This window comes from Microvirga sp. ACRRW (assembly GCF_022346925.1).
Taxonomy (GTDB): Bacteria; Pseudomonadota; Alphaproteobacteria; order Rhizobiales; family Beijerinckiaceae; genus Microvirga.
In genome coordinates this window covers 511,366-568,178 of sequence record NZ_JAKRNJ010000004.1, presented here as the reverse complement: position 1 = coordinate 568,178, position 56,813 = coordinate 511,366, and the positions used below count along the sequence as shown (strand labels likewise).

Genomic DNA, 56,813 nt, shown 5'->3' with positions numbered 1-56,813 from the left:
CACATCGGGATGACGGCGGATCGTGCCGGTGGCGGAGCAGGGCGCATCGAGCAGGATGGCATCGAAGGGCGCTTCATCGAGCTTCTCCGCATCGATGGCGCGGGTTGCGGCTTTGAGATTAAGACGCGCGAGATTCTCTTCCAGGCGCTTTAGGCGTTTCGCTGAGCGGTCGACCGCCAGAACATCAGCGCCCGCTGCCGCGAGCTGCGCCGTCTTGCCGCCGGGTGCGGCGCAGAGATCCGCGATGCGTTCACCGGGCTTGGCCTGCAACAGGCGGGCGGGAAGGGCGGCGGCGGCGTCCTGCACCCACCATGCGCCCTCGTCGAAACCGGGTAGGTCGCGGATCGGGGTACGCTCCACAAGGCGGATGCTGCCCGTCGGCAGCAGAACGCCGCCGAGGCGCTCGGCCCAGGCTTCCGCATTCTCCTTCACGGAAATATCCACGGAGGCCATGGAGCGATGCGCTTCCGCGATCTTCGCCGCCAGCTCCTCGCCGTATTGCTCCACCCAGCGCTCCTCGAGCCAGGTGGGTGTGTCGAGCCAAGGCCCTTGCGTGTTTTCTTGAGCGCCGAGGATCATGTCGCGCTCGCGCGCTACGCGCCGCAGCACCGCGTTGATGAATCCGCCCGCGTGATGGAGCTTCGCATCCTCCTGCGCCAGCCGCACGGCGCTGTCGACGGCGGCATGGTCGGGGATGTCGAGAAACAGGATCTGCGCCGCACCGGTGGCGAGGAGATGCAGCAGGCGCTCGTCCTTCGGGTCCTTGTTGAGGCGCTCGTTGAGCGCGCGGCCCAGGGTGCCGAGGCGGCGGAAGGTGACGATGGCGATGGCCCGCGCTAAGGCCTCATCACGCGCCGAGAGGTTTTCCTTAGGCGAGAGTTCGTCCAGCACGTCGTCGAGCGGCACGCGCCGCTTCACGGTTTCCGTCACCGCCATCCAGGCGAGGCGGCGGGGGCCGAGGCCTGCCTGTTCGTCCGATTGATTCAAGATACTTAACCCCAAGGTCCGCGCCGGGGCGGCTGGCCCCAAGGACTGTTTGAACTCTGCGAGAAGAAGCCGGGTTGCGGCGTCGTTCCCATCGTCGTGCCCATCTCCTGCGCCAAAGCGTGCAGCGCCGCAATCCTGTTTTCCGTCGCCGGGTGGGTGGAAAACAGGTTGTCCATGCCCTGGCCGGACAGCGGGTTGATGATGAAGAGCGGCGCGGTGGCGGGGTGACGCTCCGCATCCATGTTGGGCACATGGGCCACGCCGCCCGCGATCTTGGCGAGGGCCGAGGCAAGCGACAGGGGCTGGCCGCAGATCTCGGCGCCCATCTTGTCGGCGTCGTATTCCCGCGAGCGGCTGATCGCCATCTGGATGACCATGGCCGCCATGGGGGCGATGAGCGCGGTGGCGATCATCACGATGGGATTGGGACGGTCATTACCGCGTCCGCCGAAGAGGAAGCCGAACTGGGCCAGCGTGGCGATGGCGCCCGCGATGGTGGCGCTCACCGTCATGATCAGCGTGTCGCGGTTCTTGATATGGGCCAGCTCGTGCGCCATCACGCCCGCGACCTCGTCATGGCTCAGCATGTTGAGAAGGCCGGTGGTGGCGGCGACCGCTGAATTCTCCGGGTTGCGCCCGGTGGCGAAGGCGTTGGGCTGCGGATTCTCGATGAGATAGACCCGCGGCATGGGAAGGCCTGCGTTGCGGGCGAGATCCCGCACCATATGGACGAGATCCGGCGCGGTCCGTTCATCCACCTCGACGGCGTGATGGGCGGCCAGCGCCAGCCGGTCGGAATTCCAATAGGCGAAGAGGTTGGTGGCCAAGCCAATCCCTAACGCGATCATCATGCCAGTCGCGCCGCCCAGCATGTAGCCGACAACGCCGAACAGGGCCATGAGGGCCGCCAGCAGCATTCCGGTCTTGACGGTGTTCATCGGGGTCTCCACCTCGAACAGAGCTATATTCGTTGACACTTCATGTGGGAATGGTCCAGCTCCCGACCAAGGGCATCCGCGCCCACTTGCCTCTCCCACGGGGTTCAAGGACCTGATAGAACCCTCTCATGAGCACCGACGAGACTCCTCAAATGCTTTCAGCGCCTGCCCTCGAAGGGGCAGCGCCCGGAAAACCCCTGTCCCCAGCGGCTCTGCGGGCCCTGGAGGAAGCCGCCGAGCGGCGCCGGGAGATCGATGCCAAGGCGGCGGAGATCGCTAGGCAAAAAGAACATCAGGGCCGTGGCGGCCTGGAGCCGGTGCGCTATGACGACTGGGAGGTAAAAGGCCTCGCCAGCGACTTTTAAACGGCTCTCTTTCGGGAAGAGATTGTTTCCGAGAACCCCTCCGCTTAGTGTCCTTCGCAATTCGAAGCACCAAAGGCAGTGGGGTGATGAACGAGGCGGAGCGGCTCAAGCTTTTCCGGGATCTTCTGGAGGAGGCGCATAAGGCGCTCGATCTGCAGTTCGGCTTCGAGCTGTGGGATGGCTCCACTGTTCCCGCAGAGCTACCGTCCTACGCCATGCGTCTCACTATTCGGCACGAGAACGTCATCGCGAGTCTCATCCGCCGCCCGAACCTCGATACCGTGCTCAACGCCTATGTGTCGGGCCTGCTGGATCTCAAGAACGGCACCATCTTCGATCTTGCCGCCCAGCGGCCGCAGAAGGTGAGCCGTCGCCTCAGGCAGGTGAACAAACTCAAAGCGCTGAAGACCGCCTATTATTTCTGGCGCGCGGACGCCGACATGCCGCGCCCTCTCGCCCGGGTCGAGGAAAACCCGAAGGCACGCGAGGGAAAGCCGCAGACCAACAAGAAGAACGTCGCTTATCACTACGACGTGTCGAACGAGTTCTACGGTCTCTTCCTCGATCCGGAGATGGTCTACACCTGCGCCTATTTCCAACCCGATTGGCATGATGATCTGGCGCGCGCGCAATTCGACAAGCTCGACATGATCTGCCGCAAGCTGCGGCTCAAACCCAATGATCGCTTCCTCGACATCGGCTGCGGCTGGGGGGCGCTGGTCTGCCATGCGGCGCAGCATTACGGCGTGAAGGCCACCGGTGTGACGCTTGCCGAGGAACAGGCAAAGCTCGCCCGCGAGAAGGTGGCGCGTCTAGGATTGCAGGACCGCGTCGAAATTATCGTGAAGGATTTCACGAAAGTTGACGGCGAGTTCGACAAGATCTCTTCCATCGGCATGTTCGAGCATGTGGGCATCAGGAACCATCCCACCTACTTCCGCTCGGTGCATCGCCTGCTCAGGCCGCGCGGTCTCTATCTCCACCATACCATCGCGCGGCGCGCCAAGAAGAGCGAGCGGGCGTTCCGCAAGCTCAAGCCCGAATACAAGGCGCTCACCCGCTACATCTTCCCCGGCGGCGAGCTCGATCACCTCGGCATGTCGATCGCCAATCTCGAGCGCTTCGGCTTCGAGGTGCATGACGTGGAGGGCTGGCGCGAGCATTACCAGCGCACCACGCGCCTGTGGTGGGAGAATTTGAGCGCCAAGCGTAAAGAAGCCGAGGCCATGGTGGGCAAGGAGAAGACCCGCATGTGGCTTCTCTACCTCGCCGGCTGCTCGCTTGCCTTCGAGCGCGCGGCGGTGGGCGTGAACCAGACGCTCGTCTCCAAGCGCACGCGCGGGCCCTCGGGCCTATCGTCGACCCGCGCGGATATTTATCGTTAGAACAATCAGACGAAAGCCAAAACGGCCGTCAGCAGGATCGTCGCGCCCATGACGATGTTGAGCATGCGCTCGGCCTCAGGCCTCAGATTTGCCTTCTGGATTATGACGCCGAGCCACAGCCAGACGATGTCGACCACGATCATCACGATGACGCACAACAGCCATTTCGCTGCTGAATCGGCGAACGTGTTCGAGCGGACGACGGAATAGGATGCCATCAGCGAGACGAACGCTACATAGGCCTTCGGGTTGGTGATGCCGAGCACGAAGCCGCCGAGAGGCGTCGAGGCGAAGTCGGACGTGCTCTTCGTCTCCTGCGGGCCTACGGGCGCGGTGGCGATCTTGTAGGAGAGGTATGCCAGGTAAAGAGCCGCGACCACGGTCATCGTGAACGTGATAATCGGGAAAGCCTGGATGAGTGAGAACAGTCCCGCCGCACTGACGCCGGCGGCCAGGGCAAGGCCTACCTGGAGGCCGCCGTAGAAACCCAAGCCCTTCGTGAAACCGTGGCTCCGCCCCACCGCGACCAGGGCGGCAATGGCAGGACCTGGAGAGCCCAGAAGGACCAAGGCAGCCAAAGTGAAAAGGCTCAGTCCGAGAAGATCGATGTCCATGGCAGCCACATAAAGATATAAAGATTTCTTTATGTGTTACGGAATTGCTCTGTCTGTCAAGCCATTCCTAGGCTCTCATTGAGCGTTTTGTCTTTGTCGGAACAGCCGGATGTAAGGCAGCCTAGCGCTCCACCACTACCCGCGTTCCCACGCTCACCTGATCGTAGAGATCGATAATGTCCGCGTTCAGCATGCGGATGCAGCCATAGGAGGCGTAAGTGCCGATGGAGCCGGGGCGGTTGGTGCCGTGAATGGCGTATTCGTCGAGATCGAGGGTGAGCGCCCGCGCGCCCATGGGGTTGTTAGGCGCGCCGCCGGGGATCACGTCAGGCAGGCGGGGGTTGTCGCGCTTGACCTCCACCGGAGGCGACCAGGCGGGCTTCACATATTTGCCGTCGATCCGCGCTTCTCCGAACCATTGCTTGCCGGGTTTCCCGACGGCCACGCGATAGCGCAGGGCCGTCCCGTCGCCGCGCACGTAATAGAGCTGCCGCTCGCCTGTCCTGATCACGATCGTGCCCGGCGAGACGCGGGCTTCGAAGGGCACAACCTCGCGGGCGGATGCGCCTGAGACTGTGAGAGTCAAGGCCGTCAATGCGATGGCGATCCGCGCGCTCATGAAAAAACCCTCCTGCTGAACAGCGTGAGGGTGAGACGCGAAGGGAACGGCTGCGGTTCCGAGGCCCCCAAAAAGCGTCATCCCGGACGGCCTGGGCCGATCCGGGATCGCTGTCAGGATAAGGCACCATGCCTGTTGGGCGATCCCGGGTTCCACTTTGTGGTCCCGAGATGACGTGTGGTGTGACTTACGCCGCCTGCGTGCGCTTGTTCTGACGGTTGGTGATCAGGTCGTCGACCACGGTGGGGTCGGCCAGCGTCGAGGTGTCGCCCAGCGAACCGAACTCGTCCTCAGCGATCTTGCGTAAGATTCGGCGCATGATCTTGCCCGAACGGGTCTTCGGCAGGCCGGGCGCGAACTGGATCAGGTCCGGCGAGGCGATGGGGCCAATTTCCTTGCGCACCCAGCCCACCAATTCCTTGCGCAATTCCTCTGAGGGCTGCTCGCCCGCCATCAGGGTCACGTAGGCATAGATGCCCTGGCCCTTGATGTCGTGCGGATAGCCGACCACGGCTGCTTCCGACACCTTCGGGTGGGCAACGAGCGCGGATTCGACCTCCGCCGTGCCCATGCGGTGGCCAGAGACGTTGATCACGTCGTCCACGCGGCCGGTGATCCAGTAATAGCCGTCCGCATCGCGGCGGCAGCCGTCACCGGTGAAATACTTGCCGGGATAGGTGGAGAAGTATGTCTGCACGAAGCGCTCATGGTCGCCGTAGACCGTGCGCATCTGGCCCGGCCAGGAATCGGCGATCACGAGATTGCCCTCCGTCGCGCCCGCCTGCACGTTGCCTTCAGCATCCACGATCTCGGGCTTCACGCCGAAGAACGGGCGCGTGGCGGAACCCGGCTTGAGCTTCGTGGCGCCGGGAAGCGGCGTGATGAGAATGCCGCCGGTCTCCGTCTGCCACCAGGTATCCACGATGGGGCAGCGGCTGTCGCCGACGACGCGATGGTACCATTCCCAGGCTTCCGGATTGATCGGCTCGCCCACGGAGCCGAGCAGACGCAGCGACTTGCGCGAGGTCTTCTTCACCGGCTCCTCGCCTGCCTGCATGAGCGAGCGGATCGCGGTCGGCGCGGTGTAGAAGATGTTCACGCTGTGCTTGTCGATCACGTCCCAGAAGCGGGAGATCGACGGATAGGTGGGCACGCCCTCGAACATCAGCGTCGTCGCGCCATTGCTGAGCGGTCCGTAGAGAATGTAGGAATGGCCCGTCACCCAGCCCACGTCGGCGGTGCACCAGTAGATGTCGCCGTCGTGATAATCGAAGACGTATTGATGCGTCATCGCCGCATAGACGAGATAGCCGCCGGTGGTGTGCAGCACTCCTTTCGGCGTTCCCGTCGAGCCGGAGGTGTAGAGGATGAACAACGGATCCTCAGCGTTCATCTCCTCATAGGGGCACTCGTCGGAAACGAGCTCGGCGGCCTCGTCGTAATAAACGTCGCGGCCCGGTACCATGTTCACCGCGCCGCCGGTGCGGCGCACGACGAGCACGTGATCGACAACGCCCGCGCCCACGCGCTCGATGGCGGCGTCGACATTGACCTTCAGCGGGACTTTACGTCCGCCGCGCAGGCCTTCGTCGGCGGTGATGATGAAGGCTGATTTCGCATCCTGAATGCGGCTTGCGAGCGAATCCGGCGAAAAGCCGCCGAACACCACGGAATGGATCGCGCCGAGCCGCGCGCAGGCCAGCATCGCATAGGCCGCTTCCGGAATCATAGGCATGTAGATTGTGACGCGGTCGCCCTTCTCGACGCCGCGATTGCGCATGATGTTGGCCATGCGGTTCACCTGCGCGTAAAGCTCGCGATAGGTGATCTTCTTGGATTCGGAAGGATCGTCGCCTTCCCAGATGATGGCGACCTGATCGCCGCGCGTATGGAGATGCCGGTCGACGCAATTATAGGCGACGTTGGTGACGCCATCCTCGAACCAGCGGATCGAGACATCGCCGGGTCCGAAATTGGTGTTCTTGATCCGGGTCGGCGCCTTGAACCAGTGAATGCGCTTGGCTTCCTCGGCCCAGAACCTCTCTGGGTCCTTTACCGACGCCTCATATTTCGCGCGGTAGCCCGCGTCATCCAGATAGGCACGATGGGTCCATTCCGACGGCACGCCGTAGATCTTCTCTTCCATGGCCGCTTCTCCCAGACAGGTCGTTATGAGGTAATTAGGTCTAGGTTTAAGGAAAGAGAGAGGGGTCCGGCAAGCCGGAAGGGATCGGACTTTGGTCGCTGCTACTTTCGGGTGCATGACCTCCATTCAAAATGGCCAATGACACACTCTCGAGGTGGCTAGACCCGAGCAGACGCAACCTGCAGACCTGATTTCCCACAGGATCATGTGAAAATTTTCAGGATCCTGGCTTGCTAACAAAGTTTATGAAACAGATAAGGTAACTTTATTTCGTTGCCAATCGACAGGCTCCAGCCTCGCGGATCAGCGACCATGATGGAGATTCCCATGCCCTATTTCGTCCACCGTGGCGGCCCCGAAATTCGTGTGACCCAGCCCGAAGACAGAAATGTTTATGAGCTCGAGGTGGAGGGCCTCAGCGATGGTGGTTGGATCTGCTCCTGGATCGAAGGCTCGGCTACCGTTTCCGGACAAGATCTGTTCTTCCAGCGCTACAATGCGAACGGCCAGCCCGTCGGCGCAATCGTGCGGGTTAGCAATCCCTCCGGCGATCCTGCCAACAAGGGCATGGTTAATGGGACGAACGTTACATTGATGGCGGATGGAGGCTGGCTCTTTACGTATGCTGCCTCGAAGCCTCTTGTGGCTGGCGCGACCGATAAGTCTTTCGTGTATCAGCGCCGCTATGACAAGGATGGCAATGCGCTCAATGATGGACAGCTCGTCGGAACCTCGGTTAACGGATTCAACGAATTTACCTATGCTGCTGCTTTGAGCGATGGCAGCTATGTCGTGACATGGGCGAAATCGGCAACGACGAGCTCGGACAAGGACATCTATCAAAGGCGCTTCGATGCCTACGGCAATGCGCTCGGCGAAGAAAGCCTCATCAGCACGACGACCGCGAACGATCAAGTCCGCTCGCAAATATCGGCGCTGAAAGACGGCGGCTGGGTTGTCACATGGTACTCGGCTGGGGCTACCGGTGGTGAGATTTATCATCAGCGTTTCAACAGCGCCGGCGCAAAGGTCGGCACCGAAACCATGGTGAACACGACGACAGCGGATACCCAGAGCATTCCGGACGTCGCGGTTCTAGCGGATGGCAGCTATGTGATTACTTGGCAGTCCAAACTGCAGGATGGCAGCGATTTTGGCGTTTATCAGCGCCATTATGACAAGGACGGCAATGCCATCACAGGCGAGGTCAGGGTGAACACCACCGTTCAGGGCTATCAGGGCGATGCCAATATCGTCGCACTGGCCGATGGCGGCTGGACGGTGACCTGGCAGGGCGCGGACCAGAACCAAGCGGGCATCCGACGCATCTACCAGCAGACTTATAACAGTGACGGCACCCAGCGCGGTGATGAAACGATCGTCGATTTCGCGGGTACTGGAACCGAGAATTCTGCCTCCCGTGCCAGCCTTGCGGCTTTGAAGGACGGTGGCTGGGCCGTCGTCTATGCCATTGGCACCCCAGGCCCCACAGCTGCCTATGTGCAGCGCTTCAATATCGAGCATGTGCCCGATCCCGTCGTGCCCGATCCCGTCGTGCCCGATCCTGTCGTCGCCCTGAACTGGAAGGGTACGGCCCGTGCTGACATGAAGGTGGGCACGATCCTCGCCGACGTTATGCGGGGTCTGGCTGGAAATGATACCCTTTCAGGCGGCGACGGCAACGACACGATTTATGGCGGCGCCGGCAATGATCGCCTCACTGGCAACATGGGCCGGGACGTTTTCGTGTTCGACGCGAAGCTCGGGACGTCGAAGACGGACCGCAAGGTGAATTTCGACACGATCGTGGACTTCAAGGTCGGACAGGACAAGGTCTGGCTCGAGAACAAGATCTTCACCAAGCTAGGGAAAAAGGGAAGCGAGGCCAAACCTTTCGCGCTCAGCAAGAAGTTCTTTGTCATTGGCGACAAGGCTAAGGATAAGGATGACTACATCATCTTCAACAAGAAGACTGGCATCTTGTCTTACGATTCGGATGGAAATGGTTCCAAGTCCGCAGTGGAATTTGCGAAACTCTCCAAGAATTTGAAGTTATCCTACAAGGATTTATTCATAGTCTGATGCAATTCACGAGGGGCGGTTTCGGACAGACCGCCTCTCAGTCTTTGGGGTGACGCTTAAAACCTATTCATTCAGCCCGCACCTTTTCTATGCAGGCTTAATGAATCCTGAGACAGAATATGAAACCCACATTCTGCCTCAGAGCAGCGTCCCAAGAAGACTTCGATCGCCTCTTTCACCTGCGGATCGCCGCGATGCGCGAGAGCTTGGAGCGGATCGGACGCTTCGATGAACGCCGGGCCTTGGAGCGGTTCAAATCGTCCTTTCAGCCGGAGCATACGCGGCTCATCCTGATAGACGACACCCTTGCAGGCTGTGTCGCCATGAAGCCCGCCGAGAACGGGCTCCTGCTCGAGCATTTCTATCTCTATCCGGCGTTCCAGGGCCGTGGATTAGGAGCCGCCATTCTCGCGCAGTTGCTGGATGAAGCGGATGTCGCTCGTCAGACAGTGCGGCTCAGCGTTCTGCAGAAGAGCGATGCCGGGCGCTTTTACAAGCGCTTTGGCTTCATCGAGACGGGACAGGACGAGTGGGACGTTTATCTGGAACGCCCATCGCACGCTCCTGCTGCCCCATCGGGTCAAAAGCATTCCGCATCATAAAGGAGCTTGTTGGGAATTACGCCGGCTCTTTTGTCCCCTTGTTTGATGAGGTCGCTGAAATCCTCCAAGGCGGGTTGAGGCGATTTTTGCCTGCCTTGTACAGGACGATCCGATTGCCCGACGGATCGAACAACTCCGCCTCGCGCCAGAGCCAGCTTTTATCCTCCGGGTCAGACGCAAATTGCAGCCCCGCCGCCTTCAATCGGCGCATGGTTTCATCCAGGTCGTCACATTCGAAATAGACGGTCGTTCCCCGCCCTACCTGATCGCCGTGATCCAAGGAAAAGGTGCTCTCTCCGTCGGGGCAATAAAAGCGAGCATAATGGGGGCGCGCATCGACGATCGGGACGAGACCGAGCGTGCAGTAAAAATCCCACGCCGTATCCAGATCGATAGCCGTAACGGTGACTTGATTCAGCCTCACGGTCTCACCTTGTTCTGTGCCTCGTCTGTTGCCAGTCTCACTTCGGCATGAGATTGCGCGCAAGCATTTTTGCGGCGGCATCGACGGAATCGCCTCGGGCCGTTGGCATGAGATTTCCGGCTTTGAGGGTCAATTCGGTGATGACATGCAGGATGCGCGCGTCCGATTCAGTCACGCCCGCGGCGTCGAAATCCTTGCGAATCCTGCTGAACACGTCGCTGTGCCGAGGGTCGGTCGAGTCCCTGGCCAGAGCGTCCGAATAGGCCTCGACGTCCGGGCCTTTCATTCCCAATTTTTCAGCAGCCCATCTGCCGAGGAGCTTGTTGCGGAGGATCAACTTTCCCAGATCGTCGGCGCTGGTCATCTGAAATGCTCCGATTGCCTGCCGTGGAAAGCCCCTACTGGAGACTAGGATCGTGTCCCGAATGGACTGCGTCCCTGACATGAATTTAGAGCATTTGCCGGCGAAATGGACCATGCCATTTACGGACGCGCTTCAAAAATGACTGTCAGCCGAACGGGTTTCGATCTCAAACCCCGCCCAGCTTGCAGATGATCGCCCATTCCTCGTCCGTCACAGGCTGCACCGAGAGGCGGGAATTGTTGACGAGAATCATTTTTTCGAGACCGGGATGCTTCTTGATCTCGTCGAGGGTCACCGGAAGCTTGAAGGGCTTGACGGCTTTTACGTCCACCATGCCGAACTTGCCGCTCTCGTCCGTGTGGTCGGGGTAGTATTCCTTGATCACTTCCACGATGCCGACGACGGCCTTGCCTTCGTTGGAATGATAGAAGAAGCCCTGCTCGCCCTTCTTCATTGCCATCAGGTTCTGCTTGGCGACATGGTTGCGCACGCCGTTCCAATGGGTGCCCTTCGCGCCTTGCGCGACTTGTTGATCCCAGGACCAGACGGAGGGTTCTGATTTATAAAGCCACTTGGCCATCGTTAACTTACTCAATGCTCGGATTTGATGGGGCGGTTCATGAGCGCATCGACCGCCTGATCGACACTCCACGCGCCGGAAAGGATCTGCTCGACAGCTTCCGCTATCGGCATGTCGATGTTCTTCGCTTTCGCCAGGGCGACGAGGGCGCTCGCAGTGGTCGCGCCCTCCACCAGCTTGCCGCCGGAGGCCGCTTCGACGCTCATGCCCAGTCCGAGGCGCTGGCCGAAGGAGAAGTTGCGCGATTGGGCGGAGGAGCAGGTGAGCACCAGATCGCCGAGACCGGAGAGGCCCATCAACGTTTCCGCCTCACCGCCATAGGCGCGTGCGAAACGCAGGAGTTCCGCGAAACCGCGCGCGATGAGGGCTGCCTTCGCGCTCTCGCCGAGGCCACGCCCGACGACCGCGCCGCAGGCGATGGCCAGTACGTTCTTCGCCGCGCCGCCAATCTCGACGCCGCGCATATCGGTGCGGTGATAGACGCGAAGCGTGGGGCCCGAGAGCGCCGTCGCGAGATCTTCGGCGAGCGCGGAATCGCGGCAGGCCAGCGTCACGGCGGTGGGAAGGCCGCGCACCACATCGTGAGCGAAGCTCGGACCCGACAGGACCGCAACCGGAGAGCCTGGGCGAACCTCCTCCACGACATCGCAGAGAAATGCACCGCTGCCGCGCTCGATGCCTTTCGCGCACAGCACGAGCGGCGTTTCCTGGGGGAGAACGGCGGACAAAGCCGCCGTCATCTCGCGCGTCGTCTGCGCGGGTGTGACGAGAAGAACTGCGCTGCACGCAGCAAGCTGGGTCAGATCGGCGGTCGGCACGATGCGGTCGAGAAGGCGCGCGCCGGGCAGGAAACGCTCGTTTGTGCGCGTGTCTGCAAGTTCTTTCGCCTGCTCGGCTGAGCGCATCCAGAGGATCACGTCGTTGCCGGCAATGGCGGCGGCATTGGCGAGCGCCGTTCCCCAGGCTCCGGCGCCCGCGATGCCGATGGGTTCAACTGCGATTGTCATGCTCAGGGGGATTGCTTTGGCTTTTAGTGGGATTGGCAGAATTTCGCATCAGCAACAATCCTCCCAAACCACCTAGAAACAGGCCGAATAAAGCACCATTGAAGGTGAAGACGATGGCATAGATCTCGTACATTGTGCCTTCGGCTGAGTAGAGGCTCATTCCGAAGAAAAGGAAGAATATTGCCTCTCCGATAAAAAGGCCCAGCCATACGCCAAGAATCGCGCCGAGGCAGATACCGATTCCTCGTAGAAGCATCCTGCCCATCATCATGTCAGGCCTTCACTCCCACCGCCTGACCGCTGGTGTCGAGGGGCCAGCGGGCGCGGGCAGGGGCGTTGATGTCGTCGATGAGCCCAAGCCGCATCCGCTCCAGGCCTGCCCAGGCGATCATGGCCGCGTTGTCGCCGCACAAGTCGAGGGGCGGAGCGACGAGCTTGAGGCCGGTTTCGACGGCGAGCCTCTGAAGCGCCTGGCGCATGGTCTGGTTCGCGGCCACGCCTCCCGCCACCACGAGGGCTTTCGGCGCGTCCGCGATCTCGCGGAATTTTCGCAGGCCCACGCGGGTGCGGTCCACCACCACGTCCACGATGGCGGCCTGGAAGCTGGCGCAGAGATCGGCAATGTCGGTCTGCGTGAGAGGCGCGATTTTCTCCGCTTCGATCCGCACGGCGGTCTTGAGGCCGGAGAGCGAGAAATTCGGCTCAGCCCGTCCTTGCATGGGTCGGGGCAGGGCGAAGCGCTCCGGATTGCCCTTGGCCGCCTCGCGTTCCACATGCGGCCCGCCGGGATAAGCTAAGCCCAGCATCTTCGCCACCTTGTCGAAGGCCTCGCCGATGGCGTCGTCGATGGTCGTGCCGATGCGCACGTAATCGCCTACGCCTTTCACCGCCACGAGCTGCGTGTGGCCACCGGAGGCGAGAAGCAGAAGATAGGGAAAGCCGATGCCGTCGGTGAGCCGCGCGGTGAGCGCGTGGGCTTCGAGATGGTTCACCGCCATCAAGGGCTTCTTGGTCACGAGCGCCATGGCCTTGGCCGTGGTGAGGCCCACCAGCACGCCGCCGATGAGGCCGGGGCCTGCGGCGACCGCAATCCCGTCGATGTCCTTCACCGCGCAGTTGGCGTTCTTCAGCGCGCGGGCGATCAGGCGGTCGAGGACCTCCACATGGGCGCGGGCCGCGATCTCGGGCACCACGCCGCCGTAGCGGGCGTGCTCGGCGATCTGGCTCAACACCTCGCTGGAGAGGATCTCGCCTTTGCCGTCGAATCCGACGCCGACCACGGCGGCCGCGGTTTCGTCGCAGGTGGTTTCGATGCCGAGAATGCGCATGGTCTGGGGCTACCGTCGCTACGTGTTCTTTCGGGCTTTCGGCCCGGCTGTCCTCCCCCTATAGTCCGCCCCGCCGCTCAAGATCAAACGCGGATGTTATTTATCAGGAGTATGCAGCGGGAATGGCTTCTTCACCGACCCTGGTCATCGGCACGCGTGGCAGCCCTCTGGCGCTGGCGCAGGCCCACGAGACGCAAGACAGGCTGGTCGCCGCCCATGGCTGGACCGTGGAGCATCTGCCCCTGTCGATCATCAAGACCACGGGCGACGCCATTCAGGACCGGCCTCTCTCGGAAGCGGGCGGCAAGGGGCTCTTCACCAAGGAGCTCGACATCGCGCTGCTGGAAGGCTCCATCGATCTCGCCGTGCATTCTGCCAAGGACCTGCCGACCACCCTGCCGGAAGGAATCGTGATCGCGGGCTTCCTGCCGCGCGAGGATGTGCGCGACGCCTTCATCAGCCATCGCTACAAGAGCCTTGCCGACCTGCCGCAAGGCGCGGTGGTAGGCTCCGCTTCCTTGCGCCGTCAGGCTCAAATTCGCCGCTTGCGTCCCGATCTGAAGGTCACCCTGTTGCGCGGCAACGTGCAGACGCGTCTCGCCAAGCTGGAGCGCGGCGAGGTGGATGCGACGCTGCTCGCCATGGCGGGCCTGCGCCGTCTCGGGCTCACCGATCATGTGACCACGACGCTCGACACGAACGATTTTCTCCCCGCCGTGGGGCAGGGGGCTATCGCCATCGCCATCCGCGCCGAGGATGAGCGCGTGCGTGAAGCCCTGCAGCCGATTCTCGATGCCGCAACCGGCCACGCGCTCGCTGCCGAGCGTGCGTTTCTCACCATCCTCGACGGCTCCTGCCGCACGCCGATCGCGGGCCATGCGCGCATGGTGGGCGATGAGCTTGAAATCCGTGGCCTCGTGCTGCGCCCCGACGGCTCGGAATGTTTGGAGGCCGTGCGGCGCGGTTCGCCGGAGGATGCGGTCACCCTGGGACGCGAGGCCGGAACCGAACTGCGCACGCGCATGCCGGCCGGGTTCCTGACAGCCTGATGCGGATTCTCGTTACACGGGCACAAGAGGATGCTGAACGCACGGCCGAGAGGCTCGAGGGCCTCGGGCACGAGACGATCATCGCGCCGGTACTCCAAATCGTGCCGACGGGCGATCCTGCGCCTGATGTTGCCTGTGACGCGCTCATCGTCACCAGCGCTCATGCGATGGAGGCGCTGTCCGCTTTCGCGAACAAGGGCATGCGCGTGTTTTCCGTGGGTGAGCGGACGAGCGATGTGCTGCGGGCAGGCGGGTTCACCTCCATCGAGACGGCTGAGGGCGATGCGGTGTCCCTGTCGGCGCTGATCCGAAACACTCTCCCGCCGACGAGCACGCTTCTTCACGTCACCGCGCGCCATCACAAGGAGGAGCCTGCCGCCTCTCTTCGCGCGCTGGGTTTCACGGTGCACACCTGGGAGGGATATGAGGCAAGAGCGCTTGAGACCCTGCCCGAGGCCGCAATGGAGGCTCTGCGCACTGGCAAAATTGGGGCCGTGCTCCATTATTCCCGTCGGAGCGCGGAGCTTTTCATTCAGCTGGCGGACAAGGCGGAGCTTCGTTCCGCCATCCTCGGCTGTCCCCATCTCTGCCTGTCCGCGGATGTGGCCGCACCTCTGGACGCCATAGGGGCTGCCACGCGGATTGCCGGCGCACCCCATGAGGATGCGCTTCTCGAATTGGCGCGGGGCCATTCGTGACCTTAAGCGCCGCTTCGGTTACGATAGTGGTTTAGGGATCTTTGCCGAAGGAAAGGATCGTGGTCCGATGCAGCCATTCCCTCCTCCCAAATCCCATTCGGGAACTGAAGCGTGCGCCCAAGCTTGCCTTAATTGCATCCCAGTCTGATTCATCCCGTATTGCCCAGCAAGAGCGACCTGTGACCGATTCATCCCATCCCAAAGCGCCCAAGAATTCCAACAAGAATTCCAAGAAGCCCGCCCGTGAGCCGGCCACCATCGATCTGAAGGCCACCGTGGTCGATGAAGGCGCACCGCAGGAAAAGGTCTGGGATGCCGTGAAGCCTGAGGAAACCATCGTGCCGGAGCCCGAGATGAAGGCAGAGGACACGATTGGAGCTCCCGAAGCGACGCTCGATTCCGGCACGAAGACCGATTCCATCGAATCGGCCACGGCCAGCGATGAGCTGCCGCCGCAGCCTGATGAGCCGCGCTACGCGCCTCCGCCGGCTCCCGAACGCCGTTCGTCGTCCGGTGCTCTCATCGGTGCAGGTGTTCTCGGCGGATTGGTCGGTGCGGGTCTCGTTTATGGGCTTCAGGTCTGGCAGCGGCCCACATCGACTCAAGGCGATCAGCGCCTGGCGCAGCTCGAGCAGCGGGTGAACGCGCTCGGCCAGCCGGGCTCACGGAATGCTCCGAGCGTGGACCTGTCCTCCATCGAAGGACGGCTTCACGCGCTCGAAGCGGCACGCGGTCCCTTGGATCAGCGACTTCAGGAAATTCAGAACGCGGCGAACGGTGCGGCATCGCGCGCCGAGGAAGCGCTCAACAGGCCTCAGCCCGAACAGCAGGCTCCGCAGAACGAGGCGGCGCTGAGCGATCTCTCGCAGCGCCTCTCCGCTCTTGAAAACGATGTGCGGACGAATGTGCAGAACGCCGCCAATGCCTCGAATGCCGTTCAAGGCGTGGATCGCCGGATCAGCGAGCAGGAACAACGTCTCGCCGCTCTCTCCCAGCAGGTCACGCAAAACACGAAGAGCGCGGAAGAAGCGGGCCAGACTGGCACCCGCGTCGTGCTCACCGAACGCTTAGACGATGCCTTGCGCAGCGGCGCTCCTTTCGCGGATGTGCTGGAAGCCTTGAGAAAGAATGGCGCCGAGGCTGAGCGGCTCAAAGCCCTTGAGCCTTTCGCCGAGAAGGGCGCGCCGACCGCTTCCGCCCTGCTGGCGGCTTTTGAGCCGCTCGAGGCGCAGATCCTGCGCGATCAGCGCGCGGCTTCGGGCGAATGGTCTGATAGAGTGTTGCGGATGTTCGACAAGGTTGTGACCGTGCGGCCCGTGAACGAACCCAATGATACGGGCGTTCCCGCAACGCTGGCGCGGATCAGGCAGGCGCTGGGCTGGGGCGATATGGGCGGTACCGCCGCCGCCTGGGCCTCGCTGCCCGAGCCGTCGCGGCGTATCTCGGAAGGTTGGGGGCAGCAGGTCACGGCGCTGGCGGGGGCTCAACAGGCCTCCCGCGCGCTCTCCGCGGATGCCCTCGCCACCCTCAACCGTTCGACGCAATAAAGAAAAGGAACAGCCCAGAATGTGGCGCGCTCTCGTTTTCATCGGTCTTCTCTGCGTCGCGGCCTTCGGGGCGGTATGGCTGGCCGACCGGCCGGGCACGGTTCTGGTCACCTTCGGCGGCTATGAGGTGCAGACCTCTGTCGCCGTGGCCTCCGTTGCCCTCGTGGGCATCGCCCTGGCGCTCGCCCTGCTCTGGTCCTTGGTGAGCGGAATCCTCCGCCTGCCCTCGCGCCTGACCTTCGCCTCGCGGGCGCGCCGCCGCTCAAGGGGCTATCAGGCCGTGTCGCGGGGCATGATCGCCGTGGGCGCGGGCGATACCATCGCCGCCCGCCGCTATGCCAACGAAGCCGAGCGCCTTCTCGGCCGGGAACCCCTGACGCTTCTCCTGAAGGCCCAGGCCGCTCAGGTCTCCGGCAACCGGGAGGCGGCGGAGGCCGCCTTCAAGCAGATGATGGACGAGGACGAGACGCGGGTGCTCGGCCTGCGCGGCCTCTTCGTGGAAGCCCGCCGCCGGGGCGATGGATCAGCTGCGCATGAATACGCGTCCGAGGCCGTGCGCCTGGCTCCCGCCGCCGCCTGGGCGAGCGATGCGGTGCTGGAGGCGCGCTGCGCCGAGCGTGACTGGCGCGGGGCGCTGGAGGCCATCGAGCGCCGCACGTCCCTGGGTCTTCTCGACAAGGCCACCGCCAAGCGCCACCGAGCGGTGCTGCTGACAGCCGATGCTCTCGACCGGGCCGATCCCGATCCCGATGGCGCTCTGCGCAGCGCCCAGGATGCGGTGAAGCTCGCTCCCGATCTTGTTCCCGCAGCCGCTCTTGCCGGAAAGCTCCTGGCGCGCCGGGGCGATCTGCGCCGGGCCGCCAAGGTGGTGGAAACCGCCTGGCGCAGCCAGCCGCATCCGGATCTCGCTGAAGTCTATCTCAACCTCCGTCCCGGCGATTCGGGCCTCGACCGGCTGAAGCGCGCCGAGACCCTGTTCAAGCTGTCGAATGGTGCGCCGGAAGGCCGCCTCGCGGTCGCCCGTTCCGCTCTCGAGGCGCGCGAGTTCGACCGCGTCCGCGATGCGCTGGAGCCGCTGCTCTTGGACCGGCCCTCCATGCGCGTGTGCCTGCTCATGTCCGATCTCGAGCAGGCGGAGCACGGTTCGACCGGCAAGGGCCGCGAATGGCTTGCCCGCGCCACCCGCGCGCCGCGCGATCCGGCCTGGATCGCGGATGGCGTCGTGTCGGATCAATGGGCGCCGATCTCTCCCGTCACCGGTCGCCTCGACGCCTTCGTGTGGCAGGCCCCGCCCGATGTGCTGATCGCGCCCGAAGTCGCGATGCACGACGATGTGATAGCGGATCTCGACGACGAGCCGAGGGCGCTGCCCGTGATTGCAGAGGAGCCGGAGCCTGCGCCGGTCGTTGCGCCTGCGCCGGACCCCGAGCCTGCTCCCGCTGAACCTGCCGGTACCGTCGAAGCGGCTTGGCCCGAGCCTCCGAAGGAGCGGGAGGAGACAGCGCCTCCCAAACCGGAACCCGTGGTGTTCCCGGTGACGCCGCCGGATGTGCCGAAGCCCAAGGAGCCAGCGTCCGCGCGCCGCAGCGCTTTTTCTATCTGGTAGGCGAAAATCAAGCTGTTCCTGCCCTTGCCAAGCAGTAGGCGAGAGGGTATGAGGACGCCCTCTTCGATCGCATGATCGGAACGCCGCAATAGCTCAGCTGGTAGAGCACCTCATTCGTAATGAGGGGGTCGGGGGTTCGAATCCCTCTTGCGGCACCATTCCCAAGCGATGGTGCAAAGACTACCTTCGGGCAGCTCTTGAGCGCGTCGATTGGGAGGCATGGAAGGGGGCCATAGCTCAGCTGGGAGAGCGCTTGCATGGCATGCAAGAGGTCGGCGGTTCGATCCCGCCTGGCTCCACCATCCATCATGCTGGAGAGAAGACGGAGCGTGCGGGTGTAGCTCAGGGGTAGAGCACAACCTTGCCAAGGTTGGGGTCGAGGGTTCGAATCCCTTCGCCCGCTCCAATTTCCAAAAAAGGCCGCCTTCGGGCGGCTTTTTTGTTTCTCGGCATCCTCACCCAAAACAGACGGGCCCTTGCCAGGAGTGGAAGGGCCCGTTGCGACCTCAAGGGTCATGCATCGTTGATGCGGTCCGGCCAAGCCGGTTCATAAGATCTTCAAATTGTGGAGCTGGGAGCCTCTCCCCAATGCTCAATCCTGCAAAGTGGAGGGCGGCTTCAGCCCTGGGGATATTTCTATCTCAACCTCCATCTACAAAAGGCCGGGGCGGGTGCTCGGCCAGCGATCTGCACAGTCGGCGGCAGTTTTCAGGAACCCGCTATGAGGCGATGCCGATCCGTTGTTCGCGACAGGTACGCTCAACATGGGGAGATTGACCTGTCTTATGGAAAAAGCCTGTGACAGGAACTTGTTTCAGCGTGGCGGAAAAGAAAAAAGCCCGGCAGAGCCGGGCTTTAAGCAATGGATCTTTTACGCCGCCTTGACGCCGGAGAGGAAGTTCGAGACCTCCAGCCCGAGATCGCTGGAATGTCGGGCCAGTTCCTGAGCCGCGCCGAGCACTTGGGTGGCGGCGGCACCCGTCTCGCCTGCACCCTGCTGCACATCGTTGATGCTGCCCGTGACCTGTTCGGTGCCCCGCGCCGCTTCCTGCACGTTGCGGGCGATCTCGACGGTTGCCGCTCCCTGCTCCTCCATCGCTGCCGCGATCATCGTCGCGATGTTCGACATCTCGGCAATCGTCTTGCCGATGTTCTGGATCGCGCCGACGGATTCCTGCGTCGATTGCTGGATCGCGGCAATCTGGGCCGAGATTTCCTCGGTGGCCTTGGATGTCTGGTTCGCGAGCTCCTTCACCTCTGTCGCCACCACCGCAAAGCCCTTGCCTGCCTCGCCCGCGCGCGCCGCCTCGATGGTGGCGTTGAGCGCGAGCAGGTTGGTCTGCGAAGCGATATTGTTGATGAGCTGGATCACGGTGCCGATCTTCTCGGCCATGGCGGCGAGCGTTTGCACGGTGACGTCGGTGCGGCGTGCCTCCTCGACGGCTTGGCCGGCGATGCGGGAAGATTCCGCAACCTGGGACGCGATCTCGCGGATGGAGATCGACAGCTCCTCCGTGGCAGCTGCCACCGTCTGCACATTGGCCGAGGTCTGCTCCGCGGCGGATGCGACATTGCTCGTCTGGCCATTGGTCCGGTCTGCGACCTGAGTCATGGATTGCGCGGTCGCTTCCATCTGCGTGGCCGCCGAGGAGAGGCCATGAGTGAGAGAGGATACCTTCGTCTCGAAACTGCGGGTCAGATCATCGAGCACCTGCGCACGGCGCATCTTGGCCTCAGACTCGGCTTCCTGCTCGGCTGCCATCCGGCGCGCCTCGATGGCATTGTCCTTGAACACCTGAACGGCATTCGCCATCACGCCGATTTCATCGCGACGCTTTGTGCCTTCGATTGCCACGCTCAGGTCGCCATTCGCGAGGCCGCGCATATTTGCCACGAGCTTCTGGATCGGCTGGGCGATACTGCGGCCGAGGCCGAATGCGATGGCGATCAGAACAATTGTAGAGATGCCGACGAAGGCGAGAAACATGTTGCGGTAGCCGGCATTGATGACGGCAAGATCATCGATGTACATGCCTGCCGCCACGACCCATTCCCATTGGGGGATGGCGACGGCATACACCGTCTTCGGAGACGGAACGGTTTCGCCCAGCTTCGGCCAGAGGAAGTTGACGAAGCCGCCGCCTCGCCGGCCGGCCGCGACCTGCTCGCGGGTGACGTAAGTGCCGTTGCCGTCCTTCATGTCGGACAGATTCTTGCCTTCCGTCTCCTTGTTGGGATGCACGACGACGAAATTGGTGTAGTCGAGCACCACGAAATAGTCGTTTCCGTTATAGCGCATCGTGCGTAAGGAATCGGCCGCACGCTTCTTGGCTTCCTCGAGGGAGAACTCGCCATTCTTGGCGCGCTCCTGGAAGCCGGCGATGAGCGTGGTGGCAGTCTGAGCGAGGCTCTTCAGCTCCGCCTGCTTCCGCTCGAGCAGAATGCTGGAGATGGTCAGCGATCCATAGATCGTGAGCGCAATCAGCGCGAGGATGCCGAAGGCCATTCCGGCATAGAACCGGCCCGCAACGCCGGTGAATGCGCTCGTCCAATTCGAGCGCTTGGTAACATTGTCTTGTCGGGACATCTCGATCCTCATCTTCTCGCAGGGCGCCATCGCGTTGCGGATTCACAGATGGGCGGGACGATAAGCCGTGAGGCTTGCCCGGAGATGTTGCGTTACAAAACCACGATTCCCGCGTGCTTCGCCTTGTTGTCGGGCTCCACATGGATCGTGATGAGCGCGTCCTCGATCTCGTCCTTGAGCGCCCGCTCCAGGCGGTCGCAGATATCGTGCGCATCCGTCACGCTCATGGTGCCGGGCACGACGAGATGGAAGTCGATGAAGGTCATCTTGCCCGCATGCCGCGTGCGAAGGTCGTGCGCCTCGATGGCGCCTTCCGCATTGCAGGAGATCAGCTCGCGCACCCGCGAGAGTGTCGCTTCGGGCAGGGCCTCGTCCATGAGGCCGCCGATGCTTTCCTTGATCAGCCCCCAGCCGGACCAGAGAATGTTGAGCGCGACGAAGGCGGCGAGCACGGGATCGAGCCAGGTCCAGCCGGTGATGGGGACGAGCACGAGGCCGAGGAGGACGCCCACCGAGGTGAACACGTCCGTCAGAAGATGCCGCCCGTCGGCGACGATGGCGGGCGAGCGCAGGCGACGGCCCCGATGGATCAGGATCCACGACCAGATGCCGTTGATGATTGTCGCCAATGCGTTGACGGCAAGGCCCTGAGCGGGAGCATCGATCATCTTCGGCGAGAAGAAACCGAAATAGGCCTCGCGCAGGATCATCAGAGCGGCGACGATGATCAGCACGCCTTCGAGCACGGCGGAGAAATACTCCACCTTGTGGTGGCCGTAAGGATGGTTTGCATCAGCGGGCGCGGCGCTCAGCCGAACGGCCATGAAGGCCGCAATCGCCGTCACCACGTTGATGATGCTCTCGAGCGCGTCCGAATAGAGCGCAATGCTCCCCGTCAGGTAATAGGCGGCATATTTGAGCGCAAAGACGAGCGCTCCGATGAATATGCTGCCGATGGCAAGCTTTTGAAGGCGGCTCATGGCTTACATCGACGAGAACAGGGAAAGCGGAGCCGCCCTTATAGAGATTGGGTGTCTGGACGCAAGTCTTTCGTTTTACTTGCAATTCGCTCGCAAATGCGGCGAGCTCAACCCTGCATCGGGCCGATCTTGTACGTGAGCGCCCGGTAATACCCAGCAAGTGCAGGATGAAGCGTCTCACAGCGCGCGACGAGGCCGAGCGCTTCCTCCCGCCGTCCCACGCGCATGCTCGTCAGAGCCTGGGAATGGAGCCGAACGAGATCCGCAATCGCCGGATCGTGCTGTTGCGATGCGGGCGCCACCACCGTGTAGATGGCCGATTCCGTCGCGCGTCCGCGAACGGCGATGCGGTCGAGTTCAATCAGCACGTAATCCTCACGCACCGCATCGGCTGTTGCCGGGCCTAAGATCAGCGAAACTTTGTATTCCTTCGACAGGCTCTCGAGCCGCGAGGCGAGGTTCACCGTGTCGCCGAGCACCGAATAATCGTAGCGCCAGCGCGAGCCCACATTGCCGACCACGCAATCGCCCGTGTTGATGCCGACACCCACCGCGAAGACCGGCGCGTTCTCGCCTTCCTCACGCCGAAGGGAGGCATTGAGCACCTCGACGGCTTCCATCATGCGCATGGCCGCCTGCACTGCGCGCCTTGGATGATCCTCGCTCGGCAGCGGCGCGTTCCAGAATGCCATCACGCAATCGCCCATGTACTTGTCGATGGTGCCTCCCTCCGCGAGCACAGCTCCGGAGAGGGGATCGAGCAGGCGGTTGATGAGCGAGGTCAGGCGTTCCGGTTCGTCCTTCAGCTTTTCCGACAGGGTAGTGAAGCCGCGCACGTCGCAGAAAAGGATCGAGAGATTGCGCCGCTCGCCGCCGAGCTTCAGCGCGCTCGGATCGCGCGCGAGCTGCGCCACGAGATCGGGCGAGAGATAGCGCGAGAACGCCTCGGACACCGCATGGCGCAGCTGCCGCTCGCGGGCATAATCGAGACCGAAGCGAGTGCCGAAAACAGCGAGCGCCGCAGTAATCGGCAGTACGGGCGGCAGCCATATGCGCTCGACGCGCAGCACGAGCCATGAGCCCACGGTGAAGAAGATCACCACGAACAGGACCGCGAATCCAGTTCTCCATGTCACGCCGCCAATGGACATGGTTGCGGCAAGGCAGGCGGCCCCTACGAGCATGAGCAGCACCGCGAGGCGGGAAACGGGAATAACGAAGAGTTTGTGCAGCAGGTTGTCGATGATGGTCGCCTGCACCTCCACGCCCGCCGTGAGGCCGCCCGTCGTCAGGGTGTAGGCGGTGGGAAAGGTATCGGGTGCACCTGCATCGGCGGAGGTCGCCGCTTTCAAGCTCAGCCCCACCAGAACGATCTTGTCCTTAAAGCGTCCTGGCTGAAGGAATTCTTCAGGATCGAGAGCCTGATAATAAGACACGGTGGGATAGGTGCGGGCGGGACCGAAATGCTGGATGAGCGCGCCTTCGGGCACGGGCTGAACTGGCTTGCCCGCAAGTCTCAGAACTTCGGCTGCGAAACTGTCCGGTTGTGACGGCATGCGGCGCAGATAGACATCGCCGTCCGGATCGACGGAGGCGACGCCAGGAACCGCGCCTGCATCGAGAAAAGGATCGATGGGGTTGACGCGCGTGGTCTGTATGCCGTGATCTAGCTTCGTCGTCACATCGTCGGCGGCCAGCACCACATCCGGCCCGAGTGCTGCGGCGAGGCGCTTGTCTGCTTCCGCCGTCGAGGGTTCGGAAAAGATGATGTCGAAACCGATGGCTTTCGCGCCCGCCGCGCGCAGCCGCTCGATGAGCTGCGCATGAAGATCGCGCGGCCAGGGCCAGCGTTGCCCGATCTCGGAGAAGGACGGCTCGTCGATGGCGACGACCTCCACGCCGTAAGTCTGCGGGCGCGGCGGCGCGATGGTCGAGAGCACGTCGAAGAGCTTCGACTCGATCAGCGTGAAAGGCTGAAAGAAAACGAGTGGGCTCAAAAGAGCGGCGATGAGTCCCGCCATGACGAAGTGCCGCCAGAGCGGCTCTCCGGTCTGCGCGGGTCTGGCGGATGAGCCCTCGTTCACTCTCAGAACCGTGCCTTCACGCTAGCCGCGAAGGTGCGTCCTGGCCCTGGAATATTCGGCGCGACCTCATAGGCCTCGTCGAGCATGTTGAGAACGCTCAGGCCGAAGAGCAGCCGGCGATCCGGTGTTTCCCAGGTCAGCGACGCATCCGTCGTCCAGTAATCGTCGAGTTCGGCGCCCTGCAAATTGCCCTGCACATCGCCCACGAAGGTGGCGGCGACAGTCAGCTTGAGGCGGCTTGGATGAACGAAGGTGACGCCAGCGCGCGCGAAATCGCCAGCGATCAGCGGAACGTCTCTGTTGAGCGCATCGCCAGCGCGCACTTCAGCCGATTGAGTGCCGATGGTGCCGAAGACGCCGAAGCCATGAGTGAGCCACAGATTGGCCGTTGCTGCCAACCGTTCGATGCGCGCCTTTTCGACGACGATGCTGTCGAACGTGCTCGGCACGCCGATATCGAGATTCTCGGCATCCTGGCGCTGATACTCGACGGCGGTGAAGAGATAGGGCGACCATTCCGCATCCCAGCGCAAGGCGAGCGTGTCGGTCTCGCCTCCGAGGGCGACCGGCAGGGTGTTGGGCACGAGGCCTACGGTGGTAACGGGCGAGAGCGTATAGGCCAGCGGCATCAGCCCCTCGCGGCGGTAGGCAGCCCGCAGCCAATGGCCTTCTACAGGAGCGATGCCGATGCCGACGCGCGGTGAAATCAGGGTGTCGTCACCGAAATCCGTATCCAGCGTTGTGCGCTGAATGCCGGCCTGAGCCTCGAACCAATCCGACGGACGCCAGAAGAGATCGGCATAAAGCCGCGTCGCCTTGAACGTGGTGTCGCTTTCCTCATTGACAGGCGTGACCACGGACTCGCCGGTTTGCGCATTGAGGATATAGCTCGTGCCCGTGGTACTGCTGTATGTACGCCCGCGCTGACCCTCGAAACCGTAGCGCAGCGTGAAATCGTCAATGCCGATGCTGTGGGAGATCGCGGCCATCACACCCTCAGTGCGGCTGCGCTCCCGCTGCGCGCCTCCGAGGATGATCGGAGGAATCAGGTAGGCCGCCGCATTCGAGAACTGCGTGTCGAAACTCCGCTGGCCGAAAACGGCGGCGGTGACCACGTTTCGGTCGCTGAAGCTGTGGCTCCAGCCAGCGCCGCCGAGTACGGTGGTGGTGTCCCGTGTGCCCGTGAAGACGCTCGTGGGCGTGCTGACTGTGGCAATGCCGGGCTTGCCTTCCGCCCCTGCGCCGAACAGCACGAAGCGATCCGACGCTGAAGGCGCGGAGCCGATGAAGAAGGCGCCCTTGGTTTCGTCCTCGCGGTCGATGGTCGCGCCTTCGCGCGTCTGCGCGCGGCCGACATTGAGCGAGAAGGATGTGGGCAGCGGCTCGTTCGTGTAGCCCTGCACATTCGCCTCGGTTTCCCAGCCGATATTGCCATTGCGTGACAGCAGGCCGCCGCCGATCTCGATGTCGAGGAAGGGGCGGCGGATCAGGTCGATGCGTCCGATGCGGCCTGAAACCGCGAGGGGATCGAAGAACAGGCCCTGAAGCGTCAGGTTGAGTGCCGTCATGTCCACATCGACGCCGGTCTCGATGGTGGAGACATCAGGTCGCGCCGTGAACAGCCGTGGCCGGTCGACGGCGGCCTGATCGAAATAGCTCGAAGCGCTGAACGGATCGAACACGCGGTCGCCGTAGAAACGCGACCACTCGTTGAGGTTCAGGAAGCGGTAGGCCTGCGCGGGATAGGAGCCGCCATCCTTGTTCACCGCAAGCCCTGCAAAATCGCCGCCGCGCTGGCGATACCGGCGCAGGGTCTCGCGGGCGGCGAGAATGGCCTGATCCGCCTGATACTGATCGATTGCGATGGCCGTGCGCGCGCTCGACACCACGGGGTCGTTGGGGTCGAGACGATCCGCGTTGTCGAGCGCCTGATCGGCCAACTCTTCCTCGCCGTTCTGGTAATAGGCGATGGCCGCCAGCAGCAGGCCTTGAGATAGTCCCGGATTAGCGGCGGAGCCGGCGAGAATGGCCTCGATGGCTTTTGCCATTTCGCCCTTCTGCAGCAGGTATCGTCCCCGCGCGATATAGGCGTAGTGAAAATCCGGATCGAGCGCGAGCGCCTTGTCGATCAGCACGCCCGCTTCATCAACCTGGTTCTGGTCGAGCAGGAGGATCGCAAGATTGGCGTAAGACACGGGGCTGCCCGGATCTTCCTCGATTGCCCGGCGCATTGCCGCTTCAGCCGCCAGAGGCCGGTCGCGGTCTGATTCGAAAAGGCCGATGCTGTTCCAGATGTTGGAATCGCCCGGCGCAACGGCTGCGGCCTTATGCAAGGCCTCGATGGCGGCATTCACCTCGCCGTCGATATCGCCGCGAATGTTGCTGTCGGCGGCGATCACGTCCGGATCGTTCGGGTCGATAGCCTTGGCCCGGGCGATGGAATCGCGCATCTCCTCGCGCCGGTTGAGCGTATAGGAAATCTGCGCCGACATGACCGCGATGCGCGCATCGTTCGGGAAGCGCTTTTCCGCAGCCTTCAATATTTCGGCTGCCGCTTTCAGGTCCTGGCGGAAAGCCGTCACATAGGCATGGGCCAGCACGGCCAGCGGATCGTTGAGGGTGCTCTTCGGTTCCGGATAGACGCGGTTTGGATTGGCGAGCGATTGGGCGATGTAGCGGCCATAGGATGCGATCACGCGGCGTTTCGCATCGACCCCGCGCTCGGCTTTCGCGAAGAGGGAGGCCGCGTCCGACCAGCGGTGCTGCATGCCGAGAAGAGTGGCCTCCACGAGATCGGCGCGGGCACGCTGCGAGGCGTTCAAGCCTTTGGCGCGGGCTTGCGTCAGAGCATGCTCCGCACCAGCGCGGCCATCGAGAGAAAGCGCCGCTTCGGCAAGGCTCAGCCAATCCTCGGCGTTGCGCTGCTCCGGCGGTACGGCTGTGATCCGCGCGCGCTCGGCCCTGAGAGCCGAACCCGTGAGCGGTGAGGCCGGCAAGGAGGAAAACGTATCGCGCAGGCTCAGATAGAAGAGCATCTGCTCGCGGTCTTCCGAGTTCGTGAGCACGAATTTCGTGGGGGCTCGTCCGATGGACGCGACCGCGCCTTCGCCCTGGCGGACCGTGACGGAGCCTTGCGCGTTGCTCAGCTCGACCACGCCCTCCAGCACGATGAGCGAGGTGCGTCCGCCCTCGACGGAGAGCGACCAATCGGTGCCACGGATGGCGGCCACAGCCGCTGGGGTCTTCACATCGACGCCCGAGCCGCCGCGCGCCGCACGCGCCCAGATGCTGCCGGCATCGAGATTGAGCGTGGTCGTGCCGCTGGCGCCGCCCGCCACGGAATCGACGGTCAGCGTGGAATTGCGACCGACGCGGATCTGGGTCTGGTCCGCAAAGAGAATGGCGAGGTTGCCGATGGCGTTGGTGCGCAGCACATCGCCGCCGATCACGTCCTGCCGGATTTGCGCTGCGCGCCAGAGATCCTCGCGGACGAAGCGCATTTCCTCACCGCCCTTGGCGGCGACGATGGAGCCGACGGCGGGAATCTGTCGGGGAAAAGGCGATTGCGCGTGAGCTTCGGTCAGGCACAGCACGAGAGTGCTCGCCGCCGCAAGAAGCCGGAAAGTATGTGCAGCCATGACCGTCGACGAGCTAAATTTGCCTATACTAGGTAACGTAACAGCACCTTAGCAGCATTAAGGCAAGAGCAAAGCTGAATCGGCAGCATCCCGTGTGCTCAATGACACATGGCTAATTTCTTTGAGGAATTGTCTGGTTGATCAACGAGGAAATCTCGCATCCTGTACGATCAGGAAGAGATCTTGCCCCGTGCGATGATCAGCTTTTGCTTCAGGTCATGCTGAGCGAAAGGCTTCTGCAGGACCGGACGGTCGCGGAAGGAATCGCGGATGCCCGCACTGCCATAGCCTGTCGAGAAGACGAAGGGGATCGAGCGCTGCGCCAGGGCCTCGGCGACGGGATAGATCGGCTCGCCCGCCACGTTCACGTCGAGAATGGCGAGGTCCACCTGTTCCTTGGCGACTGCGTCGAGGGCTGCGGAAAGGCGCGCGGCAGGGCCGATGACCTCGCAGCCGAAATCGAGAAGCATGTCTTCCAACAGCAGGGAGATTGCCGCTTCGTCCTCTACCACGAGGATGCGCAGGCCGGTGAGATCTCCATCGCTCGTCACGCTGTCAGTCACTGTCGCTCTTTCTGTTATGCAGAGACCACACTTCTTCAGAGCACCTGAATTAACTTATGTTAATCGAGGTGCTTTCCATGGCTGCATCGGGAATCAGGGTTCTATCATCCTTGCACCAAGGTGCAAAAGCCGATGGAAATATTCCGCCCCTTCTGCCCTTACAGCCTAGTTGATCTTAGTGCAGACGAACCCAATTGCATAGGTCCTGAAGCGTTTGAATTCGTTGAATAAAGCGATGGTGAAGTTCGGACATTTCAGGGCTTTCGTGCGACTCTTCGCCTTAGGTCTTATGGGTTCGGTCCCGCTGCCCGCTTTGTTCTCACATGGCCTGAGCGATCGTGCTTTCCAAGCCGATCCTGATTTACCTTAAGCCTTGCGCAGGGCATGTCTCATCCTGAATAATCGTGCCATGTCCAGCCGCCCCGCCTTCCCGGTTCCCCATGCTTGCCCATTCCAGGCGCGAAACGCCGACATATCGGAGGGAAGCCATGGCTAGGCGCCGGGCGACGGACCCCGTTCTCATTATCCTCCATCAGGAGCACTCGACCCCTGGCCGTGTCGGGCGCCTGCTCGCCGAACGGGGTCACCGGCTCGATATCCGGCGCCCCCGCTACGGCGATCCTCTCCCGGAAACGCTTGCGGACCATGCGGGCGCGGTGATCTTCGGCGGCCCCATGAGCGCCAACGATCCGGACGATTTCGTCAAGGCCGAGATCGACTGGATCGGTGTTCCCCTGAAGGAGAACAAGCCCTTCCTGGGCTTGTGCCTCGGGGCGCAGATGCTGGCGAAGCACATGGGCGCAAGCGTGTGGCAGCATCCGGAGGGGCGGGCAGAGATCGGCTATTATCCCCTCGTTCCGACTGAAGCCGGAGATCGTCTGAGCGAGGCCTGGGGCGTGCCTTGGCCGAGCCATGTCTATCACTGGCATCGTGAAGGCTTCGATTGTCCTTTGGGAGCCAAGACGCTGGCCACGGGCGATGACTTTCCGACCCAGGCGATCCAAGTCGGCGAGAAGGCGTTCGGGCTTCAGTTCCATCCGGAGGTCACGCACGCCATGCTCTGTCGCTGGACAGTGGTCGCCGAAGAGCGCCTTGCCGCGCCCGGCGCGCAGGACCGCATCCGCCAGCTTGAAGGACGTTTCCAGTACGATCCGCACGTGTCGCGCTGGATCGACAGGTTTCTCGATCACTGGCTCGACACGCGGGTGCCTGCATGATGTCCGAACCCATTCTTAGGACGGAGCGCTTGCGGCTCTATCCATGGCAGGAGGAGGACTTTCCTCTGCTGGTCGAGCTGCATGGCGACCCGCAGGTGCAGCGCTTTCTCGAAGCCGGAGAGCCTGCTTGGGACGAGGCCTCTCTCCGGAGGAGATTTGCCAGGTTTCGCGCCGATTACGCCGAGCATGGCTGGTCGAAGTTCAAGGCTCTCGATGGGCAGGGCCGGTTCGTCGGCCGGGCGGGCTTCAGCTTGTTCGAAGAGACCGGCGAGGCCGAGCTCGGCTACAGCTTCAAGCGCGAGTTCTGGGGACAGGGCTACGCGACGGAAATCGCCGGTGCTCTGCTCCAATGGATCTACCGGGCGACATCGCTCGACCATGTGATCGGCTTCGCCGTCGCTGACCACGCAGCCTCGCGCCGGGTACTGGAGAAGGTCGGCATGCGGCTCACGGAGGTTCGGGATTACCAGGGCATCCCGAACGCGTTCTACCGTCACGACCGGCCTTGATCACGTGGCGTCGAACTCGAAGGGCGAGATACCGCGCCGCATCTCGTCGACGATCAGCGCATGCATCATGGGCGGGGCCGCGCGCTGCGGGCAGGCAACGCGCTCGCACAGGCGGCAATTGATGCCGATGGGCGTAGCATCCGCGGCCGCAAGATCGAGCCCGCGCGCATAGACGAGGCGATGGGCGTATTTCAGCTCACAGCCGAGGCCCACCACGAATTGCGGATCGGGCATGCCCCAGGGATTGAAGGCGCGTTTCACCGCGCGCGCCATGGAGAACCAGCGCGAGCCGTCGGGCAATTCGACGATCTGGGTCACCACATGTCCCGGCGTCTTGAACGTGGAGTGCAGATTCCAGAGCGGGCAGGTGCCGCCGAATTGCGAGAACGGGAAGCGGCCCGAAGAGAAGCGCTTCGACACGTTGCCCGCCGCATCCACGCGCACCAGGAAGAACGGGATGCCGCGCGCGCCGGGGCGGGCGAGCGTGGTCAGGCGATGCGCCACCTGCTCGAAGCTCGCGCCGAAGCGCGCGCCAAGCACTTCCACATCATAGCCGAGCGCTTCCGCCGCCGCATGGAACTTGCCGTAGGGCATCATGAGGGCGCCGGCAAAGTAATTGCCGAAGGAGACGCGCAGCAATCGCCGTGCCGGTCCGTCTACGGGTTCGAGCTTGGCGGCAAGCGCATCGATGGTCGCACGCATTTCGGCGAAGGCAAGCTGGTAGGCGGCCTGGAAGGTGCGGCCTGACGGATCGACGAGTTCGGAAATCAGAAGCTGGCGACGGTGATGATCGTAGCGCCGTAAATTATCCGACATCACATCGACGGGCATGATGCGCACGCGGATGCCGTGCTTGGAGCGCAACCGCTCCGCAATGGCGAAGAACGGCTCGTGGCCCGTCACCGCGAGATCGGAGGCGAGCGTCTCGGCGGCCTCGTCCAGCTCCGGGAAATGGTTTTTCGCCTCGTGGATCAGTTCGCGCACCCGGTCGACCGGGTTGACCTGGGGCGCATCCTCGGCGCGGTCGCGGTCGGTAAGGTTTGGCGTCATCGCCTCCCGTGCGCCGCGCATAGCCTGATAGGCGCGGTAGAGGCGGTTCACCGCATCCACGAGGGACGGTGCGTTTTCGATGGTCTCGCGCAGCTCGATGCGAGCGACCGGCGCGCTGCGGAAGAGCGGATCGGCGAACACCTCCTCCAGCTCCGAGACCGTGCGCTCATGGTCGTCATTGGCGAATTCTCGCGGGTCCAGGGAATAGGCGTGCGCCAGACGGATGAGTACCTGCGCCGTGATGGGGCGCTGGTTGCGCTCCATAAGGTTGAGATAGCTCGGCGAGAGCCCGAGCTCCTCGGCCATGCGCGCCTGGCTCAAGTTCAGGTCGCGGCGAAGACGCTTGAGGCGGGGCCCGACGAAGAGTTTTCTGCTCTCATCCATCTGTAAATCTTTTTACAAGTTTACCGAACAAGTCTTGTCGTCGATTTACAAGGCCACTTTTCTTTTGAAATCAGCCATTGAAACAAAGGCCTCTTCAGGGATTATACCCTTCAGACGCCTCGCCGACGAGAAGAGTTTGTGGATCGCCGAGGTCTTTTGTCAACGGATGTAAATTCAGCAAAAGGGCGTAGCCCCTTAAAGGCAAAACGGAGAACGGCCATGAATAAGTCTCGTTTCTGGGTGGTTGGCGGTGAATACACCTCCTGTGAGTGCGAAACCCTGGTTCAGGGCACCGAGCGCGTCGTCGGCCCCTTCGAGAGCCGCACGGAAGCTGAGAGCACCTGGCGTCTCCTGTCCGAGGATCACCGTCCACAGGCCCAGGTGCGCTTCACCATCGCCCAGGAGCCTCCATCGGTTCTGTCTGCCTGACCCTCCGCCCAAACCATCAGACGTAGATCGCCTGCTGCTGGCATGGGTCGGCAGTGGGCGAATGTGCGCCGACACAAAGTTTTTATCGGCGAGAGCCGGACTCTGAACGCTTCCCTCTGCTTAAATGCCGAGCGTGACCTAAAATACCTTGGCGCTCATCTGATCATGCTGAGGGAACCCTATGAAGCCCGTTCTGAAAACCTTTATTGCCGCCTTGGGCCTTAGCCTCGCCGCCATGAGCCCCGTCAAAGCCGACGTGGTTGTCTCGTCGAAGATCGACACGGAAGGGTCCGTGCTAGGTAACATGATCCTGCTCACGCTGCAGGCAAACGGCATCAAGACGCAGGATCGCATCCAGCTCGGTGCAACCCCGGTGGTGCGCAAGGCGATCACGGCCGGCGAGATCGACATCTATCCCGAATATACCGGCAATGCGGGTTTCTTCTTCAACAAGGCGGACGACCCCGTTTGGAAGGACGCGGCCAAGGGCTTCGAGACCGCCAAGAAACTCGATTACGACGCCAACAAGATCGTCTGGCTCGATCCCGCACCCGCCAACAACACCTGGGCCATTGCACTGCGCAAGGATGTGACGGAGCCCAACAAGCTCAAGACGCTCTCCGATTTCGGCAAGTGGGTTGCGGGCGGCGGCCAAGTGAAGCTTGCGGCCTCCGCCGAGTTCGTGAATTCGGAAGCGGCCCTGCCGTCCTTCCAAAAAACCTACGGCTTCAGCCTGAAGCCCGAGCAGCTCATCGTGCTCTCCGGCGGCGACACGGCGGCAACTATCAAGGCGGCTGCCGAGAAGACCAGCGGCGCCAACGCGGCCATGGTTTACGGCACGGACGGCGGAATCGCGCCGTCGGGTCTCGTGGTGCTCGACGACGACAAGGGCGTGCAGCCCGTCTATGCGCCCGCGCCCATCATCCGCGAGACCGTGCTGAAGGAAAATCCGAAGATTGCCGAGATCCTCAAGCCTGTCTTCGCGTCTCTTGACCTGACGACCCTTCAGAAGCTGAATGCCCGGGTGCAGGTGGGCGGCGAAGCGGCGAAAGCCGTCGCGACCGACTATCTGAAGTCCAAGGGCTTCCTCAAATAGGTGCCTGAGGATCGCTCGAAACAGCAAGACGGGCGGCAAAGCGAAAGACCAAGGTACGACGTGAGTTCCGTTACATCCCGGACGAGCACGTTTGGCGTGGTTCCACCACGCCCCGCGCTCTCCCTCGATCATCTGGGGTGCGTGATCGCCATTCTCATCGGCGTCGCGCTCTTTGCCGCTCCCTTTGCGACCTATCGCGCGACGCGCATCGCGTCCGGCGACTCGCGCCTGCTGATCGAGGCACTGCCTATCGCCATGGGCGCCGTCGTGGCTCTCGTGGCGCTCACAATCGCGGTGGGCGCGGCTTTGATGCGCGATCCTCTCGGACGGCTGGGTTCGGCGGTGATCGGCCTTGCCGTTCTTCTTCCCTCCTTAGGCCTCTCCGCCGGATACCTGACGCCTGCGGACAACACCTTCGCCCGTGTGTCACCCTCGGTGGGGTTCTGGCTGCTCGCCCTGTCGTTCTCGCTTCTCGCCATCGATGCCCTGGCGCGCATGCGGCTCGGGCCCTATGGGCGGATCGCGGCCTTGCTCGTGGGTCTGATCGCCCTGGCGCTTCTGCTGTTCTCAGGCATCTGGGACGATCTTTCGATCCTCAAGGAATACCGCACTCGCTCCGACACCTTCTGGCGTGAGGCGCGCCAGCATCTGTTCCTTGCCTTCGGCTCCATGGCGGCGGCATGCGCCGTCGGTATTCCGTTAGGCATTGCCGGGCACCGGCTGAAGACGCTTCGCACGGCCCTGTTGCAGGGTCTCGGCATCGTGCAGACGATTCCGAGCATCGCGCTCTTCGGCCTTCTCATGGCGCCACTCGGCGCCATCGCGGCCAGTGTGCCGCTCGCTGCGGCTCTGGGCATCAAGGGCATCGGCGCGGCACCTGCCTTCATCGCGCTGTTTCTCTATGCGCTGTTTCCCATCGTTGCCAACACGATTGCAGGTTTGAGCCAGGTGCCCGCGGCCGCCGTCGATGCGGCGCGCGGCATGGGCATGTCGGCACGCCAGAAACTGGTGCAGGTCGAGATGCCGCTTGCCTTTCCGGTGATCCTGGCCGGCATCCGCATCGTGCTCGTGCAGAATCTCGGTCTTGCGACGGTGGCAGCGCTGATCGGAGGAGGAGGCTTCGGCACCTTCGTCTTCCAGGGCATCGGCCAGACGGCGATCGATCTGGTGCTGCTGGGAGCCATTCCAACGGTCATCCTGTCCTTCGCCGCATCCATCGTTCTCGATGCGTTGGTCGAACTCGCCAAGGGAGCGCTCGCATGATCGAGATCGAACATCTCACCAAGCGCTATGGCACGAATGTCGTCGTCGACGATGTGTCCTTCACCGTGGAGGAAGGCACGCTCACCGTCATCGTCGGAACTTCTGGCGCGGGCAAATCGACGCTTCTGCGCATGATCAACCGTCTGGTGGAGCCGAGCGCGGGACGCGTGTTCATCGACGGGGAAGACACGCGCGCGATCCCGGAAGACGAGCTGCGGCACCGCATCGGCTATGTCATCCAGGGCTACGGCCTGTTCCCGCATCGCGACGTGGCGGCCAATATCGCTACCGTGCCGCGCCTGCTCGGATGGGAGCGGAGAAAGATAGCGCAGCGCGTGGATGAGCTGCTCGACCTGTTCCAGCTCGACCCGGCGGAATTCGCGCATAAATTCCCGCATGAATTATCGGGCGGACAGCAGCAGCGCGTGGGCGTGGCGCGGGCTCTTGCGGCCCGGCCTTCGCTTCTTCTGATGGACGAGCCCTTCGGCGCGCTCGATGCGGTGATCCGCTCCAAGGCGCAGGATGACCTGCTCGCCATCCAGCGGCGCTTGGGGACGACCATCGTGCTCGTCACGCACGACATGAACGAGGCCTTCCATCTCGGCGACCGCATCGCCGTCATGGATCAGGCACGCCTTTTGCAGCATGCGACGCCCGCCGAAATGCTGATGCACCCGGCCGACGACTTCGTGGAGCGCCTCGTGGGAACGGCGGAACGGCCGTTCCGTCTTCTCTCGCTCGCGAAGGTGCAGGACGCCATCGAGCCGGGCGAGGCTATGGGGGAGCCGGTCGCGATTTCCGACAGCCTGCACGATGCGCTTTCCCGCCTCATGTGGACAGGTCGCGATGCCCTGCCTGTCGCGGATGCCAGGGGCGTGATCCTCGGCAAGGTGAGCGTCGGCGGCATCCTTCAGCACGGGCGTCCGCTGCCATGAGACTTGCCTCTCTCGTTCGCTTGATCAGCCTGCTGCTACTCGTCGCTTTCATTGCGATGCCGCAGGCCTTCGCGTTCGCCTTCGAACCTTTGGTGACCCCGGGCGCGCCTGCCATCTACAATCAGGGAAGCCTGTTCTCTCTCACCCTGCAGCACTTGCGCACGGTGTGCCTCGCCACGATCGCGAGTACCATTCTCGCCGTTTCGCTCGGCATCTTCGTTACGCGTCCGTCGGGAGGCGAGTTCCTGCCGCTCTCGCGCAGCCTCGTGAATATCGGCCAGACCTTTCCGCCGATTGCTGTGCTCGCCATCGCGGTTCCCCTGGTGGGCTTCGGCGAGAAGCCGACCTTCATCGCGCTGTTTCTCTACGGCCTCCTGCCGATCTTCGAGAACACGCTGACGGGGCTGACCCAGGTTCCCACGCAGGCCATGGAAGCGGCACGCGGCATGGGCATGAATACATGGCAGCGCCTGTCGCAGGTCGAGCTGCCGCTGGCCTTCCCCGTGATCCTTGCCGGAATTCGACTGTCCGTCATTATCAGTTTGGGAACGGCCACGATCGGTTCCACGGTTGCGGCCAAGGGCCTCGGTGAGGTTATCATCGCCGGGTTGCAATCCAATAATATCGCTTTCGTGCTCCAGGGCGGATTGGTGGTTGCGCTGCTCGCCGTTCTGATCCACGACGGATTGGGATTGATCGAGCGTGCCGCCGCCCGAAAACTCGGCCGCTTCGTGGATGAGGTGTCATGACGCTGCTCGAACGGCTGAAGATCGAAACCAGGCCCGCCCATGATCGCATCGAGCTGGCCATGGATCTCGACCGCCGGATCGCCAGCCGCGACGGATATAGGAACCTCCTGATCCGCTTCTACGGCTTCCACAGCGCCTGGGAGCGCGCCGCGTCAGGGATCGCGCCTGACAAAGCCTTCTTCGAGAGCCGGTGCAAGGCGACGCTTCTCGCCAAGGATCTCTCGGTGCTCGGCTTAACGGAAGACGAGATCATTCGTTTGCCGCAATGCGACCCTCTCATGCCTCTGCCGTCGCCCGCAGCCGTGCTCGGCAGCATGTATGTGGTCGAGGGCTCGACGCTCGGCGGCGCGATCATCGCACGAGAGGTGAAGCGCAAGCTCGGGCTGTGTCCTGAGACGGGCTGTGCCTATTTCAAAAGCTATGGGAGTGATATTGCTGTCATGTGGAAGCAATTTGGCGCCAAGCTTCTGGAAGCATCCTCTTCCGAAGCTGACGACGTGATCGTCGAAACGGCTCAAAAGACCTTTGATGTCATGCATGACTGGCTGTGCGAGGGCTCATGAATCAGCAAGGGCCGCAAGAGTTCGATCTGACCGCTTGCGAGCGGGAGCCGATCCATATCCCGGGCAGCATCCAGCCTCACGGAATTCTGTTCGCGATATCCATCGCCGACATGAGCCTTACGCATGCAAGCGCCAATGTCGCGTCATTCTTCGGCATCGAGCCTCTCTCGATCCTGAAGCGTCCTTTCCGTGACGCGCTGCCCGAGATCGCCGCCTTACTGGAGGCCGATGTCGCGGAGGCGACGCCTTCCGGAACGACGCGCTTCGTGCGCACGGTCATCCTGAAAACCGTCACTGGCGAGGCGGCCTTCGATGTGGCGCTCTCCCGCTCCGACGGACATGCGGTTCTTGAGCTGGAAGCGGTGCCCGGAAATACGGTGTCGAGCATCGATGCGCTCTACCCGACGCTTCGCCGTTTCGTGGAGGAACTGCACGGAGCTTCCACCATCGATCGCCTCTGCCAATTGGCGGCGGAGGATATCCGCCGCATGACCGGCTTCGACCGGGTCCTCGTCTATCGCTTCGACGAGCAATGGAACGGCACCGTGATTGCGGAAGATCGAAACGAAGCGCTGCCGTCCTATCTCGACCTGCGTTTTCCCGCCTCCGACATTCCGGCCCAGGCGCGGGAACTCTATCGCCGCAATCGCCTGCGCATCATTCCCAATGCTGATTACACGCCGGTCCCAATCCAATCCCACGATCCCGCCCCGCTCGACTTGAGCGATTCCGCGCTGCGCAGTGTCTCGCCCGTGCATCTCGAATACATGCGCAACATGGGCACGCCCGCCTCCATGTCGATCTCGATCCTGCGCGACGGTGCGTTATGGGGCTTGATCTCCTGCCACAACAGCAGCCCGAGGCGCGTGGCGCTGCCGGTGCGCAATGCCTGCGATTTCCTCACGCAGATTTTCTCGCTGCAGCTCGAAGCACGGGAGAATACCGCGCTGGCTGACAACCGCGTTCGGCTCGGCGCCGTTCAGACGCGCCTGCTTGCCTACATGGCGGGCGAGAACTTCTTTATCGACGGGCTCGTGAACAATCCGAATGACCTGATGCTGCTTGCCGGGGCGACAGGCGTTGCCATCGTCACGGACGAGCATTGCTGGCGCCTCGGCACAACGCCTGGCGAGGGGGAGGTCAGAGCCCTCTATGCTTGGCTCTCGGAGCATCATCAGGAGGACGTGTTCGCCACGGACCGTCTGGCGGAACTCTTTCCGCAAGCGGCGCGCTATGCTGACAAGGCCGGCGGCCTTCTCTCCATTTCCATTTCGAAGATGCGGTCGAGCTACATCCTCTGGTTCCGTCCCGAGATCGTGGAGACGGTCAAATGGGGCGGCAACCCGGAAAAGCCGGTGCGGGAGGAGGCAGGCACCCTGAGGCTTCATCCCCGACGCTCTTTCGAGATTTGGAAGGAGACGGTGCGCGGGCGCTCTGCCGCCTGGGACCGCAGCGAGGTCGAGGCGGTCAAGGAATTGCGCAACGCTATCGTCGGCATCGTCCTGCGCCGCGCCGAGGAGCTAGCGGCCCTCACGGACGAGCTTCGCCGCTCGAACAAGGAGCTGGAGGCTTTTTCCTATTCCGTGTCTCACGACCTGCGTGCTCCGTTCCGCCACATCGTGGGCTACTCCGAGCTTCTGAAGAAGCAGGAATGGTCCGAGATGACCGAGCGCGGCAAGCGCTACATCGACACGATCATCGACGCGGCCTATACGGCGGGAACGCTGGTCGACAACCTTTTGCGCTTCTCGCAGATGGGTCGCACTGCGCTCAAACCCCGCCTGGTGGATACGGCCAAGCTCGTGGACGAAGTCCGGCAGGGGCTCGCCATGCATACGAGTGGCCAACGGATCGAATGGACCATCGGCGATCTGCCCTCAATCGTGGCGGATCCGGTGCTGATCCGGCTCGTTTTTGAGAATCTTTTGGATAATGCGGTCAAATATTCTCGAAAGAAGGATACATCCCGTATCGAAGTGGGTTCATTCCAGGATAACGGGGAGATCGTCTTTTTCGTGCGCGACAACGGCGTCGGCTTCGATATGAAGTATGTCGGCAAGTTGTTCGGCGTGTTCCAGCGCCTCCACCGGATGGAAGAATTCGAAGGAACAGGGATCGGGCTCGCCAACGTCCACCGCATCGTCGAACGACACGGAGGCCGCAGTTGGGCTCAGAGCCAGCCGGACAAGGGCGCGACTTTCTACATCGCCCTGCCGGAGAATGTAAGGAGCGGCGTGAATGCCGGAATTGAAGCCGATCCTGCTGGTTGAGGACAACCCGAAGGATCTCGAACTCACCCTGGCCGCCCTGGAGCAGAGCCAGCTCGCCAACGAGGTCGTCGTGGTCCGCGATGGGGAGGAGGCGCTCGACTTCCTGAACCGCCGCGGCGCCCACGAGAATCGCAACACCAGCGACCCTGCTGTGGTTCTGCTCGACCTGAAGCTTCCCAAGGTCGACGGACTCCAGGTGCTGGAGATGGTGAAGGCCGATCCGCATCTGAAGCAGACGCCTGTGGTGATGCTTACCTCCTCGCGGGAGGAGAGCGACCTGATCCGCAGCTACGAACTGGGCGTGAATGCCTTCGTGGTGAAGCCGGTAGGCTTCCGCGAGTTCTTCGACGCGATCCAGGACCTCGGCGTGTTCTGGGCCATTCTCAACGAGCCGCCGCCGCCGCGGTCCGACCGGTAAGAGGCATCCATGGATCGGTCGGCCTCCCTCCAGTCCAGCCGAGCGCTCCGCGTCCTTCTCCTGGAGGACAGCGCGCTCGATGCTGAACTGGTGACGGTGGCCTTGTCGTCTTCCGGCCTGATGCTCGAGGTCGAACGGGTCGTCATGGAGGAAGAGTTCACCCATGCGCTCGACGGCGATTCATGGGACCTTGTGCTGGCCGATTATCTCCTACCCGGATTCGACGGGCTGAACGCTCTTGCCCTGGTGCGGGAGCGATACCCGGAACTGCCTTTCGTGTTCGTTTCCGGCGCGCTCGGCGAAGAGGTGGCCGTCGAGGCGCTCAAGCGCGGCGCGACGGATTATGTGCTGAAGGACAGGTTGGAGCGGTTGCCCGTCACGGTTCTGCGCGCATTGTCCGAGGCGCGCGAGCGGACCGAGAAGCGTCAGGCTCAGGAAGCCCTGCAGGCGCTTCTCGATGAGCGGACCACGTTGCTGCATGAGCTCGATCACCGGGTGAAGAACAATCTGCAGCTTCTCCTGTCCCTGATCGGCATCGAGATCCGGCATGCGGAGGACGAGGTCACGGCACGGGTTTTGGAGCGCATGAGGGGGCGCCTTCAGGCGCTCGGCGCGGCTCATCGCGACCTTTACGACGGCAAGGGCTCGTCCCGCTTCGATGTGAGCAGTTTCGCGCGCGGGCTGTGCGAGGACCTGACGGCGGCCATCGGCGGCGTGCATATCGCGCCTGAATGCGACATAGAAAACATCGAAATCGATGCGGCCAAGGCTGCGCCCATGGCGCTTCTGTTCAACGAGATCGTCGTGAACGCGCTCACCCATGCCTATCGGGAGCGGCACGGGAAGCTGAAGCTCGTCATGCGCGTGCGCGACGGCAGATTGCTCTTCCAATTGTCGGACGATGCTTTCAGCCCAGAGGAGAAGAACGCCGCAAGGCAAAGTGCTTCCGGCACGGTGCTGAAGGGCCTGTCGCGTCAGCTCGATGCCGATATCGAATGGCCGGACGACGATCCCCAGGTTCTCGTGCGCATCCTCATGCCGGTTCAAGAAGTCGGCTGATATGGAGGATCAGGGATACGCCAGACCTGCAAAGCCGAGTTTCTTCATTGGCTCTCGTACCTCCTTGCGGCAGGTGCTCTGGGCGCTCGTGTTCGCGCTCACCTTGCCGGCGATCCTGATCGCCGCGGCAGGGCTCTATTCAGGCTACCGCTCCGAGCAGGAGAACATGGACCTGCGCCTTCAGGAAACGGCGCGGGCCATGAGCCTGTCGCTCGACCGCGAGATCGAGAAGAGCGAGATCGCCCTGAGGATGCTTGCCCAGTCTCCCTATATCGCCAATGGCGATTATGCCGCCTTTCACGAGCAGGCTCAGGCGGCGGGATTGCCCAGCCCTTCCTGGGTGTCCCTGATCCGGCCGGACGGTAAGGTGCATCTCAACACACGTGTGCCCTATGGCACGCCATTGCCGGACAGTGCCCGGCCGGCGACTTTGCTGAAGGTACAGGAAAGCCGCAAGACACACCTCTCTGACCTTTTCATCGGACCCAACACGGGACAGCCTCTGGTCACGCTGGATGTACCTGTCATCCTCAATGAGGAGGTAGCCTATATCCTTTCCGCTGCCATCGGGCCCGCCATTTTCCAGCAGCTCATCGCGGATCAGCGCATCGCCCCAAACTGGAACGCTGCCGTGCTCGACCGCGCCGGACGGCTCGTCGCCCGTTCCCGCGCGCCGGAACGCTTTGTCGGGCAGCTCGGCAATCCCATCGTGCGCGACGCGATCGCTGCTTCCTCGGAAGGCCATGTGCAGAGCGTGACGCTCGATGGCATTCCGGTACGCACCTATTTCAGCAAGTCGTCGACATATGGCTGGTCGTTCGTCATCAGCGTGCCGTCCAGCGAGCTTGCGGCGTCGCTCAAGCGCTCGCTGTTCTGGCTTGTGATTCTGGCGGGATGCATCCTCATGGGCGTTGCTCTCGCGGCCATGCTCTCGCGTCTCATCGCCAAACCCGTCGATCAGCTCGTAAGGCAGGCGAATGCGCTCGGCGCGGGACGTGAAGTGTTTGGAGCCAGTACGCATGTGCTCGAGTTCGACACCATTCAAAAGGCTCTTGCGGATGCCGCTTGGGATATCAGCGAGCAGGAGCGGAGTCGCGAGGAGGTTCTGAATCGCGTTGCCGAGAGCGAGGCGCGCCTGCGTCTAGCGCTCAATGCAGGCTATCTGGGGTCCTGGGAATATACGCCCTCGACCGGAGTCTTCGAGACGTCGCCGCAATGCCGGATCAATTTCGGCCGTGGGCCGGACGAGCCGTTCTCCTACGAGGATCTGATTGCCGCCATTCATCCCGACGATCGCGCCCGGCAGGCCGAAGCCGTCGCCCGGACGCTTAGGAACCAAACGGACTTGCATGTGGAATACCGCGCCATTTGGCCGGACCATAGCGAGCATTGGGTACGCATCAGCGGGCAGGTTCGTGTCGGGGTGAACGGACATCTCTCCCTTGTGGGCGTTTCGCAGGACATTACGGAGCAGAAACTGGCCGAGGAGCGCCGGGGCATTCTGCTCCATGAGCTCAATCACCGGGTCAAGAACACCCTCGCCACAGTGCAATCCGTTGCCTTCATGACCCGACGCGCCGCCGAACAGGGCGATCCGGGAGCATGGGATGCGTTTCTCGGCCGTGTGCAGGGTCTTGCCAAGACGCACGATCTTCTCACCGCCACGCACTGGCAGGGTGCTCTCTTGAAGGATGTGCTCAAGAACGAGCTGGAGCCGTATCAGGACGCCATGCGTCAGCGCATCCGCTTGCATGGCCCCAAGGTCAACCTGCAGCCGAGCGCCGTATTGGCGTTGGGCCTTGCGGTGCACGAGCTTGCGACCAACGCCACGAAATACGGAAGCCTCACCGTGCCCGAGGGCAAGGTGCATGTCATGTGGGCGATGGCGTCCGCCCTGAACCCGCCGGTGCTGATCGTCGAATGGGTCGAGAGCGGCGGCCCGCCCGTGGCGCCGCCCAAGCGGCAGGGTTTCGGCACCAAGCTCATTCAGCGCGGACTCGCGCAGCAGCTGGGCGGCGAGATCAAACTCAACTTCCACACCGACGGTATCCGCTGCGTGATCACCTTCCCCATCAAGAACGTGATGGTCGAAGGCGACGAGTTGGACGAGAGCGCCGAAAGGTACGCTTCCTGAGTGAAGCTCTATCGGGCATCTTGACACTTTCCTGTCTCCGCTGATGAGTGAAAGGACTTACGTCGACTCCATGGGGGCTTCCATGATGGCAGTGCGAGACAGGCTCGAGATGATTCTGGTGCGGCTGGCGGACCGGGAAGACGACGAGCGCGTTTTCACGAAGCTCTACCCGGCGGCGGCGCGCGCCGCCGCCGATGCCGCCGATGCGCGCCGCTTCGCCGGCGTGTCCTTAGGGCCGCTCGATGGCGCGCTCATTTCCATCAAGGACCTGTTCGACGTCGCGGGCGAGGCAACGGCCGCAGGCTCCCTCGTGCTGCGCGATGCCGCGCCCGCCGCGCAGGATGCCGCCATCGTTCGCCGCCTGCGTCAGGCCGGTGCCGTGATCCTCGGCAAAACGAATATGGTGGAGTTCGCCTTTTCCGGCCTTGGCCTGAACCCGCATTACGGCACGCCCGGCAATGCGGTGGACCCGTTGCGGATTCCCGGCGGCTCGTCCTCCGGCGCGGGTGTGGCCGTGGCGGAGGGAACGTCCGAGATTTCCATCGGTAGCGACACGGGCGGTTCCGTGCGCATTCCGGCTGCGCTCAACGGCGTCGTGGGTTTCAAGCCGACCGCAAAGCGTGTGCCGTTCGATGGTGCCTTTCCGCTCGCGCCAACTCTCGATTCCATTGGCCCGCTTGCCCGATCCGTGCAGGATTGTGCGTTCACCGATGCGGTCATGGCGGGGGAGGAACCGCGCGAGCTTCGGCCGCATCCTCTCGCAGGATTGCGGATCGGCATTCCGCGCGGATGTCTGTTCACGCGCAGCGAGTCGATGGTGGAAGAGGCCTTTGAACGTACCCTGGTCCGGCTGTCGCAAGCCGGTGCGACAATCGTCGATCACTCCATCGACGATCTTCTCCAAGCCATGCGCGAGATCACGGCGCAGGCTTCCATCGCCTCCATCGAGGCGGCTGAGATTCACGCAGATTGGCTCGAGAGCCGCTCTGACGAGATCGATCCGCGCGTTCATTACTGGCTTGCCCGCAGCAGCGCCGTTCCGGCTCATGCCTATTTGCGGACGATGCGCCGTCGCCGCGTGCTTTTGGAGGAGATGGATCGCCGCCTTGCGCCTATCGATGTGATGGCGTTGCCCGCAACTGCGATCACGGCGCCTCTGATCGCGCCGCTGGAGGCGGATGAGGCGCTCTACAATGAAACCGACGCCCTGATCCTGCGCAACACGCAGGTGGCCAACCAATTCGATCTCACCGCCATCACCCTGCCCGTGCCGGATTGCGAGCGACCCGTCGGCTTCATGCTGATGGCGCGGCATGGTGAGGACCACCGTCTCTTGAGCATCGCAGCCAGCGTGGAGCGGGAAATCTCGCGCTGATTGCGTGTGGGTTTCTGCGGCAAGATCCAAGGAGGAGGGCGTTTTTCCCTCTGCTGGCAGCGAGTGAACTGACGATGCGAAGCTTCTATCTTGCCCTCGGTTATACGAGCCTCGCGCTCGGCATCTTGGGTATCGCGCTGCCGGTTCTGCCGACGACGCCTTTCATCATTCTTGCCGCCTGGGCCTTTACCCGGTCGAACCCGGCTCTCGCCGCATGGCTCTACAATCATCCCCGCTTCGGGACGATTCTGACCACGTGGCGCGACCAGGGCGCCATTCCTTTTCGCGTCAAGATCTACGCGCTTTTCGTTATGGCTGTGTCCTATGCCGTCACGATCTGGCTGACCTCGAACCCTTACGTGCCGTTCCTTCTGGCCGTCATCCTTGGCAGCGTCGGGCTTTACATCGCTACCCGCCCATCACCACGGGAATGAGTCAGGAAGGTCTGAGTTTTGTAAGGTCTTTACACTGGGTTTCCGATACCCCTCCAAGATTCCGCGCGCCGCGAAATCGGTTCCGGCGAACGGCTTTTCATCGATGAACCCATAGACTTAAGGCTTATCCCGATTTTGCGGTTGAGCTTCCGGCAACCTTCCGAAGCAAATTGTCCAATCATTTCAGAAGCAAGAACGGATGCTGAAAATGTCAAGAATTTACAGATTAACACCAGACATCTTGTAAGCCTTCACACCTGGACCTTAACTCGCCTTACTGGTCTCGAACACTCACGCTAATTCCTCGTTCAACCTGTCCAGAAGCGAGGAATGAAGACCGTGGCTTACCAAGATCAGATCGCCCAAGCTCAGCGCATTATCGAGACCGCCAAGACCTGGGACGGCATCAATCCGGAATCCGTGGCGCGCATGCGCCTGCAGAACCGCTTCCAGAGCGGGCTCGACATCGCGCGCTACACCGCGAAGATCATGCGAGAGGATATGGCGGCCTATGACGCCGATCCCTCGCAATACACCCAGTCGCTGGGCTGCTGGCACGGCTTCATCGGCCAGCAGAAGATGATCTCGATCAAGAAGCATTTCGGCTCCACCAAGCGCCGTTATCTCTATCTCTCCGGCTGGATGGTCGCGGCCTTGCGCTCTGAATTCGGCCCACTGCCCGATCAGTCCATGCACGAGAAGACCAGCGTTCCCGCGTTGATCGAGGAACTCTACACCTTCCTGCGCCAAGCCGATGCGCGTGAGTTGGGCATGCTGTTCCGCGATCTCGATGCGGCGCGCTCATCTGGCAATCAGGTCAAGGAAAAGGAAATCCTGAACGCCATCGACAATCACCAGACACATATCGTGCCGATCATCGCCGACATCGACGCGGGCTTCGGCAATGCGGAGGCTACCTATCTTCTCGCCAAGAAGATGATCGAGGCGGGCGCCTGCTGTATCCAGATCGAGAACCAGGTTTCTGACGAGAAGCAGTGCGGCCACCAGGACGGCAAGGTCACCGTTCCGCACGAGGACTTCCTCGCCAAGATCCGCGCCGTGCGCTACGCCTTCCTCGAACTCGGCATCGATGACGGCCTCATCGTGGCGCGCACGGATTCGCTGGGCGCGGGCCTCACCAAGCAGATCGCCATCAGCCGCGAGCCCGGCGATATCGGCGATCTCTACAACAGCTTCCTCGATTGCGAGGAGATCACGCCGGAGAACTGCGTCAACGGCGATGTGGTGATCAACCGCGACGGCAAGCTCATGCGTCCGAAGCGTCTGGCGAGCAACCTGTTCCAGTTCCGTCCCGGCACCGGCGCAGACCGGTGCGTGCTCGATTGCATCACCGCGCTCCAGAACGGCGCTGACCTTCTCTGGATTGAGACCGAGAAGCCGCATATCGAGCAGATCGCCGGCATGGTGGACCGCGTCCGTGAGGTTTTCCCGAACGCGAAGCTCGTCTACAACAATTCGCCGTCCTTTAACTGGACCATCAATTTCCGCCAGCAGGTGTATGATGCCTGGGAGAAGGCGGGACGAGACGTGTCGCAATACGACCGCGCGAAGCTCATGAGCGTGGACTACGACACCACGGAACTCGCCAAGGAAGCTGACGAGCGTATCCGCACCTTCCAGGCGGACGGCGCCAAGCGTGCGGGCATCTTCCACCATCTCATCACGCTGCCGACCTATCACACGGCGGCACTCTCCACCGACAATCTCGCCAAGGAATATTTCGGCGATCAGGGCATGCTGGGCTATGTCCGCAACGTGCAGCGCCAGGAGATCCGCCAGGGCATCGCCTGCGTGAAGCACCAGAACATGTCCGGCTCCGATATCGGAGACGATCACAAGGAGTATTTCTCCGGCGAGGCCGCGCTCAAGGCAGGCGGTGCGCACAATACGATGAACCAGTTCGCCGCTTAAAATCGGCGTGCCCAAACATTCATCCAGGAAGAGCGGGTTGTTACGGCAATCCGCTCTTTCGCGTTAAGCCTGACGAGCAAGGAAGGCCTGCCGCTTCTGATTGCTCCTTGTCCTGTTTGGGAGAATGGAGCACATTCGGCATAGGCGAGAGAGCCTGGCCCAAGGAGAGGAAGCCCGTGAAACCGTCGAGTTCAAGCGATCTCAAGCAGGTGCTGGCCAAGGCGATTTATACGCTTCCCACTCCCACCGATCTGAAGCTGGTGGCGCAGCGTTTCGTCGACCATGCGGTCGAGCCGCGCCTGTCGGGCTCGGATGTGGTCGCGCTCGTGCAGGATCTCGGCTATTCCGATCTCGACAGCTTCTGCCGCGATGTGGGCCTGCCCGATCACATCATGGACCGGTGGAAGCGCTTCGGCATCTCGGCGGAGATGGGGCAGATCTTCGCTTTCCTGGCCCTGCAACGCAGGCGCGTGCGCGATGCCGTGGACGAGTTCGAGGCGACGAGGCATGTGGGCCTCGACGAGTTCTTCCGCGACCGGGGGCTGATCTGAGGTCGGCCTTAAGCGAGGAGGGCGGCAGCGGTTTCGCTGTCGGTAATCAGCACTTGGACCGAAACCGCCTTCAAGGCCGCGCGGATCGCCTCGACCTTCTGCTTGCCGCCGGCGGCTAGCACAACATTCGGAATCTTGCTGACCGCATCGAGGCTGATCGCCATGACCTGGCGGTTGATGTCGTGCTCGACGAGCTGTCCCTCCGCCGTCACGAAGAAGCAGAGAAGGTTGGCGACCGCGCCCCGGTCCTTCAGCGGCTGGATCAGGTCGCGCGGGACGATGCCGTGCCGGAAAATGGTGGCCTCCGGCGAAACATCGCCGACCGTGAGAAGGGCGATGTCCGCACTCTCGGCACGCGCGCGGGCGAATTGCAGGGTTGGCTGCGCCCAGAGGCGGTCGCGAAGCTCCGGATCGTCCACGATCACCGGAGCGGTGATCTGATAGCTGTCCGCGCCCAAAGCTTCCGCCACCTTCACAGCGACGATGGATGGGTTGATCCATTGCGAGTGAGGCAGACTGCCGACCAGGGCCGCGACGGTGGCGTCTTTCAGCTGCCGGCGCGGCAGGAAGGCGAGGCTGGCATAAAGGGTGGCACCACCGCCGATGGCGAGTGTCGCCCCGTCTTCCATCTGCTCTGCGACATAAGATGCGACCGCATGGCCGATGGCCTTTTCCAGGCTGCCCGCGTCGCTGGGTGTCGGCACCACAATGGCTGTAGCGAGGCCCCAGCGCTTTTCGAGTTCCCGCTCTAGGCGGATCTGGCCGGCGGTCGGCGTGTTGATGGTCGTCGTGACGATGCCGTCGGCGATGCAGGAAGCGAGCGTGCGCATCACCTTGATGCGCGTCACGCCGAGCTTTTCCGCGATCTGCTCCTGGGTGAAGCCCTCGACGTAATAAAGCCACGCGGTCTTCACGGCCAAGTCGGAGGAAGCAAGCGGCAGTGTAACCGCCTCGGTCTTCTTCTTAGGTGTTGGCATTCCTCTGCCTTCCTCCAAGACCCTTGGTCCCGGACCCTTCCTAGGGATTTCCTGGCCGGCCAAGCATTAGCCTTCCGTAGGGGTATTGTTCATTTGTTATTGACACTGAACAAATGCACAATATCGTCCTTCCGTAATGTCATCAACCGGTGACAGCAAAACGAATAAGAATTTGCGAATCGGGGAGCCTTTCGACTCTCCGATATCGTGTAACATCTGGAGGAAGCTATGATCCAATCTCTGAAGGGTCTGCGACTGGCACCCTTGGCTCTTGCCGCAAGTCTTATCGCCTCTGCTGCATCGGCTGAAACACTGATGCTCTATACCTCTCAACCGGAGGCGGATGCTTCGAAGACCGTCGAAGAATTCCGCAAAGTGAACCCGGGCATCGAGGTCCAGGTCTATCGCTCCGGCACCAGCGATATCCTCAGCAAGCTCGCCGCCGAGTTCGCGGCCGGCGCTCCCCAGCCCGACGTGCTCTTCATCGCCGATGCGGTGAGCATGGAGCTTCTGAAGAAGGATGGGCGCCTCGCCGCCTATAAGGAAGCGAAGACCGACGGTTTCCCGGCCGAAAGTTTTGATGCCGACAAGACCTATTTCGGCAGCAAGCTGATCACCACCGGCATCGCCTACAACACGGGCGCCGCCAAGAAGCCTCAGCATTGGTCGGACCTGACTGCGGCTGACTACAAGGGCATGCTCGTCATGCCGAGCCCGCTCTACTCGGGTGCCGCCGCCTATCAGCTCTCGGGCTTCGCCGCGAAGCCGGAACTGGGCTGGGGCTATTTCGAGAAGCTGAAGGCCAACGACACCATTGCCGTTCGTGGCAATGGTGCGGTGCTGAAATCCGTGGCGAGCGGTGAGAAGCCCTACGGCATTCTCGTCGACTTCATGGCGCTCAACGCCAAGGCCAAGGGCTCACCCATCGAGTTCGTGTTTCCGAGCGAGGGCGTGCCTGCCGTCACCGAGCCGGTGGCAATCATGTCGACGGCGAAGAATCCGGCTGCTGCCAAGAAGTTCATCGACTTCATTCTTTCGGATGCCGGACAGAAGCTCGCGCTGTCGCAGGGCTATCTGCCCGCGAAGGAAAGCGCCGGACGCCCGTCCTGGCTGCCTGCCGACGCCAAGATCAAGATCATGCCGATCGACATCAAGGCGGTTCTGCAGCGCACCGAGGACGACAAGAGCAAATTCTCGAAGCTCTTCGGCGGCTAAGGAGCCTTTCTCGATGGCCGTATCGATCAGTCGCGTTCGGGATACATCCGATTTCCAAGTGCCGGCCCCCGTCAAAAGGGGCCTGCCGTCGGAAAGGATTCTGACAGGTCTTGTCATTTCAATCGTCGTGATCCTGTCAATTCTTCCCATGCTTCGTCTGGTGCAGGAAATTCTTGCGCCGGGCGGGCGACTGTCGATTGCGGCCGTCGAGGCCGGGCTGTCGAATCCGGCAACCTGGACTGCGACCCTGAACTCTCTCGTGGTCGGTTTCGGAGGCACCATTCTCGCGGTGCTCTTCGGAACCGCCGTCGCCATCCTCGTGTCCCTCACCGACGTTCGCGGACGCAGCGCCTTCGTGCTCTGCTTCGTGACGCCGCTGATGATCGCGCCTCAGGTCACGGCGCTCGCATGGCTGCAATTGTTCGGCCCCGCAAGCCCTCTCCTGAAGCTCCTCGGAATCGCGCCGCCCTTGGGCACCCGCAATCCGCTCTATTCCGCGCAAGGCATCATCCTGCTGCTCGCCGTCCAATACGGCCCGCTGGTGTTCCTCATGGTGCGCGCGGGCCTGCGCAAATTGCCGCGTGAATTGGTGGAGGCGGGCCTTGCCGGAGGGGCTGGCCGCTGGACGGTTCTGCGCACCATCGTCCTGCCGCTGATGACGCCCTCCATCATCGGCGCGTCCGCGCTCGTCTTCGTCTCCTGCGTCGGCAATTTCGGCATTCCCGCTTTCTTGGGCATCCCGGCGAATTATCTCGTTCTGCCGACACTCATCTATCAACGCCTCGCAGGCGCAGGGCCTTCCGTTCTGTCGGAAGTCGCGTTTCTCTCTCTGCTCATCGGCGCCATTGCCATGGCGGGAATCGTCGCGCAGGACATCATCAGCCGCCGCCGCGATTACCGCATCTCCACCACATCGCTTCCCGTCGAGCCCTTCGAGCTCGGGCGCTATCGTCCGCTGGCCGAGACGATCATGTGGCTGATCGTCTGTGCCATCCTGGTGTTGCCGCTCTTAGGGCTGTTCCTCACCTCGCTGGTGCCGGGCTATGGCATTCCGCTGAATCTCAAGACCGCGACGCTCTCCAATTACTCCTTCGTGCTGTTCGATCATGCGGCGGCGAAGAGCGCCTTCCTCAACAGTTCGGTCCTGTCCGTCACCGCCGCCGTCTTCGCCGTTCTGGTGGCGGTGCCGCTCGGCTATTTCATCGCCTGGCGCATGACGTGGTGGACGAAGATCCTCAACCTCACTGTGGAACTGCCCTACGCGCTGCCGGGCGTTGTGCTGGCGATTGCGGCGCTGCTTCTATTCCTCAAGCCCATTCCGGTGATCAACCTACAGATCTACAACACGGTCTGGATCATCCTGTATGCCTACCTCGCGCGTTTCATGGTGCTCGCCCTTCGCCCGACGGTGAGCGGCTTCCATCAGATCGACCGTTCGCTTGAGGAAGCAGCCCAGGTCGCAGGCGCAGGCTTCATGATGCGTCTGCGCACCATCATCTTCCCGCTCATCGCGCCGGTCGCTGTCGCTGGCGGCCTGCTGATCTTCATGACGGCGCTGAGCGAGCTGACGGTGTCCGCTCTGTTGTGGTCCTCGGGCTCCGAGACCATCGGCGTCGTCATCTTCTCCTTCGAGCAGGGCGGCGATTCGAGCTATGCGGCGGCGATCTCCATGATGACCGTGGCGCTGACCTTCCTATTGATGCTCGCTTCCAATTTCCTTGCACCTCATTTGCCGAACGGAGTCCTCCCATGGCGGGATTAACCATCGATCAGGTCAGCAAACGCTTCGGCGATTACGATGCGCTGTCCAACGTTTCCATCGATGTCGCCGACGGAGAATTCCTGGCGGTTCTAGGTCCATCCGGATGCGGCAAGACCACCCTGCTACGCATGGTGGCGGGTTTCGAGAAGGTCACGGACGGGCGCATCGTCATCGGCGGCCAGACCATGTCTTCCGCCGAGCACAGCCTGCCGCCCGAGAAGCGCAAAGTCGGCATCGTGTTCCAGAACTATGCGCTCTGGCCGCACATGACGGTCGCTGAAAACGTCGGCTATAGCCTGAAGGTGGCGAAAGTCGGCCGCGCCGAGCGCGACCGTCGCGTTGCCGAAGCTTTGTCGCTCGTCAATCTCAACAGCTATGGCGACCGGCGTCCGGCCAATCTCTCCGGCGGTCAGCGACAGCGTGTGGCCCTGGCGCGCTGCCTCGTTTCCGCGCCGTCGCTCGTGCTCTTCGATGAGCCGCTCGCCAATCTCGATGTGCACCTGCGCGCGGCGATGGAGGACGAGTTCGCGGATTTCCACAAGCGCACCGGCACGACCATCGTCTACATCACGCACGATCAGGCGGAAGCCATGGCGCTCGCGGATCGCATCGCCGTGATGGACAAGGGCAAGCTCGCGCAGCTCGCGCCCCCGCGCGAACTCTATCGCGAGCCCGCGAACGAGATGGTCGCGTCGTTCATCTCTCAAGGCATCATCCTGCCCGCCGACGTACTGACGGCTGCGGAAGCCGGGCATTGCCGCGTTCGCGTGCTGGGCCAGGAAGTCGTGGTGCGCTGCCGTCCCAACGAGCGCCCGCGGACCGGTGCAAAGCTGTGCTGCCGCTCGCCCGAGCTGGAGGCTGTCGGTCCGAACGAGGACGGCATTGCGGTTGCCATCAAGCGCGTCGTCTATCAGGGCGGACGCGCACGCGTCGAGCTGTCGCCGGTCGCGCGTCCCGATCTCAACCTGCATATCGAGCAGGCCGATCCGGTGACGCTGGAAGCGGGTGTGGAAGCACGCGTGCGCATCAAGACCGGCTGGCTCATTCCAGAGGCCGGGAGCGCCGCATGATGCAGGTGGATCTCCATGGCGGCTTCGGCGAGAAAGGGCGCACGAGCGTTGCGCTCCGTTCCGCGAACAGCCACATCCTGCTTGATGTCGGAATCAAGGTGGGCGCTTCCGGGCGCGAATATTACCCGGCGATCGACAAGGGCATCGAAACGATCGACGCCTTGCTTCTGTCCCACGCGCATGAGGACCATGTCGGCGCGCTGTCCTGGTTTCTCGCGCAGGGCTATTCCGGCCCGATCTACATGACGGAAGAGACGCGCGACGAGGCTCCGGCAACGCTCGCGCATTATGCGGATGCGGCGCAGTTGAAGCAGTTTCCGTTTCCGCGTGATCGGGTCGAGCTGTTCAGGCCCGGCGATACGTTGACGATCGGCGATTTCACCATCCGCACCGGGCGCTCGGGCCATGTGGTCGGCGGCGTGTGGTTCGCGGTCGGCAACGGGCAGGAAACCGTCGTCTATGCTGGTGACGTTCTGCCTGATAGCAAGGTCTTCGTGATGGACCCGCTGCCGTCCTGCGATCTGTTGATCCTCGATGCGTCCTATGGGGCCGATCCGGTGTCCGGCGGCGCGCGCGCCGATGCAATCGCCACCTGGATCGCGGAGCATCCGAAAGGGTGCCTCTTGCCGACGCCTCTGTTCGGTCGCTCGCTTGAACTCCTCGCGATCATGCCGAAGCGCTTCGCCATCCATGCCAGCATGCGCCAGGCCCTGGCGAGCCAGATCGCTGCAACAGATGCGTTGTATCCCAAGGCGGTCGAGCGGCTGAAGCATCAGTTGGCGTCGGCCATCGACTGGCACGACGGCGAACCCTTGCCGGATTGTCCGTTGCTCGCTGACGACGGCATGGGAACGGCGGGTCCTTCCGCGACGCTGATCCCGCTCGCCGATGCCAGCAACTATCCGGTGCTTCTGACGGGGCATCTTCCGGCATCGTCGCCCGGCGATCTCCTCTATCGCGCAGGCCGTGCAGGCTGGATCCGCATGCCGACGCATCCGACCCTCTCGGGCAACATGGATATCTGGCACAGGAGCGGCGAGCCGCCGGTTCTCGGCCATTCCTGCACGCCGTACATGCTCGACGACCTCACATTGCACATCCCGTCCCTGCGCATCGATGCGCGCACCGGGCAGAGCCTGACCCTTCGCGAAGGAAAGATCGCATGAGAATCCTCGTCTGCAACGATGATGGCGTTGAAGCGCCGGGCATCGCCTTTCTCACCGAGGTTGCTCGCACGCTGTCCGACGACGTGTGGGTGGTCGCTCCCGATGGCAAGCGCACGGCGGGCAGCTCGTCGCTGACGATTGCGCGCCCCTTGACCATGAAGCGCCTCGACGAGCGCCGCTATTCCTGCTCCGGCACGCCTGCCGATAGCGTCGTCACGGCGATGACCTGGCTCTTCAAGGATGGCAAGCGTCCCGATCTCGTCCTCGCTGGCGTCAACGACGGGCGCAACGTGGCGGAGGATCTCGCTTATTCGGGTACCCTCGGCATCGCGCGGGAAGCGACCTTCTGGGGCGTTCCGGCCATCGGGTTTTCACGGGTCAAGAACCCGCGCATCACTGGTCAAGACGTGCCGTGGCTGGCTGGACTGATCCGGAACCTATGGCAGAACCGCGAGGTCTGGGCGGACGGGCATTTCTTGAGCATCAACCTGCCCCTGGAGCTTCCTGCGCCGATCCGGCAACCCAAGATCGGACGCGACAAGATCGGCAATGCCGCCGAGGTGGTCTCGATCGAGGGCGACACGACCGTGATCGTGGTTCCGCGCGGCAGGCCGCACAGCACCTTCCCCGGCGATGAGAACGAGGCCATCGACAGCGGCCATGTCACCATCAATCGCCTGAACTGGTTCGGCGAGACGCCGCTCAGGGCGGATCTTTTCTCCACGCTTTCCGTTGCGTCATCCGAGCGCGGGAAGCTACAGCCGGCAAGCGAATCAGTCGCTGAACAAGCGTAGCGGGATCTCCGAACCGGCTGGAGCGCCCCAAATCCGGCTGCGATGAGCCTCTTCGGAGGCACAGCAGAGATATTTTGTTCGCTTTTGCCCTCAGAGGACTTGCAATCGGAGGGGCATTCGCACTTTATCGGTTCATTAAGTCGGCAAAACAAATCAGGCATAGGAAGAAATGGACGCTACCCGGACACTCATTCAGATGATTGGCAGTGTCGCCCTGCTTCTGTGGGGCGTGCGCATGGTGCGCACCGGCGTGACCCAGGCGCTCGGCGCACAGCTGCGCCGGATGGTGGCCGTCTCGTCCAGCAACCGCCTCTCCGCCTTCTTCACCGGCATGTTCGCGACCACGCTGCTGCAATCGAGCACGGCCATGGCGCTGATCATCGGCTCCTTTGCCGGTCGGGGCCTCATCGGGCTCTCGGCGGCGCTTGCCGTCATGCTCGGCGCGGATGTGGGCTCGACGCTCGCGGCACAGTTGCTCGCCTTCGACATCAAATGGTTCTGGGCGGTTCTGGTTGCCGGCGGATACGTGCTCTACAGCAGCCGCGAGAGCGCTGTCGGCGCAGCGCGCGCGATCATCGGCCTCGGATTCCTTCTTCTTGCCCTGCAGGAGCTGAGCATTGCCGCTGCAGCCTTGCGTGAGGCGCCCACCATGCGCGTCGTGCTCGGCGCGGTGGGCGGCGAGCCTCTCATCGCGCTCGGCATTGCAGCACTTCTGACCTGGGCAGCGCATTCCAGCCTCGCCATTGTGCTCTTCGTGATGTCGCTCACGGGAAGCGGCGTCATTCCGGTGCCGGTGGCCTTGATCCTCGTGCTCGGCGCGAATATCGGCGGAGCCTTTGCTCCCTGGGTGGCGCTCTCCGGCTCTCCGCCTGCGGCGCGCCGCGTGCCTCTCGGCAACCTTCTCATGCGTGGCGTGATCGGTCTTGCCGCCATCCCCTTCGTCGGGTTCTTCGCCGAGGAGATGGCGCTTCTCGTGCAGGATCCGGCCCGCAACGTGGTTCTCTTCCACACGGCCTTCAATCTCGTCGTGGCGCTCGTGGGCCTTCCCCTTGTTGGCGTCATCGCCAGCCTCTTGCAGCGCTGGGGCAACGAGCCCGAGGGCGCGGTCGATGAAGGCAAGCCGCGCCATCTGGAAAAGAGCGTGCTCGACACGCCGTCAGAGGCGCTCGCCTGCGCTCTGCGTGAATCCCTGCGCATGGGCGATCTGGTGACATCCATGCTGCAGAATGCGATGGCCGCCATTGAGGGCAATGACCAGAAGCTAGTGAAGGATATTGAAAAGGCGGACGACACCGTCGACCGCCTGCACGAGGCGATCAAGCTCTATCTCGTCGAGGCGTCGAAGGCGCCGATGTCGGAAGAGGAAAGCCGCCGTCTGCTGGAGATCCTGACCTTCACCACCAATCTCGAGCATATCGGCGACATCATCGACAAGAACCTCGTAGAACTCGCCGCCAAGAAGGTGCGTCGTCAGCTTTCCTTCTCTGCCGAAGGGCTGGAGGAAATCCGCGCTTTCCACGGGCGCGTCATCGAGACCATGCGTCTTGCCGCCAACGTGTTCGCCACGCGCGATGTGGGCCTTGCCCGCAGACTCTTCGCCGATAAGAGCGCCATGCGCACTGCCGAGCGCAACGCCGCCGAGAGCCACTTCGTGCGCCTGAAGGACGGCAGGCCGGAATCCATCGAGACGAGCTCGATCCACATCGACATCATCCGCGACCTGAAGCGCATCCACGGCCACCTCACGGCGACCGCCTATCCGCTGCTGGAGGCGCAGGGCGATCTCGCGGAATCGCGGCTAAAGCAGAAGAGCACGCAGCAAGCGCAGGACGATCTGTCCCTGTCCGTGGGCGGACGCGCTTAAAAGCAAATTGCAAACGCACAAAAAGAAATGCCCGGCTCGTGCCGGGCATTTTGCTTTGTTCGGTTGCTTGGCCGCTTATCCGAGCCGTGCGAGTTCCGCCGCCAGACGTCCGATGGCCTGCCGCTGCTCGATCTGGGGCATGTGGCCGGTGGCCGGGAACAGGTGAACGGCGACATTGCCCGGCAGGCCCGCTGCGTGGCGAGCCGGAATGATCCGGTCCTCCGTGCCGTAGACCACCTTCACCGGCCAGTCGAAGTTCTCGAGCAGGTGACGGATGCTGAAGGATTGCGTGCCGTCCGGGAACAGGCTGCCCGCGATCTGCTCCTGCGACTGCGTCAGCTCGTTCGTGCGGGCGCGCAGCGTCGCGCTGACGAATGATGCGCCAAGGGCGCGTTCGTCGAAGGCGAGTTCGCGCACCCACGGAGCAAGGCTCGCCTCGCTCGTGGCGCGCAGAAAGCCGGAGATGAAGGCGCCGTTCATGTCGGGGCCGAGACCTGCGGGTGACAGCAGCATCAAAGAGCGGATGTCGAGCTGCGACTGCGCCGCAACGGTTGCTGCGACCGCCGAGCCGAGGGAATGCCCGATCAGATGCAGGCTCTCGACACCTTCGCTGAGGAGCGTGTCGATGATGGAGGCAGCCAGATCGTCGAGGGTGCTCTCACCGGAAAGCGGCGAGCGTCCGTGCCCCGGCAGATCGATGCCGAGGATCGAGCGGTCCGCAGGCATGGAGGACAGAAGAGGACGCCAGCTGTTCAGGTCCGAGCCGAAGCCGTGGATCAGAACGATGGGCGTGCCCGATCCCTGGCGCAGCCAGACGCGGTTCAGCGCACTCGTTTCACGCGCAGCGGAAGTTGCCGCCGGTACACGGCACGCAGAACGCGCGGCAGGGCGCGCCTCAGTGGCTGCGCCCTGACTGCTCACATGCTCCAGCACGTCGCTGTGCTGAATCCGTCCGCGCGGACCGGAGCCGCGCAGCTGGCTGAGCTCGATTCCCTGCTCGCGCGCGAAGCGGCGGGCAAGCGGCGTCGCGCGAACGCCATGCGAGTCTGCGGTGACAGGCTCACGCGTGGTCACTGCCGGAGCGGGGGAGGCCGGCTCGGCAGGCGCATCGGCTGCGGTCGGAATGTCGATAGGTGCTCCGGGTGCGGCCTGAACCGGCCCGCCAGCAACTTTCGCGGGGCCTGCATAGGCCTCGTTCTCGCCGTAGATCATGGCGACGATGCTGCCGACCGGCACTTCCTGGCCTTCCTCGCCCGTCACGTCCCGGAGAATGCCGGAAACAGGAGCCTCGATTTCCATTGCGGCCTTGTCGGTTTCGATCTCGAAGATCACCTGGCCCTTCTCGACCTTGGCGTTCTCCTTCACGAACCACTTGGAGACTTTGCCGGTCGCCATATCCATGTC

The 56,813-nt window shown here is 62.7% G+C and carries 49 protein-coding genes and 3 tRNA genes (2 of these 52 only partly in view); 33 read left to right on the top strand and 19 right to left on the bottom strand.

Features of this window, described 5'->3' with window-relative positions:
* Both MHY87_RS12825 and htpX read right to left on the bottom strand, forming a co-directional pair.
* Positions 1–936, bottom strand: partial view of an RsmB/NOP family class I SAM-dependent RNA methyltransferase gene (locus MHY87_RS12825; protein ID WP_239352290.1) — the 5' portion only. Its footprint begins 336 nt before the window's first position; the window shows 936 of its 1,272 coding nt (coding positions 1–936); it begins with the start codon at positions 934–936; its stop codon lies off the left edge, out of view.
* Positions 937–992: 56 nt separating this feature from the next.
* Positions 993–1,925, bottom strand: a complete 933-nt coding sequence (gene htpX, locus MHY87_RS12820; protein WP_239352249.1) for a zinc metalloprotease HtpX — start codon at positions 1,923–1,925, stop codon at positions 993–995.
* Between the two features lie 128 nt (positions 1,926–2,053).
* Here htpX and MHY87_RS12815 point away from each other — a divergent pair, with 128 nt between their 5' ends.
* The gene (locus MHY87_RS12815) at positions 2,054–2,290 is read left to right on the top strand and encodes a DUF1674 domain-containing protein (protein ID WP_370644911.1); all 237 of its coding nucleotides are present in this window, start codon (positions 2,054–2,056) and stop codon (positions 2,288–2,290) included.
* Positions 2,291–2,376: 86 nt separating this feature from the next.
* Positions 2,377–3,675, top strand: coding sequence for a class I SAM-dependent methyltransferase (locus MHY87_RS12810; protein ID WP_239352248.1), 1,299 nt, complete (start codon positions 2,377–2,379; stop codon positions 3,673–3,675).
* A 5-nt stretch (positions 3,676–3,680) separates the two neighbouring features.
* On the opposite strand, the gene MHY87_RS12805 is transcribed toward MHY87_RS12810, so the two are convergent.
* The 3 genes from MHY87_RS12805 to acs all read right to left on the bottom strand — a co-directional run bounded on the left by MHY87_RS12805 (position 3,681) and on the right by acs (position 7,054).
* On the bottom strand, positions 3,681–4,289 hold the full coding sequence (locus tag MHY87_RS12805; RefSeq protein WP_239352247.1) for a LysE family translocator: 609 nt from the start codon (positions 4,287–4,289) through the stop codon (positions 3,681–3,683).
* A gap of 121 nt (positions 4,290–4,410) precedes the next feature.
* A complete protein-coding gene (locus MHY87_RS12800; protein WP_239352246.1) occupies positions 4,411–4,908 on the bottom strand; it encodes a L,D-transpeptidase in 498 nt (165 codons plus the stop codon).
* Between the two features lie 187 nt (positions 4,909–5,095).
* A complete protein-coding gene (acs, locus tag MHY87_RS12795; protein WP_239352245.1) occupies positions 5,096–7,054 on the bottom strand; it encodes an acetate--CoA ligase in 1,959 nt (652 codons plus the stop codon).
* Between the two features lie 327 nt (positions 7,055–7,381).
* Between acs and MHY87_RS12790 the strand changes: the two genes are divergently transcribed.
* Positions 7,382–9,136, top strand: a complete 1,755-nt coding sequence (locus MHY87_RS12790; protein ID WP_239352243.1) for a calcium-binding protein — start codon at positions 7,382–7,384, stop codon at positions 9,134–9,136.
* 119 nt (positions 9,137–9,255) lie between these two features.
* Positions 9,256–9,738, top strand: a complete 483-nt coding sequence (locus MHY87_RS12785) for a GNAT family N-acetyltransferase (RefSeq protein WP_239352241.1) — start codon at positions 9,256–9,258, stop codon at positions 9,736–9,738.
* A gap of 16 nt (positions 9,739–9,754) precedes the next feature.
* Here the strand turns inward: MHY87_RS12785 and MHY87_RS12780 are convergent, their stop codons facing one another.
* The 6 genes from MHY87_RS12780 to tsaD all read right to left on the bottom strand — a co-directional run bounded on the left by MHY87_RS12780 (position 9,755) and on the right by tsaD (position 13,441).
* Positions 9,755–10,162, bottom strand: a complete 408-nt coding sequence (locus MHY87_RS12780) for a VOC family protein (protein ID WP_239352239.1) — start codon at positions 10,160–10,162, stop codon at positions 9,755–9,757.
* A 37-nt stretch (positions 10,163–10,199) separates the two neighbouring features.
* Positions 10,200–10,526 carry an ATPase inhibitor subunit zeta gene (locus MHY87_RS12775; RefSeq protein WP_239352237.1) on the bottom strand — a complete coding sequence of 109 codons (327 nt, stop codon included), beginning with the start codon at positions 10,524–10,526 and terminating at the stop codon, positions 10,200–10,202.
* 166 nt (positions 10,527–10,692) lie between these two features.
* Positions 10,693–11,106, bottom strand: a complete 414-nt coding sequence (locus tag MHY87_RS12770; RefSeq protein ID WP_239352235.1) for an EVE domain-containing protein — start codon at positions 11,104–11,106, stop codon at positions 10,693–10,695.
* An 11-nt stretch (positions 11,107–11,117) separates the two neighbouring features.
* Positions 11,118–12,113 (bottom strand): NAD(P)H-dependent glycerol-3-phosphate dehydrogenase, encoded by a 996-nt coding sequence (locus tag MHY87_RS12765; protein ID WP_239352233.1) that lies wholly within the window; start codon positions 12,111–12,113, stop codon positions 11,118–11,120.
* Positions 12,097–12,384, bottom strand: a complete 288-nt coding sequence (locus MHY87_RS12760) for a hypothetical protein (protein ID WP_239352231.1) — start codon at positions 12,382–12,384, stop codon at positions 12,097–12,099. The genes MHY87_RS12765 and MHY87_RS12760 overlap by 17 nt, the downstream gene beginning before the upstream one ends.
* 1 nt (position 12,385) lies before the next feature.
* Positions 12,386–13,441: a tRNA (adenosine(37)-N6)-threonylcarbamoyltransferase complex transferase subunit TsaD gene (tsaD, locus tag MHY87_RS12755; RefSeq protein ID WP_239352230.1), complete on the bottom strand. Its 1,056-nt coding sequence runs from the start codon at positions 13,439–13,441 to the stop codon at positions 12,386–12,388.
* Positions 13,442–13,563: 122 nt separating this feature from the next.
* Here tsaD and hemC point away from each other — a divergent pair, with 122 nt between their 5' ends.
* The 7 genes from hemC (at position 13,564) to MHY87_RS12720 (ending at position 18,747) form a co-directional block, all read left to right on the top strand.
* A complete protein-coding gene (gene hemC, locus MHY87_RS12750; RefSeq protein WP_239352229.1) occupies positions 13,564–14,490 on the top strand; it encodes a hydroxymethylbilane synthase in 927 nt (308 codons plus the stop codon).
* Positions 14,490–15,188, top strand: a complete 699-nt coding sequence (locus MHY87_RS12745; RefSeq protein ID WP_239352228.1) for a uroporphyrinogen-III synthase — start codon at positions 14,490–14,492, stop codon at positions 15,186–15,188. The genes hemC and MHY87_RS12745 overlap by 1 nt, the downstream gene beginning before the upstream one ends.
* A gap of 179 nt (positions 15,189–15,367) precedes the next feature.
* A complete protein-coding gene (locus MHY87_RS12740) occupies positions 15,368–16,735 on the top strand; it encodes a COG4223 family protein (RefSeq protein ID WP_239352227.1) in 1,368 nt (455 codons plus the stop codon).
* Between the two features lie 19 nt (positions 16,736–16,754).
* Positions 16,755–18,341: a heme biosynthesis protein HemY gene (locus MHY87_RS12735; protein WP_239352226.1), complete on the top strand. Its 1,587-nt coding sequence runs from the start codon at positions 16,755–16,757 to the stop codon at positions 18,339–18,341.
* An 82-nt stretch (positions 18,342–18,423) separates the two neighbouring features.
* Positions 18,424–18,499 (top strand) — tRNA-Thr (locus MHY87_RS12730).
* Between the two features lie 68 nt (positions 18,500–18,567).
* Positions 18,568–18,643: transfer RNA gene (locus MHY87_RS12725), tRNA-Ala, on the top strand.
* A 29-nt stretch (positions 18,644–18,672) separates the two neighbouring features.
* A tRNA-Gly gene (locus tag MHY87_RS12720) sits at positions 18,673–18,747 on the top strand.
* Positions 18,748–19,212: 465 nt separating this feature from the next.
* Here MHY87_RS12720 and MHY87_RS12715 read toward each other — a convergent pair.
* The 5 genes from MHY87_RS12715 to MHY87_RS12695 form a co-directional block, all read right to left on the bottom strand.
* A complete protein-coding gene (locus MHY87_RS12715) occupies positions 19,213–20,928 on the bottom strand; it encodes a methyl-accepting chemotaxis protein (RefSeq protein WP_239352225.1) in 1,716 nt (571 codons plus the stop codon).
* 92 nt (positions 20,929–21,020) lie between these two features.
* Entirely contained in the window at positions 21,021–21,908 is an 888-nt protein-coding gene (locus MHY87_RS12710; protein WP_239352224.1) for a cation diffusion facilitator family transporter, read from the bottom strand.
* Between the two features lie 107 nt (positions 21,909–22,015).
* Entirely contained in the window at positions 22,016–23,929 is a 1,914-nt protein-coding gene (locus MHY87_RS12705; protein ID WP_239352223.1) for a CHASE2 domain-containing protein, read from the bottom strand.
* Positions 23,930–23,994: 65 nt separating this feature from the next.
* Positions 23,995–27,630, bottom strand: coding sequence for a FecR domain-containing protein (locus tag MHY87_RS12700; protein WP_239352222.1), 3,636 nt, complete (start codon positions 27,628–27,630; stop codon positions 23,995–23,997).
* 170 nt (positions 27,631–27,800) lie between these two features.
* Entirely contained in the window at positions 27,801–28,193 is a 393-nt protein-coding gene (locus MHY87_RS12695) for a response regulator (protein ID WP_239352220.1), read from the bottom strand.
* Positions 28,194–28,681: 488 nt separating this feature from the next.
* Between MHY87_RS12695 and MHY87_RS12690 the strand changes: the two genes are divergently transcribed.
* Positions 28,682–29,410, top strand: a complete 729-nt coding sequence (locus MHY87_RS12690) for a glutamine amidotransferase (RefSeq protein ID WP_239352218.1) — start codon at positions 28,682–28,684, stop codon at positions 29,408–29,410.
* Positions 29,407–29,919: a GNAT family N-acetyltransferase gene (locus tag MHY87_RS12685; RefSeq protein WP_239352216.1), complete on the top strand. Its 513-nt coding sequence runs from the start codon at positions 29,407–29,409 to the stop codon at positions 29,917–29,919. Before MHY87_RS12690 ends, MHY87_RS12685 begins: the two co-directional genes overlap by 4 nt.
* Here MHY87_RS12685 and MHY87_RS12680 read toward each other — a convergent pair whose 3' ends face one another.
* Complete coding sequence (locus MHY87_RS12680; RefSeq protein ID WP_239352214.1) at positions 29,920–31,353, bottom strand: short-chain fatty acyl-CoA regulator family protein; 1,434 nt, start codon at positions 31,351–31,353, stop codon at positions 29,920–29,922.
* A 219-nt stretch (positions 31,354–31,572) separates the two neighbouring features.
* On the opposite strand from MHY87_RS12680, the gene MHY87_RS12675 reads away from it, so the two are divergent.
* From MHY87_RS12675 to MHY87_RS12610, 14 genes are all read left to right on the top strand, one after another.
* A complete protein-coding gene (locus MHY87_RS12675) occupies positions 31,573–31,782 on the top strand; it encodes a hypothetical protein (RefSeq protein WP_239352212.1) in 210 nt (69 codons plus the stop codon).
* Positions 31,783–31,963: 181 nt separating this feature from the next.
* Positions 31,964–32,878 (top strand): ABC transporter substrate-binding protein, encoded by a 915-nt coding sequence (locus tag MHY87_RS12670; protein ID WP_370644909.1) that lies wholly within the window; start codon positions 31,964–31,966, stop codon positions 32,876–32,878.
* A 96-nt stretch (positions 32,879–32,974) separates the two neighbouring features.
* Positions 32,975–34,141 carry an ABC transporter permease gene (locus MHY87_RS12665; RefSeq protein WP_239352211.1) on the top strand — a complete coding sequence of 389 codons (1,167 nt, stop codon included), beginning with the start codon at positions 32,975–32,977 and terminating at the stop codon, positions 34,139–34,141.
* Entirely contained in the window at positions 34,138–35,076 is a 939-nt protein-coding gene (locus tag MHY87_RS12660) for an ABC transporter ATP-binding protein (RefSeq protein WP_239352209.1), read from the top strand. The genes MHY87_RS12665 and MHY87_RS12660 overlap by 4 nt, the downstream gene beginning before the upstream one ends.
* Positions 35,073–35,825, top strand: a complete 753-nt coding sequence (locus MHY87_RS12655) for an ABC transporter permease (RefSeq protein ID WP_239352207.1) — start codon at positions 35,073–35,075, stop codon at positions 35,823–35,825. The genes MHY87_RS12660 and MHY87_RS12655 overlap by 4 nt, the downstream gene beginning before the upstream one ends.
* A complete protein-coding gene (locus MHY87_RS12650) occupies positions 35,822–36,388 on the top strand; it encodes a biliverdin-producing heme oxygenase (RefSeq protein WP_239352205.1) in 567 nt (188 codons plus the stop codon). The genes MHY87_RS12655 and MHY87_RS12650 overlap by 4 nt, the downstream gene beginning before the upstream one ends.
* The gene (locus tag MHY87_RS12645) at positions 36,385–38,658 is read left to right on the top strand and encodes an ATP-binding protein (protein ID WP_239352203.1); all 2,274 of its coding nucleotides are present in this window, start codon (positions 36,385–36,387) and stop codon (positions 38,656–38,658) included. The genes MHY87_RS12650 and MHY87_RS12645 overlap by 4 nt, the downstream gene beginning before the upstream one ends.
* Positions 38,627–39,076, top strand: coding sequence for a response regulator (locus MHY87_RS12640; RefSeq protein ID WP_239352201.1), 450 nt, complete (start codon positions 38,627–38,629; stop codon positions 39,074–39,076). Before MHY87_RS12645 ends, MHY87_RS12640 begins: the two co-directional genes overlap by 32 nt.
* Before the next feature lie 9 nt (positions 39,077–39,085).
* Positions 39,086–40,135 (top strand): sensor histidine kinase, encoded by a 1,050-nt coding sequence (locus MHY87_RS12635; protein ID WP_239352200.1) that lies wholly within the window; start codon positions 39,086–39,088, stop codon positions 40,133–40,135.
* A 1-nt stretch (position 40,136) separates the two neighbouring features.
* Positions 40,137–42,269, top strand: a complete 2,133-nt coding sequence (locus MHY87_RS12630) for a sensor histidine kinase (protein ID WP_239352199.1) — start codon at positions 40,137–40,139, stop codon at positions 42,267–42,269.
* Positions 42,270–42,351: 82 nt separating this feature from the next.
* Positions 42,352–43,644, top strand: coding sequence for an amidase (locus MHY87_RS12625; protein WP_239352198.1), 1,293 nt, complete (start codon positions 42,352–42,354; stop codon positions 43,642–43,644).
* Between the two features lie 74 nt (positions 43,645–43,718).
* A complete protein-coding gene (locus tag MHY87_RS12620) occupies positions 43,719–44,078 on the top strand; it encodes a YbaN family protein (RefSeq protein WP_239352197.1) in 360 nt (119 codons plus the stop codon).
* 330 nt (positions 44,079–44,408) lie between these two features.
* The gene (locus MHY87_RS12615) at positions 44,409–46,010 is read left to right on the top strand and encodes an isocitrate lyase (protein ID WP_239352196.1); all 1,602 of its coding nucleotides are present in this window, start codon (positions 44,409–44,411) and stop codon (positions 46,008–46,010) included.
* Between the two features lie 176 nt (positions 46,011–46,186).
* Entirely contained in the window at positions 46,187–46,561 is a 375-nt protein-coding gene (locus MHY87_RS12610; RefSeq protein ID WP_239352195.1) for a hypothetical protein, read from the top strand.
* An 8-nt stretch (positions 46,562–46,569) separates the two neighbouring features.
* Here the strand turns inward: MHY87_RS12610 and MHY87_RS12605 are convergent, their stop codons facing one another.
* Positions 46,570–47,538 carry a sugar-binding transcriptional regulator gene (locus tag MHY87_RS12605; RefSeq protein WP_239352194.1) on the bottom strand — a complete coding sequence of 323 codons (969 nt, stop codon included), beginning with the start codon at positions 47,536–47,538 and terminating at the stop codon, positions 46,570–46,572.
* A 228-nt stretch (positions 47,539–47,766) separates the two neighbouring features.
* On the opposite strand from MHY87_RS12605, the gene MHY87_RS12600 reads away from it, so the two are divergent.
* The 6 genes from MHY87_RS12600 to MHY87_RS12575 all read left to right on the top strand — a co-directional run bounded on the left by MHY87_RS12600 (position 47,767) and on the right by MHY87_RS12575 (position 55,409).
* A complete protein-coding gene (locus MHY87_RS12600; RefSeq protein ID WP_239352193.1) occupies positions 47,767–48,753 on the top strand; it encodes an ABC transporter substrate-binding protein in 987 nt (328 codons plus the stop codon).
* A 148-nt stretch (positions 48,754–48,901) separates the two neighbouring features.
* Positions 48,902–50,515, top strand: coding sequence for an iron ABC transporter permease (locus MHY87_RS12595; protein ID WP_239352287.1), 1,614 nt, complete (start codon positions 48,902–48,904; stop codon positions 50,513–50,515).
* The gene (locus MHY87_RS12590; RefSeq protein ID WP_239352191.1) at positions 50,503–51,585 is read left to right on the top strand and encodes an ABC transporter ATP-binding protein; all 1,083 of its coding nucleotides are present in this window, start codon (positions 50,503–50,505) and stop codon (positions 51,583–51,585) included. The genes MHY87_RS12595 and MHY87_RS12590 overlap by 13 nt, the downstream gene beginning before the upstream one ends.
* A complete protein-coding gene (locus tag MHY87_RS12585; RefSeq protein WP_370644908.1) occupies positions 51,582–52,751 on the top strand; it encodes an MBL fold metallo-hydrolase in 1,170 nt (389 codons plus the stop codon). The genes MHY87_RS12590 and MHY87_RS12585 overlap by 4 nt, the downstream gene beginning before the upstream one ends.
* Positions 52,748–53,545, top strand: coding sequence for a 5'/3'-nucleotidase SurE (locus MHY87_RS12580; protein WP_239352189.1), 798 nt, complete (start codon positions 52,748–52,750; stop codon positions 53,543–53,545). The genes MHY87_RS12585 and MHY87_RS12580 overlap by 4 nt, the downstream gene beginning before the upstream one ends.
* Positions 53,546–53,714: 169 nt before the next feature.
* Entirely contained in the window at positions 53,715–55,409 is a 1,695-nt protein-coding gene (locus MHY87_RS12575; RefSeq protein WP_239352187.1) for a Na/Pi cotransporter family protein, read from the top strand.
* Positions 55,410–55,484: 75 nt separating this feature from the next.
* Here the strand turns inward: MHY87_RS12575 and MHY87_RS12570 are convergent, their stop codons facing one another.
* Positions 55,485–56,813, bottom strand: partial view of an acetoin dehydrogenase dihydrolipoyllysine-residue acetyltransferase subunit gene (locus MHY87_RS12570; RefSeq protein WP_239352185.1) — the 3' portion only. Its footprint extends 30 nt past the window's final position; the window shows 1,329 of its 1,359 coding nt (coding positions 31–1,359); its start codon lies off the right edge, out of view — the gene reads right to left on this strand; the stop codon is at positions 55,485–55,487.

Bases quoted from the DNA above. Each gene is read 5' to 3' on its own strand.
- htpX (WP_239352249.1), bottom strand. From the start codon at position 1,925: ATGAACACCGTCAAGACCGGAATGCTGCTGGCGGCCCTCATGGCCCTG.
- MHY87_RS12815 (WP_370644911.1), top strand. From the start codon at position 2,054: ATGAGCACCGACGAGACTCCTCAAATGCTTTCAGCGCCTGCCCTCGAA.
- MHY87_RS12810 (WP_239352248.1), top strand. From the start codon at position 2,377: ATGAACGAGGCGGAGCGGCTCAAGCTTTTCCGGGATCTTCTGGAGGAG.
- MHY87_RS12805 (WP_239352247.1), bottom strand. From the start codon at position 4,289: ATGGACATCGATCTTCTCGGACTGAGCCTTTTCACTTTGGCTGCCTTG.
- MHY87_RS12800 (WP_239352246.1), bottom strand. From the start codon at position 4,908: ATGAGCGCGCGGATCGCCATCGCATTGACGGCCTTGACTCTCACAGTC.
- acs (WP_239352245.1), bottom strand. From the start codon at position 7,054: ATGGAAGAGAAGATCTACGGCGTGCCGTCGGAATGGACCCATCGTGCC.
- MHY87_RS12790 (WP_239352243.1), top strand. From the start codon at position 7,382: ATGCCCTATTTCGTCCACCGTGGCGGCCCCGAAATTCGTGTGACCCAG.
- MHY87_RS12785 (WP_239352241.1), top strand. From the start codon at position 9,256: ATGAAACCCACATTCTGCCTCAGAGCAGCGTCCCAAGAAGACTTCGAT.
- MHY87_RS12775 (WP_239352237.1), bottom strand. From the start codon at position 10,526: ATGACCAGCGCCGACGATCTGGGAAAGTTGATCCTCCGCAACAAGCTC.
- MHY87_RS12770 (WP_239352235.1), bottom strand. From the start codon at position 11,106: ATGGCCAAGTGGCTTTATAAATCAGAACCCTCCGTCTGGTCCTGGGAT.
- MHY87_RS12765 (WP_239352233.1), bottom strand. From the start codon at position 12,113: ATGACAATCGCAGTTGAACCCATCGGCATCGCGGGCGCCGGAGCCTGG.
- MHY87_RS12760 (WP_239352231.1), bottom strand. From the start codon at position 12,384: ATGATGATGGGCAGGATGCTTCTACGAGGAATCGGTATCTGCCTCGGC.
- tsaD (WP_239352230.1), bottom strand. From the start codon at position 13,441: ATGCGCATTCTCGGCATCGAAACCACCTGCGACGAAACCGCGGCCGCC.
- hemC (WP_239352229.1), top strand. From the start codon at position 13,564: ATGGCTTCTTCACCGACCCTGGTCATCGGCACGCGTGGCAGCCCTCTG.
- MHY87_RS12745 (WP_239352228.1), top strand. From the start codon at position 14,490: ATGCGGATTCTCGTTACACGGGCACAAGAGGATGCTGAACGCACGGCC.
- MHY87_RS12735 (WP_239352226.1), top strand. From the start codon at position 16,755: ATGTGGCGCGCTCTCGTTTTCATCGGTCTTCTCTGCGTCGCGGCCTTC.
- MHY87_RS12715 (WP_239352225.1), bottom strand. From the start codon at position 20,928: ATGTCCCGACAAGACAATGTTACCAAGCGCTCGAATTGGACGAGCGCA.
- MHY87_RS12710 (WP_239352224.1), bottom strand. From the start codon at position 21,908: ATGAGCCGCCTTCAAAAGCTTGCCATCGGCAGCATATTCATCGGAGCG.
- MHY87_RS12705 (WP_239352223.1), bottom strand. From the start codon at position 23,929: ATGGCGGGACTCATCGCCGCTCTTTTGAGCCCACTCGTTTTCTTTCAG.
- MHY87_RS12700 (WP_239352222.1), bottom strand. From the start codon at position 27,630: ATGGCTGCACATACTTTCCGGCTTCTTGCGGCGGCGAGCACTCTCGTG.
- MHY87_RS12690 (WP_239352218.1), top strand. From the start codon at position 28,682: ATGGCTAGGCGCCGGGCGACGGACCCCGTTCTCATTATCCTCCATCAG.
- MHY87_RS12685 (WP_239352216.1), top strand. From the start codon at position 29,407: ATGATGTCCGAACCCATTCTTAGGACGGAGCGCTTGCGGCTCTATCCA.
- MHY87_RS12680 (WP_239352214.1), bottom strand. From the start codon at position 31,353: ATGGATGAGAGCAGAAAACTCTTCGTCGGGCCCCGCCTCAAGCGTCTT.
- MHY87_RS12675 (WP_239352212.1), top strand. From the start codon at position 31,573: ATGAATAAGTCTCGTTTCTGGGTGGTTGGCGGTGAATACACCTCCTGT.
- MHY87_RS12670 (WP_370644909.1), top strand. From the start codon at position 31,964: ATGAAGCCCGTTCTGAAAACCTTTATTGCCGCCTTGGGCCTTAGCCTC.
- MHY87_RS12660 (WP_239352209.1), top strand. From the start codon at position 34,138: ATGATCGAGATCGAACATCTCACCAAGCGCTATGGCACGAATGTCGTC.
- MHY87_RS12655 (WP_239352207.1), top strand. From the start codon at position 35,073: ATGAGACTTGCCTCTCTCGTTCGCTTGATCAGCCTGCTGCTACTCGTC.
- MHY87_RS12650 (WP_239352205.1), top strand. From the start codon at position 35,822: ATGACGCTGCTCGAACGGCTGAAGATCGAAACCAGGCCCGCCCATGAT.
- MHY87_RS12645 (WP_239352203.1), top strand. From the start codon at position 36,385: ATGAATCAGCAAGGGCCGCAAGAGTTCGATCTGACCGCTTGCGAGCGG.
- MHY87_RS12640 (WP_239352201.1), top strand. From the start codon at position 38,627: ATGCCGGAATTGAAGCCGATCCTGCTGGTTGAGGACAACCCGAAGGAT.
- MHY87_RS12635 (WP_239352200.1), top strand. From the start codon at position 39,086: ATGGATCGGTCGGCCTCCCTCCAGTCCAGCCGAGCGCTCCGCGTCCTT.
- MHY87_RS12630 (WP_239352199.1), top strand. From the start codon at position 40,137: ATGGAGGATCAGGGATACGCCAGACCTGCAAAGCCGAGTTTCTTCATT.
- MHY87_RS12625 (WP_239352198.1), top strand. From the start codon at position 42,352: ATGATGGCAGTGCGAGACAGGCTCGAGATGATTCTGGTGCGGCTGGCG.
- MHY87_RS12620 (WP_239352197.1), top strand. From the start codon at position 43,719: ATGCGAAGCTTCTATCTTGCCCTCGGTTATACGAGCCTCGCGCTCGGC.
- MHY87_RS12615 (WP_239352196.1), top strand. From the start codon at position 44,409: ATGAAGACCGTGGCTTACCAAGATCAGATCGCCCAAGCTCAGCGCATT.
- MHY87_RS12605 (WP_239352194.1), bottom strand. From the start codon at position 47,538: ATGCCAACACCTAAGAAGAAGACCGAGGCGGTTACACTGCCGCTTGCT.
- MHY87_RS12600 (WP_239352193.1), top strand. From the start codon at position 47,767: ATGATCCAATCTCTGAAGGGTCTGCGACTGGCACCCTTGGCTCTTGCC.
- MHY87_RS12595 (WP_239352287.1), top strand. From the start codon at position 48,902: ATGCTTCGTCTGGTGCAGGAAATTCTTGCGCCGGGCGGGCGACTGTCG.
- MHY87_RS12590 (WP_239352191.1), top strand. From the start codon at position 50,503: ATGGCGGGATTAACCATCGATCAGGTCAGCAAACGCTTCGGCGATTAC.
- MHY87_RS12585 (WP_370644908.1), top strand. From the start codon at position 51,582: ATGATGCAGGTGGATCTCCATGGCGGCTTCGGCGAGAAAGGGCGCACG.
- MHY87_RS12580 (WP_239352189.1), top strand. From the start codon at position 52,748: ATGAGAATCCTCGTCTGCAACGATGATGGCGTTGAAGCGCCGGGCATC.
- MHY87_RS12575 (WP_239352187.1), top strand. From the start codon at position 53,715: ATGGACGCTACCCGGACACTCATTCAGATGATTGGCAGTGTCGCCCTG.